The 55,417-nt window shown below is 65.0% G+C and carries 61 protein-coding genes (1 of these 61 cut by a window edge); 49 read left to right on the top strand and 12 right to left on the bottom strand.

What is annotated here, in order from left to right; all coding sequences use genetic code 11:
* From IVA80_RS15505 to IVA80_RS15485, 5 genes are all read left to right on the top strand, one after another.
* Positions 1–41 carry the end of a hypothetical protein gene (locus IVA80_RS15505; protein ID WP_247431401.1) on the top strand. Its footprint begins 388 nt before the window's first position, so 41 of the gene's 429 nt are visible here — the last part of the coding sequence; its start codon lies off the left edge, out of view; its stop codon occupies positions 39–41.
* A complete protein-coding gene (locus tag IVA80_RS15500) occupies positions 38–352 on the top strand; it encodes a hypothetical protein (protein WP_247431398.1) in 315 nt (104 codons plus the stop codon). Before IVA80_RS15505 ends, IVA80_RS15500 begins: the two co-directional genes overlap by 4 nt.
* A 111-nt stretch (positions 353–463) precedes the next feature.
* Positions 464–649 (top strand): hypothetical protein, encoded by a 186-nt coding sequence (locus tag IVA80_RS15495; RefSeq protein WP_247431396.1) that lies wholly within the window; start codon positions 464–466, stop codon positions 647–649.
* A gap of 103 nt (positions 650–752) precedes the next feature.
* Positions 753–959, top strand: a complete 207-nt coding sequence (locus tag IVA80_RS15490; RefSeq protein ID WP_247431394.1) for a hypothetical protein — start codon at positions 753–755, stop codon at positions 957–959.
* Positions 960–969: 10 nt separating this feature from the next.
* Positions 970–1,260 (top strand): hypothetical protein, encoded by a 291-nt coding sequence (locus IVA80_RS15485; RefSeq protein WP_247431389.1) that lies wholly within the window; start codon positions 970–972, stop codon positions 1,258–1,260.
* Here the strand turns inward: IVA80_RS15485 and IVA80_RS15480 are convergent.
* From IVA80_RS15480 to IVA80_RS15470, 3 genes are read right to left on the bottom strand one after another with little or no spacing between them, the layout of a single operon-like run.
* Positions 1,257–2,702, bottom strand: coding sequence for a terminase (locus IVA80_RS15480; protein WP_247431386.1), 1,446 nt, complete (start codon positions 2,700–2,702; stop codon positions 1,257–1,259). The genes IVA80_RS15485 and IVA80_RS15480 overlap by 4 nt on opposite strands.
* Positions 2,703–2,745: 43 nt before the next feature.
* Entirely contained in the window at positions 2,746–3,054 is a 309-nt protein-coding gene (locus IVA80_RS15475; RefSeq protein ID WP_247431382.1) for an endonuclease domain-containing protein, read from the bottom strand.
* Positions 3,035–3,478: a hypothetical protein gene (locus IVA80_RS15470; RefSeq protein WP_247431379.1), complete on the bottom strand. Its 444-nt coding sequence runs from the start codon at positions 3,476–3,478 to the stop codon at positions 3,035–3,037. The genes IVA80_RS15475 and IVA80_RS15470 overlap by 20 nt, the downstream gene beginning before the upstream one ends.
* Positions 3,479–3,589: 111 nt before the next feature.
* On the opposite strand from IVA80_RS15470, the gene IVA80_RS15465 reads away from it, so the two are divergent.
* From IVA80_RS15465 to IVA80_RS15350, 24 genes are all read left to right on the top strand, one after another.
* Positions 3,590–5,626, top strand: coding sequence for a hemophilus-specific protein (locus IVA80_RS15465; protein ID WP_247431376.1), 2,037 nt, complete (start codon positions 3,590–3,592; stop codon positions 5,624–5,626).
* Between the two features lie 23 nt (positions 5,627–5,649).
* A complete protein-coding gene (locus IVA80_RS15460; RefSeq protein ID WP_247431373.1) occupies positions 5,650–5,859 on the top strand; it encodes a hypothetical protein in 210 nt (69 codons plus the stop codon).
* Between the two features lie 13 nt (positions 5,860–5,872).
* Entirely contained in the window at positions 5,873–6,040 is a 168-nt protein-coding gene (locus IVA80_RS15455; RefSeq protein ID WP_247431370.1) for a hypothetical protein, read from the top strand.
* A gap of 50 nt (positions 6,041–6,090) precedes the next feature.
* Positions 6,091–6,282, top strand: coding sequence for a hypothetical protein (locus IVA80_RS15450; protein ID WP_247431367.1), 192 nt, complete (start codon positions 6,091–6,093; stop codon positions 6,280–6,282).
* Positions 6,279–6,560, top strand: a complete 282-nt coding sequence (locus IVA80_RS15445) for a hypothetical protein (RefSeq protein WP_247431364.1) — start codon at positions 6,279–6,281, stop codon at positions 6,558–6,560. The genes IVA80_RS15450 and IVA80_RS15445 overlap by 4 nt, the downstream gene beginning before the upstream one ends.
* 11 nt (positions 6,561–6,571) lie before the next feature.
* Positions 6,572–7,576 (top strand): hypothetical protein, encoded by a 1,005-nt coding sequence (locus tag IVA80_RS15440; RefSeq protein ID WP_247431362.1) that lies wholly within the window; start codon positions 6,572–6,574, stop codon positions 7,574–7,576.
* Between the two features lie 24 nt (positions 7,577–7,600).
* Positions 7,601–8,593 (top strand): hypothetical protein, encoded by a 993-nt coding sequence (locus IVA80_RS15435; protein WP_247431359.1) that lies wholly within the window; start codon positions 7,601–7,603, stop codon positions 8,591–8,593.
* A gap of 59 nt (positions 8,594–8,652) precedes the next feature.
* Positions 8,653–8,997: a hypothetical protein gene (locus IVA80_RS15430; RefSeq protein WP_247431356.1), complete on the top strand. Its 345-nt coding sequence runs from the start codon at positions 8,653–8,655 to the stop codon at positions 8,995–8,997.
* Positions 8,997–9,587 carry a hypothetical protein gene (locus tag IVA80_RS15425; RefSeq protein ID WP_247431352.1) on the top strand — a complete coding sequence of 197 codons (591 nt, stop codon included), beginning with the start codon at positions 8,997–8,999 and terminating at the stop codon, positions 9,585–9,587. The genes IVA80_RS15430 and IVA80_RS15425 overlap by 1 nt, the downstream gene beginning before the upstream one ends.
* Before the next feature lie 67 nt (positions 9,588–9,654).
* Positions 9,655–10,530 carry a hypothetical protein gene (locus IVA80_RS15420; protein WP_247431350.1) on the top strand — a complete coding sequence of 292 codons (876 nt, stop codon included), beginning with the start codon at positions 9,655–9,657 and terminating at the stop codon, positions 10,528–10,530.
* Positions 10,527–10,757: a hypothetical protein gene (locus tag IVA80_RS15415; protein ID WP_247431347.1), complete on the top strand. Its 231-nt coding sequence runs from the start codon at positions 10,527–10,529 to the stop codon at positions 10,755–10,757. Before IVA80_RS15420 ends, IVA80_RS15415 begins: the two co-directional genes overlap by 4 nt.
* Positions 10,754–11,311 (top strand): lysozyme, encoded by a 558-nt coding sequence (locus IVA80_RS15410; protein ID WP_247431344.1) that lies wholly within the window; start codon positions 10,754–10,756, stop codon positions 11,309–11,311. The genes IVA80_RS15415 and IVA80_RS15410 overlap by 4 nt, the downstream gene beginning before the upstream one ends.
* Complete coding sequence (locus IVA80_RS15405) at positions 11,308–11,661, top strand: hypothetical protein (protein ID WP_247431339.1); 354 nt, start codon at positions 11,308–11,310, stop codon at positions 11,659–11,661. The genes IVA80_RS15410 and IVA80_RS15405 overlap by 4 nt, the downstream gene beginning before the upstream one ends.
* Before the next feature lie 123 nt (positions 11,662–11,784).
* Positions 11,785–12,042 (top strand): hypothetical protein, encoded by a 258-nt coding sequence (locus IVA80_RS15400; protein WP_247431336.1) that lies wholly within the window; start codon positions 11,785–11,787, stop codon positions 12,040–12,042.
* Positions 12,043–12,057: 15 nt separating this feature from the next.
* Positions 12,058–12,237, top strand: coding sequence for a hypothetical protein (locus IVA80_RS15395; protein WP_247431334.1), 180 nt, complete (start codon positions 12,058–12,060; stop codon positions 12,235–12,237).
* A gap of 6 nt (positions 12,238–12,243) precedes the next feature.
* Entirely contained in the window at positions 12,244–14,022 is a 1,779-nt protein-coding gene (locus IVA80_RS15390; RefSeq protein WP_247431331.1) for a hypothetical protein, read from the top strand.
* On the top strand, positions 14,022–14,615 hold the full coding sequence (locus IVA80_RS15385) for a hypothetical protein (protein WP_247431328.1): 594 nt from the start codon (positions 14,022–14,024) through the stop codon (positions 14,613–14,615). The genes IVA80_RS15390 and IVA80_RS15385 overlap by 1 nt, the downstream gene beginning before the upstream one ends.
* On the top strand, positions 14,615–15,289 hold the full coding sequence (locus IVA80_RS15380) for a hypothetical protein (protein ID WP_247431444.1): 675 nt from the start codon (positions 14,615–14,617) through the stop codon (positions 15,287–15,289). The genes IVA80_RS15385 and IVA80_RS15380 overlap by 1 nt, the downstream gene beginning before the upstream one ends.
* Entirely contained in the window at positions 15,289–15,801 is a 513-nt protein-coding gene (locus IVA80_RS15375; RefSeq protein WP_247431325.1) for a hypothetical protein, read from the top strand. The genes IVA80_RS15380 and IVA80_RS15375 overlap by 1 nt, the downstream gene beginning before the upstream one ends.
* Positions 15,798–16,217, top strand: a complete 420-nt coding sequence (locus IVA80_RS15370; protein WP_247431323.1) for a GNAT family protein — start codon at positions 15,798–15,800, stop codon at positions 16,215–16,217. Before IVA80_RS15375 ends, IVA80_RS15370 begins: the two co-directional genes overlap by 4 nt.
* On the top strand, positions 16,207–17,334 hold the full coding sequence (locus IVA80_RS15365) for a hypothetical protein (RefSeq protein WP_247431320.1): 1,128 nt from the start codon (positions 16,207–16,209) through the stop codon (positions 17,332–17,334). The genes IVA80_RS15370 and IVA80_RS15365 overlap by 11 nt, the downstream gene beginning before the upstream one ends.
* Positions 17,331–19,025 (top strand): hypothetical protein, encoded by a 1,695-nt coding sequence (locus IVA80_RS15360; RefSeq protein WP_247431318.1) that lies wholly within the window; start codon positions 17,331–17,333, stop codon positions 19,023–19,025. Before IVA80_RS15365 ends, IVA80_RS15360 begins: the two co-directional genes overlap by 4 nt.
* 8 nt (positions 19,026–19,033) lie before the next feature.
* Positions 19,034–25,900 carry a PLxRFG domain-containing protein gene (locus tag IVA80_RS15355; protein ID WP_247431315.1) on the top strand — a complete coding sequence of 2,289 codons (6,867 nt, stop codon included), beginning with the start codon at positions 19,034–19,036 and terminating at the stop codon, positions 25,898–25,900.
* A 77-nt stretch (positions 25,901–25,977) separates the two neighbouring features.
* Positions 25,978–26,190: an HNH endonuclease gene (locus tag IVA80_RS15350; protein ID WP_247431312.1), complete on the top strand. Its 213-nt coding sequence runs from the start codon at positions 25,978–25,980 to the stop codon at positions 26,188–26,190.
* Here IVA80_RS15350 and IVA80_RS15345 read toward each other — a convergent pair whose 3' ends face one another.
* The gene (locus IVA80_RS15345) at positions 26,191–26,463 is read right to left on the bottom strand and encodes a hypothetical protein (RefSeq protein WP_247431308.1); all 273 of its coding nucleotides are present in this window, start codon (positions 26,461–26,463) and stop codon (positions 26,191–26,193) included.
* Between the two features lie 269 nt (positions 26,464–26,732).
* Here IVA80_RS15345 and IVA80_RS15340 point away from each other — a divergent pair, with 269 nt between their 5' ends.
* The 7 genes from IVA80_RS15340 to IVA80_RS15310 all read left to right on the top strand — a co-directional run bounded on the left by IVA80_RS15340 (position 26,733) and on the right by IVA80_RS15310 (position 29,268).
* Positions 26,733–27,659, top strand: a complete 927-nt coding sequence (locus tag IVA80_RS15340) for a hypothetical protein (RefSeq protein ID WP_247431306.1) — start codon at positions 26,733–26,735, stop codon at positions 27,657–27,659.
* 244 nt (positions 27,660–27,903) lie between these two features.
* The gene (locus IVA80_RS15335) at positions 27,904–28,083 is read left to right on the top strand and encodes a hypothetical protein (protein WP_247431303.1); all 180 of its coding nucleotides are present in this window, start codon (positions 27,904–27,906) and stop codon (positions 28,081–28,083) included.
* On the top strand, positions 28,080–28,316 hold the full coding sequence (locus IVA80_RS15330; protein ID WP_247431300.1) for a hypothetical protein: 237 nt from the start codon (positions 28,080–28,082) through the stop codon (positions 28,314–28,316). The genes IVA80_RS15335 and IVA80_RS15330 overlap by 4 nt, the downstream gene beginning before the upstream one ends.
* Positions 28,292–28,519 carry a hypothetical protein gene (locus IVA80_RS15325; RefSeq protein WP_247431297.1) on the top strand — a complete coding sequence of 76 codons (228 nt, stop codon included), beginning with the start codon at positions 28,292–28,294 and terminating at the stop codon, positions 28,517–28,519. Before IVA80_RS15330 ends, IVA80_RS15325 begins: the two co-directional genes overlap by 25 nt.
* Before the next feature lie 96 nt (positions 28,520–28,615).
* Positions 28,616–28,804 (top strand): hypothetical protein, encoded by a 189-nt coding sequence (locus IVA80_RS15320; RefSeq protein ID WP_247431294.1) that lies wholly within the window; start codon positions 28,616–28,618, stop codon positions 28,802–28,804.
* A 14-nt stretch (positions 28,805–28,818) separates the two neighbouring features.
* Positions 28,819–29,043, top strand: coding sequence for a hypothetical protein (locus IVA80_RS15315; protein WP_247431291.1), 225 nt, complete (start codon positions 28,819–28,821; stop codon positions 29,041–29,043).
* A gap of 15 nt (positions 29,044–29,058) precedes the next feature.
* Complete coding sequence (locus IVA80_RS15310; protein WP_247431288.1) at positions 29,059–29,268, top strand: hypothetical protein; 210 nt, start codon at positions 29,059–29,061, stop codon at positions 29,266–29,268.
* On the opposite strand, the gene IVA80_RS15305 is transcribed toward IVA80_RS15310, so the two are convergent.
* A complete protein-coding gene (locus IVA80_RS15305; RefSeq protein WP_247431285.1) occupies positions 29,265–30,230 on the bottom strand; it encodes a hypothetical protein in 966 nt (321 codons plus the stop codon). The two genes, IVA80_RS15310 and IVA80_RS15305, sit on opposite strands and share 4 nt — an antisense overlap.
* A gap of 178 nt (positions 30,231–30,408) precedes the next feature.
* Between IVA80_RS15305 and IVA80_RS15300 the strand changes: the two genes are divergently transcribed.
* The 4 genes from IVA80_RS15300 to glyS all read left to right on the top strand — a co-directional run bounded on the left by IVA80_RS15300 (position 30,409) and on the right by glyS (position 34,876).
* Positions 30,409–31,317, top strand: a complete 909-nt coding sequence (locus tag IVA80_RS15300; RefSeq protein WP_247431282.1) for a S49 family peptidase — start codon at positions 30,409–30,411, stop codon at positions 31,315–31,317.
* Positions 31,318–31,432: 115 nt separating this feature from the next.
* Positions 31,433–31,624, top strand: coding sequence for a hypothetical protein (locus tag IVA80_RS15295; RefSeq protein WP_247431279.1), 192 nt, complete (start codon positions 31,433–31,435; stop codon positions 31,622–31,624).
* A gap of 205 nt (positions 31,625–31,829) precedes the next feature.
* On the top strand, positions 31,830–32,777 hold the full coding sequence (locus IVA80_RS15290; RefSeq protein WP_247431275.1) for a glycine--tRNA ligase subunit alpha: 948 nt from the start codon (positions 31,830–31,832) through the stop codon (positions 32,775–32,777).
* Complete coding sequence (gene glyS, locus IVA80_RS15285; protein ID WP_247431272.1) at positions 32,777–34,876, top strand: glycine--tRNA ligase subunit beta; 2,100 nt, start codon at positions 32,777–32,779, stop codon at positions 34,874–34,876. The genes IVA80_RS15290 and glyS overlap by 1 nt, the downstream gene beginning before the upstream one ends.
* A gap of 219 nt (positions 34,877–35,095) precedes the next feature.
* On the opposite strand, the gene IVA80_RS15280 is transcribed toward glyS, so the two are convergent.
* Positions 35,096–35,449, bottom strand: coding sequence for a DUF1236 domain-containing protein (locus IVA80_RS15280; RefSeq protein WP_247431269.1), 354 nt, complete (start codon positions 35,447–35,449; stop codon positions 35,096–35,098).
* A gap of 225 nt (positions 35,450–35,674) precedes the next feature.
* On the opposite strand from IVA80_RS15280, the gene IVA80_RS15275 reads away from it, so the two are divergent.
* A complete protein-coding gene (locus IVA80_RS15275) occupies positions 35,675–35,830 on the top strand; it encodes a DUF3096 domain-containing protein (protein ID WP_007594951.1) in 156 nt (51 codons plus the stop codon).
* Here IVA80_RS15275 and IVA80_RS38605 read toward each other — a convergent pair.
* Positions 35,827–36,174, bottom strand: coding sequence for a hypothetical protein (locus tag IVA80_RS38605; RefSeq protein ID WP_247431266.1), 348 nt, complete (start codon positions 36,172–36,174; stop codon positions 35,827–35,829). The genes IVA80_RS15275 and IVA80_RS38605 overlap by 4 nt on opposite strands.
* On the opposite strand from IVA80_RS38605, the gene ppdK reads away from it, so the two are divergent.
* Positions 36,155–38,920 (top strand): pyruvate, phosphate dikinase, encoded by a 2,766-nt coding sequence (ppdK, locus tag IVA80_RS15265; protein WP_247431264.1) that lies wholly within the window; start codon positions 36,155–36,157, stop codon positions 38,918–38,920. The genes IVA80_RS38605 and ppdK overlap by 20 nt on opposite strands.
* 348 nt (positions 38,921–39,268) lie before the next feature.
* Positions 39,269–40,723 carry a cell wall hydrolase gene (locus IVA80_RS15260; protein WP_247431261.1) on the top strand — a complete coding sequence of 485 codons (1,455 nt, stop codon included), beginning with the start codon at positions 39,269–39,271 and terminating at the stop codon, positions 40,721–40,723.
* A gap of 63 nt (positions 40,724–40,786) precedes the next feature.
* On the opposite strand, the gene nadC is transcribed toward IVA80_RS15260, so the two are convergent.
* The 3 genes from nadC to nadA are packed head-to-tail and all read right to left on the bottom strand — an operon-like array spanning position 40,787 to position 44,400.
* The gene (gene nadC / locus IVA80_RS15255) at positions 40,787–41,665 is read right to left on the bottom strand and encodes a carboxylating nicotinate-nucleotide diphosphorylase (protein WP_247431258.1); all 879 of its coding nucleotides are present in this window, start codon (positions 41,663–41,665) and stop codon (positions 40,787–40,789) included.
* A gap of 11 nt (positions 41,666–41,676) precedes the next feature.
* Positions 41,677–43,284, bottom strand: a complete 1,608-nt coding sequence (locus IVA80_RS15250; protein WP_247431255.1) for an L-aspartate oxidase — start codon at positions 43,282–43,284, stop codon at positions 41,677–41,679.
* 9 nt (positions 43,285–43,293) lie between these two features.
* Positions 43,294–44,400 (bottom strand): quinolinate synthase NadA, encoded by a 1,107-nt coding sequence (gene nadA / locus IVA80_RS15245; RefSeq protein ID WP_247431252.1) that lies wholly within the window; start codon positions 44,398–44,400, stop codon positions 43,294–43,296.
* A gap of 336 nt (positions 44,401–44,736) precedes the next feature.
* On the opposite strand from nadA, the gene IVA80_RS15240 reads away from it, so the two are divergent.
* From IVA80_RS15240 to IVA80_RS15225, 4 genes are all read left to right on the top strand, one after another.
* Positions 44,737–45,990, top strand: a complete 1,254-nt coding sequence (locus IVA80_RS15240) for an MFS transporter (protein WP_247431249.1) — start codon at positions 44,737–44,739, stop codon at positions 45,988–45,990.
* A gap of 39 nt (positions 45,991–46,029) precedes the next feature.
* On the top strand, positions 46,030–47,016 hold the full coding sequence (locus IVA80_RS15235; protein ID WP_247431246.1) for an MDR family oxidoreductase: 987 nt from the start codon (positions 46,030–46,032) through the stop codon (positions 47,014–47,016).
* A gap of 113 nt (positions 47,017–47,129) precedes the next feature.
* Positions 47,130–47,729 carry a hypothetical protein gene (locus IVA80_RS15230; protein ID WP_247431243.1) on the top strand — a complete coding sequence of 200 codons (600 nt, stop codon included), beginning with the start codon at positions 47,130–47,132 and terminating at the stop codon, positions 47,727–47,729.
* Positions 47,730–47,880: 151 nt separating this feature from the next.
* The gene (locus IVA80_RS15225; RefSeq protein ID WP_247431239.1) at positions 47,881–48,114 is read left to right on the top strand and encodes a hypothetical protein; all 234 of its coding nucleotides are present in this window, start codon (positions 47,881–47,883) and stop codon (positions 48,112–48,114) included.
* A gap of 259 nt (positions 48,115–48,373) precedes the next feature.
* Here the strand turns inward: IVA80_RS15225 and IVA80_RS15220 are convergent, their stop codons facing one another.
* Positions 48,374–49,927, bottom strand: a complete 1,554-nt coding sequence (locus IVA80_RS15220) for a winged helix-turn-helix domain-containing tetratricopeptide repeat protein (RefSeq protein WP_247431236.1) — start codon at positions 49,925–49,927, stop codon at positions 48,374–48,376.
* A gap of 225 nt (positions 49,928–50,152) precedes the next feature.
* Between IVA80_RS15220 and IVA80_RS15215 the strand changes: the two genes are divergently transcribed.
* Both IVA80_RS15215 and IVA80_RS15210 read left to right on the top strand, forming a co-directional pair.
* Complete coding sequence (locus IVA80_RS15215) at positions 50,153–50,449, top strand: DUF1127 domain-containing protein (RefSeq protein ID WP_247431233.1); 297 nt, start codon at positions 50,153–50,155, stop codon at positions 50,447–50,449.
* Positions 50,450–50,845: 396 nt separating this feature from the next.
* Entirely contained in the window at positions 50,846–52,534 is a 1,689-nt protein-coding gene (locus IVA80_RS15210) for a methyl-accepting chemotaxis protein (RefSeq protein ID WP_247431230.1), read from the top strand.
* Between the two features lie 3 nt (positions 52,535–52,537).
* On the opposite strand, the gene IVA80_RS15205 is transcribed toward IVA80_RS15210, so the two are convergent.
* On the bottom strand, positions 52,538–55,237 hold the full coding sequence (locus IVA80_RS15205; protein ID WP_247431227.1) for a DUF2339 domain-containing protein: 2,700 nt from the start codon (positions 55,235–55,237) through the stop codon (positions 52,538–52,540).
* Positions 55,238–55,417: the final 180 nt, after the last annotated feature.

Below are 55,417 nucleotides of genomic sequence, written 5' to 3'. Positions count from 1 at the left end.
ACGGTCCGGATGCGCCCGATACCGAGGCAGCGCGGGTATGAAGGCCAGCGCGATGGCGCGCTCGGAGGCGCACGCGAACGAAGCGTGGAGCCGCTACATGCTCGACCTCGTTCGCGCGACCTGTTTGAGCCGGCACGTCCTCAGTTCTGATGACGTGTTCGCGCTGGCCGATTCGGACGCTGCGGCCCCAACAACACACGACACACGCGCCTTTGGTCCGGTCATGAGGCGCGCCGCGCTGCTCGGCTACTGCAAGCGCACCAACTACACGGTGTGTTCCGTCCGCGAGTCGAACCACTACCGGCCGATCGCGGTCTGGGAAAGCCTGATCTGCAGGCAGGAGGCAGCATGAGCTGTTCGCAATGGGGTATGTTCTTTGGCTTCTGGACCCTCGGGCCTGCCGGCGCCACCATCTGGCAAGCGTGCGAACCCGATGAGATCGATTGGCTTTGGTGCTAGGTCCTTGGCTCGGCTGATCTACACAGCCATCCTCACGGGCCTGCTCTGCTCTTACGTGACGCGCGTCGCCGACGATCGCCGATGGCAGGCGGCACTAAGCCGTCTCGATGCGGAGCGCATCGCCCGCGAGGGCAAAACCGATCGCGAATTTTACGCTGCGCATCCCGATCACTTCGTGGTTCGAAAGTGACTTACCTGCAACACTCGGGCAACTTTGGCGTTACCACGGGGGAATGAGACCCTCGTGTAACCCTCGCGGCGTAACCGCTTCTCCACCTTCAGGGAGGCGACCAATGCAGATCCAGACCTACGAGTGCCCCGCTTGCAGAAGCCAAGCGCAGCTCAAATACTACGTTCCCACCGGGAACAACGCCAAACTCTATTACGGCTGCCAATACGACCGCTGCCGCCACCATTTCCTCGTCGTGGATATGGAGGGCTGCAAGCCGGAGGTGGTCGCCGAGTCGCCGCTCTATGGCGAGCTGGAGGAAGCCGCTTGAAGCGCCCCACATGAGCATCTGGCTGCAGGAGAACGAGCGCAACGCCAAGAGCGCCGAGCTGCTCAAGGCGATCGTTCGCGAAGTCTACGGCGCCACCGAGATCGGCGTCGGTCATCACATCATGTGGTCGACCGGCTCTTGCACGGACGAACAGCCGAGCGTCGACACGCTGATGTTCGACCACCACGTCGCCAAGACGCTGTGGGGAGAGAGCTGGCGCGAGGTGCTGACTGCGCTCGCGCTGGAGCCCGCCGTCACCCGCGACGAGGTGCTGCGCCGGCTCTATTACGGGCGCAGCTAAGTCCAAGCCCCCGGCGTGATCCGCGGCCGAGACGCCCGCGGGCGGTGCGCCATCATCCGCGCGAAGTAGCCGGTCATGCCGCCATGCGCGGCGAGGCACGCGTATTGCAGCGCGTCGATGACGTGCGAGAATTCGTTCTTGTCGGGCACGGGCTTGCGCTGCCCGCTCCTGGTCTTGGCATAGCGGTAGCCGCCGGCCAGCCCGCGAATGAGCACAGGGCAGCGGTCGCGGTCGATCAGCATGGCGGGGCCGCCGTCGCGCTGGGCGAGCAGGAAGGCGTCCACGGCGCGCAAGCGCGGATCGAGATCGTTGGTTGGCGCCGGGAAGGCGTTGAAGCCAAGGCGCTTCAGCACGTCGAAGGTCGACTCCTCGTAGATCGAGCTCTTCGACACGCCGGAGGGGTCGCCCACCATCGCCATCGCCCGCCCCAGATAACGCTCGCTGAAGAGCGCCGGCCGCAGTGCCTTCTCGATATGGAGCTCAAGGCCGATGTCTTCGGCGATCACCTCCTGCAGCACGAGCAGCCGCCCCTTGTGGTCGAGCTGACAAATGACGGTGCAGGGATCGCGGCCGAAGTCCTGACCGATGATCAGCGGCTTCTGCGCGATCGGCGTCAGCCCCTCGACGACATGGAAGGCGCGGTTGAAGCTCTCGCGGAACACGGCGGTGCCGGAGGGGTCGTTGCCATACTGGGCATGAACGTAGCGCCGTACCCAGTCATCGCCGTGACCGCGCGCCAAGCGTTCGTAATAGGTGCGGCCCTGCGCCAGCCGGTCCGGGTCATCCTGCGGCAGCTTCAGCGTCTCGGTGGTCTGCGTCAGCCAGTTGAGATTCTCAGCACCTGGCTCCAGCCCGCCCGGCTGAATGAAGATCTGCCAATCCGGCGGCGTGTTCGTGTCCATGAACTTGTGCCAGTCCGAGCCCTCGGTCGGCATGTTGGTGTCCGCGACCATGCCGAACCAAGTCGCACCCCCGAGCTGCGCCGACGGATAGCGCCCCAGACGGCCGGCGAGGGCGTCCACGAGGCCCACGTCCATCTCGATGGCCTCCGACATCCACGCGCCCGTCAACTGCATGGAGAGCAGCCGGCGCTGATCCTCGGGGCTATCCAGCGGGATCAAGATCCACTCTGAGCGCACGTCGCCCATCGCGATGTAGACCGTGTTGTCAGAAACCTTGTAGGAGGCGATGCCGTCGAGCCACGACGTAATGTCCTTGAGCACGGTGTCCTTGAGCTGCTTCAAGGTCTGGCGGACGATCGCAAAGCGGGTGTAGCGGTTGCCGTCGGGGGCGGGGGCCTGCTCGCAGGAGCGCCTGAACAGCTCGAACAGGCAGGCGGTGGTCTTGCCGGAGCCGACCGGGCCGGCGATCAATCGGCCGAAGGCGGCGGACTGCATGAAGCGCGCACAGGTCGGAGGCGCGGAGAAGGTGATGTTTGCCATCCCTCGGCGCTACCCAGCGAGGGTTTCGCATGTGTCTTACGCGTTACTTTTCGAGGTAACAGGCGAGCCGCCGCAGCGTGTTCGCGTTGTCCTTGGCGTGGCCGAGCACGAGATTGCAGTGGTGACAGAGGATGCCGCGCACGCGGCCGGTCTTGTGGCTGTGGTCGACGATCTTGCGCCAGCGGTTGCGGCGGTGGCAGCCGGCGCAGCGCCAGCCCTGATGCCGCAACAGATCGTTGCGCTCGCTGAGCCCGATGCCGTAGTGCCGCCGCAGCCGATAGTCTTCGGCGCGCTTGGGGTTGCGCGCACGCCATCGCCGGCTGCGCTCTGAGCTAGTCAGAGGCGGCGGCAACCTCACCCTCGATCACCTTGGGCTGGACCTCTTTCGAGAACTCCAGCTGCTGCCCGCCGCTGCCGAGATTGATCGTGACGGTGAAGCGCTCGCCGCTACTGCCCTCGATCTGCGCCCGCTCGCCCATCCCGGCGATCTTGGCGAGCATCTTGCCGCCTTCGATCTTCGCCGGCAGCGCCTCGTCGCGATCGTGCAGGCGATTGTTCAGCTCGGGCAGCCACTCTTCCATCATGGCGGCGGCCTTGAGCTTCACCCTCTCATGGGTGTTGAGCGCGCTATTCCACTCCTCCACGGCGCTCGAAAGCAGGGCGACGAACCGCCCATTTCGCTGGAGCGCGACCCACTCATCGGACGCGATTGAGTATTGTTTGAGTATAGATTCGAGCGGATGAATATCCATCGCGATTTCGCGCGCAAGTTTCACCAGGATTACATCAGCATTACTTGGAGATAGACCGGGCATTGACGCCATGATACTTATGTGATACCATATATAGTTTGCCGTTAATCGCTCTATACTTTATAGAGCCTTCACATGGCAATGGGGGCAGTGCTGCGGGTTGTGCCACCGGCTCAACTGAACGCAGCGATCAAGGCACAAGACGAAGCGCGAGCGACAAGTGAGTCGTCGGTTGACGACGCCACGCTCTCCAGCCTTGCCTCGTTCATCCGCACGCAGTTCGACGTCTTCAAGCAGCATCGCAACGATGCCGCCGCCGGCTGGTCGAACCGGCTGCTCTCCGCGCTGCGCGCCTTCAACGGCCAGTACGATGCCGAGAAGCTGGCGCAGATCAAACAGTTCGGCGGCTCGGACGTTTACGCGCGTCTGGTCGCGATGAAGTGCCGCGGCGCCACCTCGCTTTTGCGCGACGTCTATCTGTCGCCCGATCGGCCGTGGGGCTGCGAGCCGCCGGATGATCCAGACATTCCGCCGGAGATCATTGCGACCATCAGCCAGCTGGTCGGCATCGAGGCCCAGACCAACGCGCAAGCCGGCCAGACCGTCGACCCCGCATCCATGCGCGATCGCGTGTTCGGCCTGATGCAGTCCGCGCGGCTGGCCGCCAAGAAGCGCGCATCTGATCAGGCCAAGATCGCCGAGGACAAAATCGACGAGCTGCTGAAGGAGGGCAACTTCTACAAGGCACTCGCCGAGTTTCTGGTCGACCTTCCGCTGTTTCCGTTCGCCTGCATCAAGGGGCCGGTCGTTCGTGTCGTGCCGGTCGTCACCTGGAAGGGTGGTCGGGCCACGGTCGAGCAGAAGCCGCGCCTGTTCTGGCAGCGCGTCTCGCCGTTCGATCTGTGGTGGACACCCGGCGTGGCCGATGCCGAGGATGCCGCCTTCATCGAGCGCACCCGGCTCACCCGCGCCGACCTCAACGATCTTCTCGACCTGCCCGGCTACAACCACGAGGCCGTCCGGACCGTGCTTGACGAGTATGGCCGCGGCGGCATCAACGACGACTGGGACATGACGGATGCCGAGCGCGCCGTTCAGGAGCGCCGCGAAAACCCGACCATGAACCGCTCGGGGCTCCTGACCTGCCTCGAATATCACGGCAACGTGCAGGGCCGCATGTTGCTCGAAGCCGGCATGAGCGCGAAGCAGATTCCCGACCCGCTGCGCGACTACATGGTGCAGGCGTGGCTGATCGGCCGCCATGTCATCAAGGTGCAGTTCTCGCCGAGCCCGCGCAAGCGTCACCCCTACTTCATCACGAGCTTCGAGAAGGTGCCCGGCACCGTCGTCGGCAACGGCCTGCCGGACATCTTGAGCGACATCGCGGAGGTGGCGAACGCCACGCTTCGCTCGCTGGTCAACAACCTGTCGATCTCGTCCGGTCCGCAAGTCGTGGTCAACACCGATCGCCTCGCGGTCGACGAGGACGGCGAGTCGCTCTATCCGTGGAAGCGCTGGCGCGTCACCTCAGACCCGATGGCGAACTCCGCGCAGAAGCCGGTGGACTTCTTCCAGCCCAACTCCAACGCGGCCGAGCTGCTCGCCACCTACCAGAAATTCTCCGACATGGCCGACGAGCTCTCGGCCATTCCGAAGTATCTCTCCGGCAACTCGTCCGGCGGGGCAGGGCGCACCGCGTCCGGCCTTGCCATGCTGATGGGCAACGCCTCGAAGATCCTGCAGACGGTCGCCGCCAATATCGACCGCGACATCTTCGACCCGCTGCTCTCCAGCCTGTTCGACATGATCATGCTCACCGACACCTCGGGGATGCTGACGGGCGAGGAATCGATCAGCGTCAAGGGCGTCAACGTCGCGATCCAGCGCGAGACGGAGCGCAGCCGGCAGATGGAATTCCTGCAGGTCACCGCCAACCCGATCGACGCGCAGATCATCGGACCGAAGGGTCGCGCCGCCGTGCTGCGCTCGGTCGCCTCCTCGATCGGCATCGACGGCGAGGAGATCGTGCCCAGCGAGGACGAGCTCAAGGCCCAACAGCAGGCCCAACAACAGATGGCTGCCGCTGGCGCACAGGCGCAGGGCAACCAGCAGAGTTCCAACGTCACTGGCGATACGGGTCCGCGGACCTCGATCGCTGGCGGCGCCGGATAACGCCACAACCAAGGGAGCAACCTATGGCGAAAGTCACCAAGACCAGCACGCCGTCTTTCGCAAAAGGCGGCACCACCAAGATGTTCGGCAAGCAGAGTGCCGGGCCGAAGAAGGCCGGCGACACCGCCAAGGCCCAGAGCGGCAGCGGCGGCAAGTTTGCCAAGGGCGGCAGCACCAAGATGTTCGGCAAGCAGTGCGCTGATCCGCGCCGCCCCGGCGTCACCGGCAAGTAAGGAGCCTTAAGCAGTGGCAAACAACCTCAAGGTCGACAAGCAGGACATCGAGAAAGTCCTGATCGATCTCCAGAACCGGCAAGCTGCGTTCCAAGCGCAGGCCGGCGCGGCCCCGACACAGGCTCAGTTCAACGCCCTTCTGACGGCGTTGATCAACGCCGGCCTGATGAAGGCGAGCTAACAACTCCGGGGGAGTACCGTATGGGCTCCCCCGTATTCCGTGAGGGGACGATGCAGAAGATCACCAAGCACAAGGGCAAGGGCGGCGCCCAGGAAATGCTGCCGCACCGCAAGGCCATGACCCAGCTCACGGCCGGCGACGCGTTTCAGCGCTCCATCAACAACTACGCCAAGGTCACCCCGAGCGGCGAAGGCGCGCTTGGTGCGCCCAACGTCATGGACATGAGCAAGGTCGAATATTGACCGTCGAGAAAGCGCTGGTGCTCGCCGCTGCCGAGCTCTCCTACCGCGCACCGCAAGAATTCGCACAGTTCGTTTCTGCCCTTACCGCCTACGCCGATAAGCGCAAGGACGAGTGCATCGCTTCCACCCCCGACATGCTGCAGGTCGCCCAAGGCCACGCCCGCGCATGTGTGCAACTCCGCGAGATCATCGCAGACGCGCCCAGGACCGCACAGGCCATTCACACCAAGCAAGCTCAAAAGCCCTCCGTGCCGCCAAGGCCGCACGCAGCGCCATAAGGAGTTCGTCAGTGCCGCCGCTTCCTAAATCAGATCCCAACGTCACCATCCCGCCAGCCGTGCGCCGTCTCGCCGAACAGGCCGAAGCCGCCTTCAAGGTCGCGCATGGCGGAGAAGATCCGGCGCCGCAGCCGGTCGCCGATCCGGCCCCGCAGCCGGTCGCTGATCCTGCACCGCAGCTGGTCGCCGATCCGGTTACTCCGACAGGTAACCCCGCGCCCGTGCCCAGCAACGACAACTGGGAACACCGCTACAACTCGATGAAGGGTCGCTACGACCGCGCGATGGGCGACATCCGCGCGCTCTCTGATCAGGTCACGAACCTGCAGGGCGTGGTCGCCAACATGCAGAGCGCAGCGCCGTCCGCCCCCGCCGAGCTGCACGCCGCGAGCCTGCTCACGCCTGAAGAGGTCACCGAGTACGGCCAGGAGTTTCTCTCCGTCGTCGGCAAGCGCGCCAAGGAAGAGCTCTCGCCGGAGTTCGTCACGATCAAGAACAAGCTCGATCAGCTTGAGCGCGTCGTGCAGGGCACCACTCAGGTAACGCACGCGCAAGCTCGGCGTAACCTTGAAGTAACGCTCGACTCGCAAATCCCGAATTGGCGTGAAATCAACACTGCATCGGAATTTCATGAGTGGTTGGCCTTGCCAGATCTCTTCTCTGGTGCTATTCGCCAATCACTGTTGACAGCTGCATATGAGCAGAACGACACTCCTCGTGTTGTAGCTTTCTTCAAAGGCTTCCTCGCTCACGAGGTTGCCGCGGCCCCTGCACCGGAGCCGGCTCTCGCGGACGCAACGTCCGGCAAGATCCCGCTCGAAACATTTGCAGCGCCCGGCAAAGCAAAGACTGCAGCGGCGTCTTCTGCCCCTGCTGAGAAGCCCACCTTCACACACGCTCAAGTCTCAACCTTCTACACTGACGTGAACCGCGGCAAGTACCGTGGGCGCGACCAGGAGAAGGACCGCATCGAACGGCAAATCGTCGACGCGGGCAGGGAAGGGCGTATCCGGTAACTTCTCTTCCAGGGTCAGCATCACATGACTTTTCCCGTCGCAACGGGCGGTACGACTCCGCCCATCTACCCGACCGGCTCCGCCGGTAACGGCCTTGCCGGCACCGGATTCATTCCGGCGATCTGGTCGGGCAAGCTGATTGAAAAGTTCTACGCGTCCACCGTCCTCGCGGCCATCTCCAACACCGACTACGAGGGCGAGATCAAGAACCAGGGCGACACGGTGCGTATCCGCACCAAGCCCACGATCACGATCAGCGACTACCGGGCTGACGGTCTGCTCGCACTGCAGCGTCCGCAGGGCAACGTGCTCGATCTCGCGATCGACAAGGGCAAGTACTTCAACACGATCCTCGACGACGTCATGGACGTCCAGAGCGATCTGAACCTGCTCAGCATGTGGTCTGACGACGCTGGCGAGCAGATGAAGATCACGATCGATACCGACGTGCTCAAGAACGGCCTGCTCGGCGGCGCGGTGGCCGCCAACAAGGGTGCGACTGCCGGCGCGATCACTGGCGCTGTCAACCTTGGCGTCACCACCACCGGCCCGCTCTCCGTCGTGGCGCGCAGCCCGGCGGCTGGCAAGGTCGAGATCGTGGACGTGCTGCTCCGCATGGGGCAGGTGCTCGACGAACAGAACATTCCGGAGACCGGCCGCTGGGTCGTGCTGCCCACCTGGGCTGCCACGCTGATCAAGCAGTCGGAGCTGCGCGAAGCCTATCTGTCCGGCGACGGCACCTCGATGCTGCGTAACGGTCGCATCGGCATGGTCGATCGCTTCACGCTCTACACCAGCAACCTGCTGCCCGCGGGCGTCGCAGGCGGTCTGGCGGCGGGCGAGTACCCGATCTTTGCCGGCCACGCGCACGGCCTCACCTTCGCATCGCAGATGACGAAGATGGAGACCCTGCGGTCCGAGCAGACCTTCGGCACCGTGCTGCGCGGCCTGCAGGTCTACGGCTACAAGGTCGTCGACGGCACCGCGCTCGCGCAGGCGATCGTCACCCCCGGCTAAGTGAACTGACGGGCGGCCGAGCCAAAAACTCGGCCGCCTGTTACCTCGGGGGGTAACTGATGACGACGATGCTCGACACCGTTGCGGATTACGTTCGCGAAGCCCGCACGCTCCTGCAGGATACCGTCCCGACCTATCGCTACTCGGACCCTGAGTTGCTCTCCGCGCTCAACATGGCCGTGCTCACCGCGCGCCGCCTCCGTCCCGACCTCTTCCTCAATCTCACGGTGCCGTACTTCACCGCGGTCGACGCCACCGCGTTCGCGATGGATGCGCAATACCGCGTCTCGTTCATCTACTTCATCGTCGGCCACGCCCAGCTGCGGGATGAAGAGGATACGCAGGATAGCCGCGCCGCCGCCTTCCTCGGCAAGTTCACCCAGCAGCTCGTGGGGCTTGGCTGATGAGCCTCGTCCTCGACCGCCTCATGAGCAACGCCCGCACGCATCTGCCCGGCGCCACCGACCCGGTGCTGCAGCTGGAGCTCTTCAACGTGCTGAACGACTTCTTCCAGGTCTCCAACATCTGGCAGGAGGACATTGCATTCCCGGTGCTCGCCACTGACGCGGCCGGCACGACGTACCCTGTCGCCCCCGTGGCGCTGGCCGCGATCGTCCGCTTCATGTGGATGCTCGATGGCTCCGGACGCCCGGCCTACGGCACGATGGCGACCCCCGGCGAAATCCAGCTGCTCCGCCAACCCTCGCAGGACGACACCTACACGGTGACCGTCGCGCTCACGGTGAATGATCCCGCAGGCGTGGATGGCTTCCCGGAATTTCCGGAGTGGGTGGCGGCCAAATATTCGACCGGCCTCGTTGATGGCGTGCTCGGCCGCATGATGGCGCAGCCGGCCAAGCCCTATTCGAACATGGCGCTCGCCGGCCTCCGCACCAAGAGCTTCAAGGCGTGCGTGTCGCAGGCCAAGGCCGAAGCGCTCCACAAGAACGTCAACAACGGACAGTCCTGGCGCTTCCCGCGCTTCGCGAAATAACGCGTCGCGCAAGGAAAATTGCGGCCTGAGACGACGGTGAAACCCTCGCACGGTTAGGTGCCGCGTTATGACCATTGCGATCACACACAAGTTTCAGTCGCTCAAGGGTGACGGCACGGACTCGACGCTCCTCCGTCCGTCCAACTGGAACGACTCGCACAAGATCACGCTTGCAACAGGCGTGCTGCTCGGCCGCCAGACGGCCGGCGTTGGCGATGCCGAAGAGATCCCATGCTCGGCCGCCGCAGCCCAAGTGCTCGCCGCCGCCGACATCGCGGCGATTCTCGCCGTGCTCGGGGTCAGCGCCCCGACCACGGGCGACGCAAGGCTCACGCTGAAGACCGCGCCGACGTCGGGCTGGGTCATGCTGGACGACGGCACAATCGGCAACGCCACCTCGGGCGCCGGCAACCGCGCCCATGCCGACACGCAGGCGCTCTTCACGCTGCTCTACAACGCACCGTTCACCGACGCGTCCGCCCCTGTCACCACCACCGCAGGCACCGCCACGACCCGCGCCGCGCAGGGCACCGCCGCCGCCGCTTACGCCGCCGGCTGCCGCGTCGCCCTGCCGAAGCAGCTCGGCCGCACATTCATCGCAGCGGGGGCAGCGGGCACCGGCCTCACGGCGCGCACGCTGGGCACGACTGGCGGCGAGGAAACCCACGCGCTTGTTGCCGGCGAGATCCCCACGATCACGTCGAGCGGCTCGATGAGCGGCACGATGACCGGCTCGACGAGCTCGGTGGCGACCGGCAGCTCCGGCAGCTCCACGGGCGGCGGCGGTTTCGCCTGCGTCGGCGCCGTCAGTTTCAGCGCAGCCTCGGTCTCCGTCAGCGGCACCGTGACCGGCTCGGTCACCTCGACCGGCACGGGCGGCGCCTCCCCCGCGCACAACAACATGCAGCCGTGGGCGGCCTGGAACGTGATGGTGAAGCTGTGACCTTCATCGAGAACGCAAAGGAAGAGTTTCACCGGCTCTGGACCGTCCGGATCGCGCTGTTCTTCGGCGCGCTCAACGGCTTCGTGCTCGGCCTTGCCGCGTTCGAGGACGTGTTCAATCCGTATTTCTTCATGGCGCTCAACATCCTCGGATGGATGCTCCTGGTCGGCGCTCGCATGCTGAAGCAGCCCGGCGCCAACCCCGACACCGCGGGGGTCGACAAGTGAAGAACTCCCGCAAGACCGCCGTCACGCTGGCGTCCGCTGCCGCGCTCACCTGCGCCTGCACCACCGTCAAGCCGCTCGAAGGGCTCTGGCTCGTCGCCAAGGTCGACAAGGTCGGCACCGGCCGTCCGGTCACCGCCTGCTACGGCGAGACCGAGAACGTCCACCTCGGGCAGCGCTTCACCAAGGACGAGTGCGACGCGCTGATCGAACGCAAGCTCAAGCGCTACGACGCCGAGATCGGGACGTGCATCCATGTCGAGCTGCCGGATGCAACCCGTGCCGCGGTACTGCTGTTTACCTACAACGTCGGCTCGGCCGGCGCCTGCCGTTCGACCGCTATCCGCAAACTGAACGCGGGCGACATTCGCGGCGGCTGCGAGGCGCTGATGCAGTGGACGATGGCCCAAGGCCGTGTTGTGCCCGGCCTCGTCAACCGCCGCAAGAAGGAGCGCGCGCTGTGTCTTGCCGGGCTTGAGCAGCCGCAGCACGCAGCTCCGGTCCCCGCGGCACCGAAGAGTTTTTGGCAGCGCCTGCGCGGGTGGATCTTCAAATGAGCGTGCTCGAAAGCATCTGGCATTTCATCCTGAGTTGGGCCGGCATCGACATGGCTGTCGGCTTCGCCGCCGTCGCGGTCGCCGTCCTTCTCCCGCTCTTCCGCAAAGCGGCGATCTACGCCGCGATTATCGCATTCACGTTCACCGGCCTCATTGCCTATGGGTACAACAATGGACTCGCTGAAAAACAACGCCAGTGGAACGCCGCGCTGGAACAGGAAGCTCGCAAGGGCGACGACGCCCGCTCTGCGGCTGAGCGTGCTGTGCCTCCTGTGTCTTCCGACCGCAGCGTGTTTCGAAGCGACCCGTTCAACCGTAACCGCGACGGCCGGCGCGAAGACTGCAAGTGAGGCGAAGGCCCGCTGCGCAGGCTGGCGTGCCATCCGCTACGACGGCGAGAACGACACCATCACAACCATCAATCAGGTCCGCGTTCACAACCAGACCGGCCGCAACAAGAAGTGCTGGACCAAATGAAGATCTCGACCACATCTGCGGATGACCGCTTCACCAGGATCTTTTTCGGCGTCTCGACCTCGTTGATCGCGGCCGGCGTGCTCGGCGTGTGGTCGATGTCCACCACGCTGTCGCGGCTCGATGAGCGCGTTGCGATCCTGGGCAAGACGTTTTCCGACCGGATCGATACTGCATCCAAGCAGATCGAGCAGATCGCCCAACAGCAGCGCGAAAGCGATCGCCGGCTCGGCTTTCTCGAAGGCAAGACGCGCTAAACGAAAGGAACGACTATGGCAGACCCGAAGGTTACCCCGAAGGTAACCGTCACCCCCGCGAAGAAGGTCGCGGCCAAGATTGAAGCCGCACCGGCCGAGGCGGTCGAGACGACCCTGAGCGAGAAGACGCTCGCCGAGCATGCCGCCGGCCGCACGGCGCTCGCGGCCCATCGCCCGCCCCCCGCCGCGGAGTAACGCGACATGACCGCGGTCAAGATCAACGCATTCGGCGGCGCCATTCCGGCGACCGATAGCCGTGTGCTGCCCGATCAGGCCGCGGCCCTCTCTCAGAACGCGTGGCTCTACTCGGGTGCCCTGCAAGGCGTTATCTCGCCGAAGCCGGTCCGCCCCATGACCAATGCGGGGTTCGGAAAAGCCTACCGCATCCCCAACAACTATTACGACGCCGCGCACCTTGAGGACGCGGTGTGGATGGAATTTGCGAACATCGACACCGACGTGCTGCGCTCGCCCGTGGTCGGAGATTCCTTCGATCGCTACTATTGGGCCTCGCCCTCGGACGTGCCGCGCGTCAATTCGCTGGCGCGCATTCGCAGCGCCTCCGCCCCTTACAAGCTCGGCGTCATCCCGCCGACCGGCACTCCGACGCTCGCGCTGACGGGCGGCGTTTCGTCCTCGACCGAGGCGCGTGCCTACGTCGTGACCTGGCTGTCGGCGTTTGGCGAGGAGGGGCCGCCGAGCAGCCCGGTGCTCGCCACCGGCAAGCCGGACGCGACCTGGACGCTGAGCCTTCCGGCCGCAGCCGGCGCCGATCAGACCGACTACAATCTGTCCAAGGCCCGCATCTATCGCACCGTGACCGGCACCACCGGCACCGCGACCTTTTTCTTCGTGGCGGAGGTGGCGATCGCGACCGCCAGCTACGCCGACACGCTCGCGACCGCCGTGGTCTCGGCCAACGCACAACTGCCGAGCACCAGCTGGTCGCCGCCGCCCGCCGACCTGCAGGGCTTCGTGTCCATGCCCAACGGCATGATCGCCGGCTGGCGCGGCAAGGAGCTGTGGTTCTCCGAGCCGTTCCGCGCCCATGCATGGCCGGCGGCCTATACCAACGTCGTCGAGTTTCCGATCGTCGGTCTCGGCGTCACCAACCAGACGCTCGTGATCTGCACCGCCGGTTATCCGATGGTTGCAACCGGCATCAATCCGTCCTCGATCTCGCTGTCGAAGCTCTCGGCGTTCGAGCCCTGCATGTCGCGCGGCTCGATCGTGGCCGCGCCGGAAGGCGTCTATTACGCCTCGCCGAACGGCCTCGTGCTCGTCGCCAACGGCATCGCCCAGCTCGTCACCGACGGGCTGGTCATGAAGGACGAATGGAGCAACCTGATGCAGGTCGCCACGATGCGCGCGACCCGCGTCGGCAACGGCTATTTCGCCTTCGGCACCAAGCGCGTCGGCTTCACCGACTCGGCGTTTCAGGCGGACGCATGGCAGCAGGACGACTTCTCCGGCTCCTACAAGGGCGTGTTCATCGATCCGACCAACCAGCGGGTGGCCTTCAACAGCCTGACCACGGCGGTCCCGACCACCAACGTGTTCAACGATCCGTGGTCCGGCGAGACGCTGATCATTCGCGACGATGAGCTCTACCGGCTCGACCTTTCCGACGAGACCTCGGCGCGGGACACCTTCCTGTGGCGCTCGAAAGTGTTCCAGCCGACCGACAAGAAGAACTTCGCGGTGATGCGCGTCTACTTCGACGTACCGCCGTGGGCGCCGACCCAAAACCCCGTGCGCGACACCTCCGAGCCGCAGACGCTGAAGCCGGATCAATACGGCCTCGTGCGGATCTATGCCGACAACAGGCTCGTCATGACGCGCGAGCTGCGCAGCTCGGGCGAGATCCTGCGGTTTCCGTCCGGCTTCAAGGCCGACTTCTGGCAGGTCGAGTTCGAGGCCGTCGTCAGGATCATGTCGTTCCAGATGGCGACCAGCGTCAAGGAGCTGATGAAGGTCTGATGGCGCCGAAATACCCCTCGATCCCAGACCCGACCAACGACCCCAACAGCCTGCGCGACACCGTGCTCTCGTTGAAGCAGGCGGTCGAGCTGCTCACGGGCCAGCGCGGCGACGACAGCACGACCGCCGTCACGGCGGATGCTTCGGTTGGCACGCTCGGCACGCAGGCGCCCCAGATGGACGGAGCGGCTGCGGTTGGTGCGAGCACGAACTGGGCGCGCGAGGATCACGTCCATCCGAGCGATACGTCGCGGCTCAGCACGGCGGGCAACCAGACCGTCACGGGCGGGTTCAAGGTCACGCCATTCAGCAACGGCGCGATGGGAACGGGCACCTTCACCTTCGATCCGACCAAGGGCAACTATCAGTCCGCCACCAACTCGGGCGCCGTCGCGATCCTGGCCCCGACGTCTGATTGCGCGATCGACGTGCTCATCACCAACAGCGCGACCGCGGGCTCTCTGACGTTCTCCGGCTACACCGTCGGGGCAAGCACGGGCGACGCCCTGACGACGACCAACGGCCACAAGTTCCTCGTCTCGATCCGCCGCATCGGCGGCGTCTCCACCTACATCATCAAGGCGCTGCAGTAGTGGCGCAGATCACCATCGACATCACGGCATCACAGACATTCGTGGTGCCGATCGACTGCAACATGTTCGACAGCATCGAGTGTGTCGGTCCTGGCTATGCAGGCGCAACAGGCACGGCCAGCGTCAGCCCCACTCCCGGCCCCGGCGGTGCCGGCGGTGGCGGCGGCGCCTATTCCGCCTCCTTCAATCGCCCCGTCAGCGCGGGCGCATCGCTGAGCGCCGTCGTCGGTACGCAGTCGTCCGTCACCGCGACCAATTTCGCCGGCCTCGCCGTCGCCGCGGCAGCCAACGGCGCCACGGGCGGGCAGGCATCTGCAGGCGTTGGTGATACCCGGATTAGCGGCACCAATGGTTCTGCCGGCACGAGCTCTGGCTCAAGCGCTGGCGGCCCCGGCGGCGCTGGCGGTGCAGGTGCTGGCCCTTATGGCGGCACGGGCGGCACGGGCGGAGCCGGCGGCGCAGCCGGCGCGGGCGGTCCTGGAGCGCAAGGCCAACCGGGAAGTCCTGGAAACCCCGGTAATCCCTACGGAGCCGGGGGCGGCGGTGGCGGCGGTGGCGGCGTCCCCGGATCGAAAGCCGGAGGCGCGGGCGGGGTGGGCTACCAAGGCTTCATCCGCCTCAAATACACGCCCTCCAAACCAATCAATTTGAACATGCCGATGTTGGGGATGTGATGGAACAGATCGGATATTCACTCGTCGATGCGTCAGGCGCCGAGGTATGGCACGAGGGCGAGACCGCAGGCGTGCTCCGGTCAATCCCTCAACCTGTGTTGCTGCCCAACGGCGACGCGGTGCATTGCGCCCAGCCGGGTCAACAATATGGCGACTGGCGTTTCGTGGAGCGCTGGCTCTCCGATGCCCCGCCTTCGCCGTTCTACGCCGAGATCAGCCGCTCGGTGGTTTTCGACGGCAGCAAGGTCGTCGTGATCGTCGGCTACGAGGCATCGCCGTCGATCGTCCCCCAAAGCGTGACGCCGCGACAGGCCCGCCTCGCGCTGCTCGGCGCCGGCCTGCTCGATCAGGTCGAGTCCACCGTCACCGCTGCGGGCGGGGCCACCTACATCACTTGGGGATACGCCACCGAGTTCCTGCGCAGCGACCCGCTCATTGTGCAGATCGGAGCGTCGCTTGGCCTGACGGATCAACAGATCGATGACCTGTTCCGGACGGCGTCCACGCTGTGATCACCGCTGGCAACATCGAGCACGCCCGCGCCATCGCCAAGGAAGCCGGCTGCCACTTCAACCCGGAATGCGACGTCGTCATGTCGCGCGAGGAGAACGGCAAGTTACTCGGCGGGGTAATCTTCACCGGCTACACGGGCGCCTCGATCGGCCTGCACGTTGCCGGCTTCGATCCGCACTGGATCAACCGCGACATGCTCTGGATCACCTTCCACTATCCGTTCGAGCAGCTAGGGGTGCAAAAAATTACAGGCACGATACCCACAGGAAACCCAAAAGCGGTTTTGTTCAACCGCAAGCTCGGCTTCGTCGAGGAGGCGCGTATCGCGGACATCTTCCCCGACGGCGATCTTCTGATCATGTCGATGCGCAAAGAGAATTGCCGCTGGTTGAAGCGAGGTTACCGTGGGAAATAAGAGTTCAGCACCGCCACCGCCGGATATGAGCGGCGTCGCCGCCGCCTCGAAGGAGGCGTCCGAGCTGCAGTACAAGCTCGGCCAGGAACAGCTGCAGTGGGCGAAGGACCAGTATGCCTCGACCAAGGGCACGACCGACAAGGTTGTAGACACCCTGCTCGAACAGCAGACCAAGACGCAGGCGCAGGCGGACGAATACTACCAGCGCTACAAGGACGTCTACGAGCCGGCGCAGGATCAGTACCTGCAGGACGCCAAGGACTACGACACGCCCGCCCGCCGCGATCAGGCGGTCGGCGCCGCGCAGGCTGGCGTGGCCCAGAACTTCGAAGCCGCCCGCAATGCTGCGACCCAGCAGCTGGAGTCGTTCGGCGTTGACCCGACCTCCACCCGCTACGCCGCGCTCGACATTGGCACGCGCACCGCGGAGGCCGCTGCAAAAGCTGCCGCCGGCACGCAGGCCGGGCTGAACACCGAGGCGACCGGCCTCGCGCTGCGCGCCAACGCGATCAACATGGGCAACGGGCTGCCGGGGCAGGCGACCGCCTCCTATGGCACCTCGGCCGGCAGCGGCACGGGCGCGGTCGGTTCTGGCAACTCGACCTTTGCGACCGGCGCCAGCGCGATGGGCAACCCGACGTCTTATTTCGGCGGCGGCAATCAGGCTGTCGGGACGTGGGGCAACACCCTCAATCAGGGCTACGCCAACGAGCTCAGCGCCTGGAAGGCCAACCAGTCGGCCTCGTCCGGCATCGGTTCGCTGCTCGGCGGCGTTGCCGGTCTCGGTCTCGGCTTCATGGGCATGCCCACCGGCTCGATCGGCGGCAAGATGCTTGGTTTCGCCGAAGGCGGCGCCATCCCGATGGGGGCCTCGCCCTCCGCCGGGACCGTCACCGATGACGTGCCGGCGCAAGTCAATGGCGGTCCGGAGATCCGGGTCAATGCCGGCGAGTTCATCATGCCGCGCGACGTCACCGCATGGCTTGGCGAGAAGCAACTGCAGACCATGATCCACAAGGCGCGCAATGAGAAGCAGGGCGCAGGCGCCAAACCCGCGATCGGCGCACCGCCGCCCGCTGCGCGCGGCCCCGCAATTCCGATGGGAGCAGCCGCGTGAGTTTCGGACAAGAGATCAAGGACTTCCTCGCAGGCGCCCAGACCGGCCAGAAGCTCGTCTCCTCGATGGGAGATCAGGCATACAAGCGCGCACTCACGGACAAGACGATCGCCGAGACCCCCGACGAAGAGGACGACAAGCTCGAAAAGGAGCAGAAGCGCGCCTCCATCACTGCGAGCAACCAGCGGACCGCGCTGGCGCAGCGCAGCTTGGCGCTTCGCGAGAAGGGGCTCTCGCTCCAGGAAAAATACTACGACAGCCTGTTGCACCCGCCGCCGTCGGATGCGGAGTCGGCCGCCGCCGGCCTGACCGCTCCGCCGCGGCGGCAGGCGATCCCGGCCCAGCCGGCAATCCCGACCGATCCGGATGCCGTGCCGCAATATGCCGAAGGCGGCATGGTCGAGCCCGGCAGCGCCGAAGACGACGATGATGAGGACGACATCGCCGCTCCCGCCATTGGCGGCGATACTGATATTTCCGCCCGCCGCCGCACGCCGCTGGACGGCGCCCACGACGCCGTGGCTGCCGGCCTGAAATACGGCACGGCGCAGCTCGGCGCCGCGGGCGGGGTTCCGACACCCTACCGCCAGCAGCGCCTGTCCGCGTTGATGCGCGGCGCGGGCGCAGCGCCAATCGAGGACATGAGCGCGATCTACAAGAAGATCGACCCCGACAACCAGATGGGGGAGAGCGAGCGCAACATGACCGCGCTCAGCACGCTCTACCAGTTCAAGCTCAACAAGGGCGACACGACCGGCGCCCAGCGCACCGCGTTCCAGATGCTGCAGCACTACCGCATGGCGTCGCAGCGCTATGCGGCGATCGCCGCCGCCGCCGCCGCGCACGGAGACGTGGACGGTGCCGCCAAGGCCGCGATGAAGGCTTATGCCAACATTCCGGACGGCCAGGATCTGAAGGTCTGGAAGTCGCAGGACGGCCAGCTCAACTATTCGGTCACCGGCCCCGACGGCAAGGTGGCGCAGCAGGGCATCGCGACGCCGCAGCAGCTCGGTGCTGCCGCGATGGGCGTGGCGACCAAGGGCTTCGATCAGTTCCTGCTCGATGCCTCCGGCCAGCGCGCGGCTACCTCGCGGGGTAACGGCGGAGCCAAGGGTGCGGCCGGCTACAAGCCCGCCGACAAGGACAAGCTGCTTGGCGCGATCGAAGGCGCCTACACGCAGCAGTTCAAGGTCGAGGGCGGACCCGGCGATGCCGAAGCCCGCTCCATCAAGGGCAACGCCTTCCGCCTCGCGCAGAACCCGCGCAACAACATCACGCCAGACGAGGCGATCGACGTCACCGCCCGGCTGATGTCGCCGAACAAGGCGAAGCCTGACGAGCCCGGCTTCAGCACCAAGAAGCTCGACGACGACCAGGGCTATGAGGTGCGTATCGGCAAGCGCCCGGCGGTCTATCTCAGCACCGACGAGTTCGAGTCGATGGCTGCAGCCCGCGCCGAGAAGCTCGCCGTGCTGAAGAAGACGAAGGAGGCCGAGACCAAGAAGGGGCCGGGCCTGCTCGCCGAGACGGCTGACGCGGTTGGCGGCGCCTTCACCCGGATGCGGGAGTCGAACCAGAAGGCGATCGCCGACACCAAAGCGGCGGACGAGCAGATGGCGCAGGAGCGGAAACGCTATGGCGACATTCGCAAGGACGCCGAGCCCGATTATGCAATCCCGATGACGCCGTAAAGGTAACGATGGCCGAGTTCGAGTACGTTCCAGACCCCGTCGCCGACACCAACGAGAGCCCGACGACTGGCGATTACGCCAAGACGGTCGGCGCCAGCGTCACGGGCGGCGTTCTGGCCCCGGCCGCCGCGAGTGCCCGGTACGCGACCGAAGACAGCCCGACCAACACCGGCCGGTTCGTCAACGAAATGTCGCGTATCCTGCAGCGGCATCTCAACACGGCGACCGACGACATCAACGAGTCGCGCACGGAGGTCGCGCGCAAGCGGGCTGAAGCTGCGGTAACGAGCTCGGAGTTCTGGGAGCATCCGGTCTCCGCAGGCATGCTGAAGGCCGCCGGCATGACCGGCCCGATGGCTGCCGCGATCTTCTCCGGCGGCCCGGTCGGCGCCGCCCTCGTCAGCGGCGCGCTGGCCGAAGGCTCCTATCTCGACGAGGTCGACAAGAAGCTGGATGCCGCCTCCGATGCGGATTTGCGCCAGAACAGCTATTACGAATCGCTGCGCGCGATGGGCATGGACGAGCAGGCAGCTCGCAGTGGCCTGAAGAAGCAGATCATCGGCAACCAGGACGTCGCCAACTTTGTGGTGGGCGCGGTGGCCGGCGCCCTTGGTCCGGCCGGCAAGCTCGCGGCCGGTGTGTCCGGCAAGGCGGCAGTGGGGCTCGCTTCCGAGGAGGCGGGTCTTGGGGCGCGCGCTGCCCTTGGCGCCGTGGAGGGCGCGGTTGGCGGCGCCGCGCAGGGTGGCACCGAGAACTACACCGTTCAGCAGACCGGGATCGATGCCGGCCTGCAGAAGACGTTGGACAAGGACGCGCTCGTTAACGCGGTACTCGAACCCGCCCTGATCGGTGGGGCGACGGGCGCTGCCGCGGGCGCTGCAGTTGGCGGCAAGGGCAAGCGCAAGGCCGCCGAGATCAAGGCAAGGAAGGAGCAGCCGCTCGATGACGTCGCACCAGAAGCCGCCGCGGAATCAGGGAGTGGAACAGAAGTCCCTCCCGTGGAAACCGCGCCTGTCGGCAACAAGCAAAACGAACCCGCTGGCACGCCGCAAGCATATCCAAAGGCAGAAGCCGCCAAGGACAAAGGCAAGGCGAAGGTAAAAGGCCCTGCCGTCGAGACCGTCGAAGTCGGCGCACCGTCAGCCGAGCAGGCGGTGGCGATGGCCGACGTGCAGCAGCCCGCAGCGCCCGAGCCTGCCATGCCGGCGGCGCCGCAGGTCCCGCCGCAGGTCGCAGAGGCCGCCAAGCGCGTGACCTCTCCCGCAGCGCCCGAGCCGGCGCTGGCAGCTCCGACACCGGAGGCCGTCCCGCCGCAGATCGCGGAGGCCGCCCGCCGCGTCAACCCGGACATGGTACCTCCCGAGGTAACCGCTCCGCAGGTGGCGCCGGACGTCCGCGCGCCGATCGAGGCGCCGGTTCAGGTCGAGGTCAAGCCCGCCCCGCCCGAAGCGGTGGCAACGCCGCAGCCGGTTGATCCGGTCGCGCCGAAGCAGACCGGCCGCATCCTGCCGAACCTGTCTCCCGAGGCGAAGGCGAACCAGCGCGCCCAGAACGAGCAGCTCAACAAGGCCGTCCGGAAGATCCAGAAGGCCGAGGACGGTCCGGGCACCAAGAACTATTCCGACGCCGAGAAGGGCTTCATCGCCGAGCGCGCCAAGCACGCCGAGGAGATCTTCAGCGCCCACGTCAAGGACCGCGAGATGCCGACCACGCGCGAGCAGCGTGAGGCGATGGTCGCGGACCTGGACAAGATCCTCGAAGCCGCCGCCAGTCGCGGCCTCGTGCTCCGTGAGAACCTGCCGGAAGGCACCGCGGGCGGCAGCAAGGAATTCCACTACAGCGTTCCGGAGAAGGTCGGCGACAAAGCGATGTCGCCGCATGTCCGCTATTTGCGCGAAGTGGCGGGCGTCAGGAAGGCACTGCAGAGCAACGCGTTCGGACCGAAGAGCAAGAACCGCGCCCGCGTGCTCGACTTCATCAACGAGGAACGTGCGCGCGATCTGGAAGGCATGGCGAACCGCCGCAAGATCGAGGGCGCAGCTGCCAAGGAGCAGTATCAGGGCGACGTCGAGGCGAAGGCGGGCAACGCTGTCGGTGATGGCGCCCGCGAGGATGCGCTGTCGCCGGAAGAGCGGATGATCGCGCGTGAGGAAGAGGAGGGGCTCGACCAGGAGGAAGCGCCCGCGCCCGCCAAGCGCGCCGCCCCGCCGCCGGCAAAAAAACCGGCAATCCCCACCGACAAGATCGAGGAGATCAAGCGGAAAGCCAGGGAAGCCGCCGAACAAAAGGCGGCCAAGGAAGCGGCAAAAAAACCGGCAGGGCTCGACGACGACGCCAAGAAGCGCATCGCCGCCGAGGCGCTGGCCCGTGCCGCCGCCAAGGAGCGCGGCGAGCTGCCGGCCAACGCGATGGACCGTGCCCACGCCAAGGAGAAGCCGCCGGAAGCGACCGACGCCAAGACCGTCGACAAGGCCGCCGAGAAGACCAACACCGCCCCGAGCGAGGCCCAGAAGGACGCCGGCAACTACGCCAAGGGCGTGGTCAAGTGGCATGGGATGGAGATCGCGATCGAGAACCCCAAGGGCTCGACCCGCCGCGGCAAGTCGCCCGATGGCAAGGAATGGTCGGTCGAGATGCCGGACCATTACGGCTACGTCAAGCGCACCACGGGCGCCGACGGCGATCAGGTCGACGTCTACATGGGTCCGCATCCGGATTCCGAGCACGTCATCGTCATCCATCAGCAGACGCTTGGCGGCAAGTTCGACGAGCACAAGGCGATGCTCGGCTACAAGGACGGCGCCAGCGCGCTGAACGCCTATGAGAAGGCGTTCTCGGACGGTCGCGGCTTCGATCGCGTGCAGCAGATCGAGACCATGACCCCCGCCGAGTTCAAGCAGTGGGTCAACAGCGACAAGCCGAAGAAGGCCGGACGCGACGCCGCGAAGAAGGTACCCGCCGAGGTAACTCCGGAGCCGGCCCCCGAACCCGTCGGCATGCAGGTCGACAACCTCAACCGGCTGGTCAACCTGAAAACGGGCATTGCGGCCGAGCCGGTCAGGTCCGTGAAGCTGTCCGAGGCGCTGGCCGGGCTCGACTTCCGGCACATGCAGGGCGTGTCGGCGCACGTCGCCCCGTTCATGCGCAAGATCCTCACCAAGCTCGTCGGCGACACCGATGTCCATGTCATTTCTGACGCCGACATGGACCGGATCGACGGCAAGTCCACCAAGGGCTATTTCTATACCCAGAGCAAAAACAAACAGGAGCATGGCCGCTACATCGCGATCCGCGAGAGCATGCTCGCCAACCCGGCGGATGCGGCCCACGTCCTCCTGCACGAGGGCGCTCACGACATCGTCAACCGGGTAATCGACTCCAGCGCGAGCCATCGCGCGACCGTCAGCACCATGATGAAGGAGGTCGAGGCCGCGATCGGCAACGATGTCGCCAAGCAGCTGGTCTCGCGCTACGCCTTCACCAACGAGAAGGAGTTCATGGCGGAGGCGTTCGGCAACCGCGAGTTCCAGAACGTGCTCGCTGAAATCCCCGTGTCCGATGCACTGGCGCAGCGGCTCAAGCTGAGCGCCAAGAAGTCGACCGTCTGGGATGCGGTCAAGGCGCAGGTGCGGCAGGTCATCGAGACGGTGACCGGCAAGCTGCCGGAAAGCCCGAGCATGATGGAAGCGGTGCTTCGCTTCGGCGACCACGCCGCCGACCACCGCGACTTGGTCGAGCCGAAGAATGCCCCGCTCGGCGAGCTCTACAAGGCCACGCACGACTACCGTGCCGCCAACGGCTACAGCACCGAGCTCGTGCAGGGCGAAACCTCCAAGCTCGTCACCGACGTCCGCGAACGCGTCGAGGACATGATCAAGCGCAAGCCGATGCAGGAACAGGACGGCAGGCCCTGGTTCCTGAAGGTCCGCACGCTCGATCAGGTGGCGCAGGCTGCCGACCGTTATTTCGGCCGCGACAACAACCCGGTCCGCAAGGTCGCCGACGCTGTCGAGATGATGCGCCACAAGGCAACCGAGAACCTGCGCGCCTCTGAGCCGGTGGTCGAGAAGCTCTACCAGCTGGAGAAGAAGTACAAGGACGGCGGGGTTTGGGAGAAGTTCACCTCGCTGGTCCACGACGAGACGATGGCCGGCGTGTTCGCCGATCGCGATCTCGCCGCGCAGACGCATCTGGGCAAGGACACGCTGCACGGTGCTTGGCCGAAGGCGCGCCATGCCGAGCTCAACGCACGCTGGCGGGAGCTGCCGGAGGATCTCCAGCAGGCGCGCGCCGAGTCGATGAAGTTCTTCACCGACCAGCAGAACGCGATGAGCCTCGGCATCATCAAGAACCGCATTCTCAAGGTGTTGGGGGTCGAGGACGATGCGCTGGCAAAACGCATCCATGAGGGTCGCACTGTTGACACTGATGCTGCTCTTGTTGGTGGGGAAACTACTCTCGAACTTATCAAGGAGGCGCAGGAGCTCGCCGAAATCAAGGGACCGTACTTCCCGCTGATGCGGCGCGGCACCCACGTCGTGCGCGCTGCCTATGAGATTGCGGCCCCGGCCGGAGCCAAGCGGCGCGCAGCCAACGAGTTCGAGTTCGCCGGCAAGGATGCCCGCGACCGCGCGCTCGCCTACGCCAAGCAGCAGGACACCAAGCCGACGGTCAAGTCGGCGTGGGTCGATCCGGCGACCGGCGAGACGCACTATCCGGACGGTACCAAGGTCACCGCCAACGACACCAACTCGGAGCAGCGCTTCCGTATCACCGTGCAGAATGAGCACGTCGACTTCCGCGATAGCGCCCGCGAGGCCCAGGAGCTGGCGCAGGAGCTGGCGTCGCACGGCATGAAGGTCAAGGGCGTCGAGGAGCGCCGCGTTGAGGCCGACCGCAACAGCGACATGCTGTCGTATCAGATGCGGACCCTGATGGACTCGCTGCAGCGCCGCGAGGGCTACAAGGACATGAGCCCGGCCCAGAAGAACGAGTTGGTGCAGGCGATCAACGAGGCCAGCCTGCGCTTCCTCGGCTCGACCCGCATCCAGTCCAAGCGGCTGCCGCGTCGCTATGTCGAGGGCGCCAGCCGCGACCTCACCCGCAACACCCTCGAATACGCGCAGTCGACCGCCGGTTACCTCGCGAAGTTAGAGCACCAGCCGCAGATCGATGCCGCGCTGAAGGAGATGGACGCCGGGGTCACCAACGACTTTTCCAAGGACAAGTCGCTCGGCCGCTCGGCGATCGCCAACGAGGTACGCCGCCGCGTCGACCAGAACGATGCCTACACCGACACCCCGGTATGGTCGGGCGTCACCAAGCGCATGATGACGCTGTCGTTCGTCGACAAGCTGTTCTCGCCTGCCCATAACATCATCAACTCCTTGCAGCCGGCGATGGTCACCATGCCCGTGCTGTCAGGGCGTTATGGTGTCGGGCGCACGTTCGACGCGCTGTCGAAAGCCTATAGCGATGTCTCCGGCTTCGGTCTGATCAAGAGCGGGCTGAAGAACTCGGTCACCAAGGCGCGCGCCGCGACCGGCGAGACCACCAATTTGTTCGACCAGATCAAGGCGAACCTCTCGACCAAGGAACGCGAGATGATCGATTTCCTGGCGTCGCGGGGCGCGATCGACGTCGACGCGGGCATGGAGATCGATAGGCTGATCAAGGCGCGCAAGGGTGTTATGGGCAAGGTCGACACCTCGCTTGGTTACGTCGAAGGCATCGCCCGCCAGATGCCGCAGGCGATCGAAATGATGAACCGCAGCGTCACTGCGCTGGCCGCCTACCGGCTTGAGCTCGGCCGCGGCGCCGGCCACGAGGCTGCGATGCGCAAGGCGCAGGAGACCGTCAACAACACCCAGGGTCTGTATTCGGCGACCAACTCCGCGCCGATCTTCAACCACCCGGTCGCGAAGCTCTCGCTGCAGTTCAAGAAGTACGGGCAGATGATGTATCATTTGCTCGGCGACAACATCGGCAAGGCGTTCAAGGGCGCCACGCCAGAGGAGCGCGCGGAAGCGATCAAGACGCTGGCGGGCCTGACCGCCACCCACGTCGCGATGGCCGGCGCGCTCGGCCTGCCCACCGAGCCGTTCAAATATCTGCTGATGGGGGCGCAGGCGGCGGGCCTGACGTCGGTCGGCTGGGGCGACGTCGAGGACAAGGTGCGCCAGAGCGCGAGCAACTTCTTCGGCAAGACCGGCGGCGAGATCCTGACCCGCGGTCTGCCGCGTGCGGTTGGCCTGGATCTGTCCTCGCGCGTCGGTCTCGACTCGCTGGCCTCGTTCGGCGAACCGCGCTCGCAGAAGGAGACCGACGTTAAGAAGTGGATGTGGGACACGGTAGCCGGCGCGCCGGTCGCTCTCGTGGGCGACTGGGTCAAGGGCATGAACCAGCTCACCGCCGGCAACTTCTCGCAGGCGGCCGAGCTCCTGGTACCGATGAAGTTTGCCGCCGACTCGATCCGCGCCTATCGGCAGGTCACCGAAGGCAAGAAGGGTTCGACCGGCAAGGAGACGCTGAGCCCCTACAATGTCCGCGAGGCGATCACCCGCGCTGCCGGCTTCACCCCGGCGCGCGAGGCCGAGCAGTCGGCGCAGAACAGCGCCTTCTACAGCGCATCCACCCGCGACAAGGAGGAGCGCAGCTCACTGATGAGTGGGTGGGCCAACGCCAAGCCGAACCAGAAGCTCGGCGCCTGGAAGGACGTGCAGGCGTTCAACCGTGGTAAGCCGCGCACCGCACAGATCACCATGAGCGAGCTCACCAGCTACGCCCAGCGCCGTGCCAAGGAAGGTAACGCAATCCGCACCACCAAGCGGGACAAGTACCTGCAGCAGCGCGCCGCGGGCACCTACAACCCATAACTTCGAGAGGTAACATCATGGCAACGGGGGGCAGGCGCGATCCGAGTTCGCATCGGACGCCTGCGCAGATCAAGAAGATGGACCGCGGCTACAATCACCGGCCCGACATCGTCAAGGACCGCGCGCAGCGCAATCAGGCGCGGACGGTCATGCGCAAGGAACTGGGAGCCAAGGCCATCGCCGGCAAGGACATCGACCACAAGAAGATGGTCAAGGACGGCGGCAGCAACGCCCGCTCGAACCTGCGGGTGCGGTCCCAGCACGCCAACCGGGGCTGGAACCGGAAGTAATTAGCGGACGTGATGGGCATCACGGTCTGCTTCGTCGAGCTTCTTGGTCACGTCAACGCCGCACCGTGCTCGCGCCAGTTGCAACAGGGGGAGGCGGGCGACCGCCTTGAGGTCCGCCCGCTCGTTCATCGCGGCGAGCGACGTCTCGACGACCTGAATATCCCTGCAGGCGGCCCGAGACCATTGCCCCTGCTGCTGGTAGGCGTAGCCGAATGCGCCGATGGATACGAACAGGGCTGCGATCGCAAGACCAAAACTGACGCGCGAGATCATTGTACTTCCCCCATATGTGACCAGGATTATTTAGTAAGCGCGAAACTTTGGTGCAACCTAACTTATGCAAATGCGTTTTTCGGTTCCTACGACCGAAATGGACACTCCCGGTGTCGCAATTCCGAACCAATTGGTTATGTCATGCGTACTCCCTGCCAAACATGGGGCTATATCCTGGCAAGCTGTTGAACAATACGGCGAATAGGATACGCTGACCGGAATCGGAATTGGGGAATGGGGATGCAAGGTCACAAGCCAAAGGGGTCATCATGGCGAGAGACGAAGCGCTAAGTCTACTGTCTTCCGAGTTCAAACTATGGGGTGTGCCGTTCACGCACCACGACACGCCCGGCGGCCATATAGAACTGAGATGGCGAGCCACACCCGACAAAGAGTGGCGACAATATTTCATCGCCAAGACCGGCAGTGACCATCGCGGATGGCTCAACGCGCGATCTGACATCAGACGCCTCTTCAAGCAAGACGGCCTAAGTCTGAAAGAGCCCCCGAAGAAACAGCCGCTGCTCCACAAGGCGCTCTCAGTCCCGCAGCACGTCGAGCCGCACCACGACCAACTCAAAATGCTCCGTGCCGAAGTCGCCGACCTTTCCGCGCTCGTGCTCGAACTGACACATCGCGTCGAGGACGTTCTGACCCGCCCGCAGCACACTGCTACAGCCCTGCCCGAAGCGGTTGTGCCGCCGGTCGCAGTCGAAGTCGCCGAGCCGGTCCTCACAAAAACAAAGCAGCCCTATCGCACGGTCCCTGCGCTCGACTTCGTCGCCGAATCTTGGAACAGCCTTGAGGCGCTCGCCAAGTCGATGGGTGTGCCGGCCGTGATCGCCAAACGCAAACTCTATTATCTGCTGCAGAAGGGCGAGGTCGAAACGCAGGGCGATCGCTGGCGCAAGGTGCCCAAGGCACCCGCGGTGGTAACCCCCACGAGTAACCCGCTTGTGCCGGTCCCGGCCGCCACCGCGCTCGACTTCTTCACCGCGGAGTGGGTGACCACCGAGCGTCTGGCCGAGGTGATGGGGATCTCACAGGACAAAGCCTATGGCCGCGCCTACTACTGGATGACCAAGGGCAAGGTCGAGTTCGATCGCGGGCGCTGGCGCCTGAAACTCACCAAGCCGAATCTTCGGCTGGTCAAGCCGGATCGCGGGCAACCGCGCCGAGCCGGCGCACGAGGCTGAGTTGTTGAGCATCTTGGCCTTGTTGTGCGCCGCCTGGATCGGCGCAGCGATCGGAGTTGTCGCGACCTCTCTCGTCACGATGAACGAAGACTGATGTAACCTTTGTGTAACCGAAACGGAACGTAACGTGACTGAATTCGTAGTGTACCCGTTCGACCTGCTGATCTCTTTCCTCATCGTGCATGGGGTCGTCGAGGGAGCGGGTTGGGCAATGCGGAAAGCAACTAAGAAGGAGCAGTGAGCAATGGCGAAACGTGCGAGGAAGGTGCGGACCCCCTACAGCAAAGCGGACGTCAAGGAGTTGAAGGCGCATTCCCGACAGCGGACGCCCGTGGTGAAGGTCGCCAAACTGATGAAGCGCACGGTGCCGGCGCTGCGTGCCAAGGCGCACCTGCTCGGCATCGGGTTGGGGCATCAGCGGTGAACATCCTCGTCTGCGCCCCGATCACCGACGCCGGCCTGCTGCTGCCGGACAACGCGACGGGCCGCTGCGCGGATTGCCAGTGCCGCATCCAGTTCCGGCCGCACGCACCCAGGAGCAAGAAGGTCTGCTTCCGATGCGCCAAGGCCCTGCTTCTGGAGCCGGGCGCCGAGGTGCAGATCACACCCCGTATGGCCGAGGATTTCCAGACATGGCTACGCAAGCAGAAGCACTGATCAAAACAGCGAGGCGCCAAGTTGCCATCAGCGCCTCGTGCATGGTGCTGTGCTCGGTGGTCGCCGGGCTGAACATCTGGTTCGGCACCACCTGGGTCCACTTTTGGGTGGCCGCGCTAAACCTTTTCGCGGTGGTGGCTCAAGCAGGAACGATAAGGCGGGCGATCACGTTCGCACGTTGCGCCCAGAGTGAGCAGGGTTGATGTACGCCTACGATTTCGGCAAGCGCGCCAACCCCTGTTCCGACTGCGATGATGGGCATTGCACCATGAACTGCGGACCAGCGAGGAAACTCGAAGATGGACAAGTGGATCATAGTCACCGGACCGCTACTGGCGCTGGAGCTCGTCGGTCCGTTCGAAACAAAAAGCGAGGCGATTGAGTACGCCCGGAAGAACGACAACGAGGACGTCCACCCGACCATGTGGGACGTCGTGCCGCTCGCTCCTCCGGAACCCTACCACCCTTACAAAATGGAGCCGGCCTAACCCGCCGGGATGGAATGAAGACCTATCTGTGGGTGGCGGTGTTTTATGCGTTGAGTGTTCCCGTCACCATCGAAGCGGCCCGGCTCTCGAAGCGGCTGGCTGACCCCGAGGTGCGCGCCCGGCATGTGCGAACGGTGTCACGCATCATCGAGACCGTCACGCTGATCGTTGGTGCCTTGGTGATCTGGTTCGGCTTCCTGTGGCTCTATGAGCGTTACGGGATATTGTTCGCGGACTGAAGTGGAGCATGGGCCGTGACGATCGAGACTTGGACCATCTACGACCACCCGCGTGACTGGCCGAATCACTTCGTTGCGCGCCGGTTCGAGGGTGAGACGCCGACCCCGGAGGTGCTCTACTCGACCGATCTCGACCAGCTGCGGATGGCGCTGCTTGGGCGGGGACTGGTGCCGTTCGCTCGGCACCAGCAGGACGACCCCGTGATCGTCGAGACGTGGCTCTAATTACCTTGTGGGGTTGCCCGGCCGACCATCAACAACACCCCGCCGAGCTGTGGTAGAAAGGCCAACAGGAGAAGGCGGAGCATAGCGAAGTCGCTGCCGGTCGGCCGGAGCACCCCACCACTCAACCATGCCACCATCCGAGTGGCGGCCTCCGTCTGGGGGTCCGCGGTCTGCTCGACCGACCGCGTGGCCTCGTCCAGCTGCCGGCGGCGATCGCTGACGGCGTCCTCCCGCTGACGACAGAACTTACCGACACCACCCGCGCACTCACGGTCGCGTGACGTCACGGCGTCACGCAGCTCGTTACGCGCCGCCTCGATCGCTGGCGTCACGCGTGACGCACGCTGCAGCGTCACGTCACTGATATTCACCGAGGCGAAGCCGATGCCGGCCGTAACGGCGAACGCGAAGGGCATCAACCATAGAACCCAAGCAACAACCGCCGTCGCCCGGTTGCCGGCCTGCCATTGCTGCGCTGCGCAGGATGGGACGGCGAGCGCGACAAGGTCCGCCGCCACCCCGATCGCCAGGAACAACCAGCCGGCGATTTCAGAGCTCCCCAACGACCGGGCGAACCAGCCGTTCATGGTCACCCCGACCGCGGCGAGCCCGAAAGCCGCCACCTGTAAGATGATGCGATGGTGTGATAGGTTGGGGCGATGCGAGACCTGACCCCCCACGAGATCAACTGCCTGCGAATCGACTGCTGCCCCGACTGCTTCCGGCCGGGACTGGAGGACGGACCGCGCGCTCTCGACGTCAACCAGAACCTTCTCTGCGGGCACTGCGGGGCGCGGTTTAACGTCTACCTTCCGCGATACATTCGCGGCGGGCAGCGGCTTGACCCCGAGGGGTAGCCCGGCCTTCTTCCGGTCCCGGTACGCCTTGGCGCGTTCGGCGCCGGACTTGGGTCTGGGGGGTTGATGTAGTTGGACAACAGATGCAAATAGATCGTCAGCCATTAGAACCGCTCCTACGGTTTTGGTGGTGAGAGGGTCGGTAGCGGATTCGCGCCCGCTGCCGGCCCTTGCTTCGTTTGACTTGGTGAAGTCAGGCGGCCCTCTTGAGGGAAGAGGTCCATTTCGCGAGCAGCACGACGCCCTGTTCGTTGTTCGCTTGAGGCAAGACCGAGGTAACGGCATGGCCGAACAATTGAACGATCGTGAGGGTTCCGGCCTGGCCGACAAGCTCATGCAATATCTGCCGGCGCGTTTCCGTCCCGGCGCGGCGGTGGTGCCGGTGGTGCGGCTGTCCGGGGTGATCGGCGCGGTGACGCCGCTGCGCCCGGGCATGACGCTCGCAGGCCTTGCGCGGGTGTTGGAGCGCGCCTTTTCGGTGCGCAATGCCAAGGCGGTGGCGCTGGTGATCAATTCGCCCGGCGGCTCGCCGGTGCAGTCGCGCCAGATCTATCTGCGCATCAAGCAACTCGCGGCAGAGAAGAAACTGCCGGTGCTGGTGTTCGTCGAGGACGTCGCGGCGTCCGGCGGCTATATGATTGCCTGCGCCGGCGACGAGATCATATGCGATCCGTCCTCCATCCTCGGCTCGATCGGCGTGGTCGGCGGCAGTTTTGGTTTTCAGGAGGCAATCAAGCGGCTCGGCATCGAGCGGCGGCTCTACACGGCCGGCGCGCACAAGGCGATGCTCGACCCGTTCCTCCCGGAAAACCCGGATGACGTGGCGAAGCTGAAAGCGCTCCAGCGCGAGATCCACCAGATCTTCATCGCGCTGGTGAAGGAGAGCCGCGGCGCGCGCCTCAAGGGCACCGAGGACACCTTGTTCACGGGCGAATACTGGGCCGGCGAGAGCGCGATCGCGCTGGGGCTCGCCGACAGCATCGGCGATCTCCGCTCAACTCTTCGTGCCCGCTTTGGCGAAAAGGTTCTCACCCCCGTGATTGCGCAGCCGACCGGTCTGCTCTCGGGCATTTTCGGGCGGAAATCGCCCGGTGCGGGCCAGCTTTCGGCGCTGGAATCAGTCGCAAGCCTCCCGGACCAGCTGATCTCGGCCGTCGAAACCCGCGCGATTTGGGCGAAATTCGGGTTTTAGGGCGCGCGCTGCCGCGCCATTTGGTCCAAGGGGAATTCAAGCCGAGCCAATTGCGGCGCGGCCCGGTCTGCGCAAGAATGTGCGTGGGGGCTGAGCATTGAACAAGGATCGACCGATGCCGCCGTTCGTCGCTTTCGCGGGCGTCCTGGGCGGGCTTGCCGTGGTCCGCTGGGCCTACAAGACCGCTGTCCGGATCAACCAGGAGCTGGAGGAGATGCGCCTGTCGCGCGTCGCCGAGGCCGCCCATATGGGCAACATCCAGACGCTGAAGCAGGATCCCGTGACCGGAGCTTACCGGCCGGGATAGCTGCTGCAATCGTCGTGGCCGGGCTTGTTCAGGCTTGTCCCGGACATCCACGCCTTGCCTTGCCGCACGAAGAACGTGGATACCCGGGACAAGCCCGTGCATGACCGAGGACTGGGCCGCTTTCCGGCCCTTTGCCTTGATTCCCACCCCCGCCGTCGATACGGTCCCGCGCGATTCAAAACCCCCGCGAGAGCCTGATCTGACGATGGACGCCTCATTGCCCGCCCATATGCGCCCGGAACGTTCGTTCCAGGGCTTCATCCTTGCGCTCCAGCGGTTCTGGGCCGAGCAGGGCTGCGTGATCCTGCAGCCCTACGACATGGAGATGGGCGCGGGCACCTTCCATCCGGCGACGACGCTCCGCGCACTCGGGCCGAAGCCGTGGAACGCGGCCTATGTGCAGCCCTCGCGCCGGCCCAAGGACGGCCGCTACGGCGAGAACCCGAACCGGATGCAGCACTACTACCAGTTCCAGGTGATCATGAAGCCGTCGCCGCCGAACCTTCAGGACCTGTACCTGAAGTCACTCGCCGCGATCGGCATCGATTCCGCCGTGCACGACATCCGCTTCGTCGAGGACGACTGGGAGAGCCCGACGCTGGGCGCCTGGGGCCTCGGATGGGAGTGCTGGTGCGACGGCATGGAAGTCAGCCAGTTCACCTATTTCCAGCAGGTCGCGGGCTTCGAATGCGCGCCGGTCGCGGGCGAACTCACCTACGGGCTCGAGCGCCTCGCGATGTATGTGCAGGGCGTCGACCGCGTCTACGACCTCAACTTCAACGGCCGCGACGGCGACGCCAAGGTCACCTATGGCGACGTGTTTCTGCAAGCCGAGCGGGAATATTCGAAGCACAATTTCGAAGTCGCGGACACCGCGATGCTGTTCGAGCAATTCAAGATGGCGGAAGCTGCCTGCAGGAAATATCTCGACGCGGGCTGGCAAAAAAATTCGAAGCCGGGCAACCGCAAAGAGCACCTGATGGCACTGCCGGCCTATGACCAGTGCATCAAGGCGAGCCATGTCTTCAACCTGCTCGATGCGCGCGGCGTGATCTCCGTCACCGAGCGGCAGAGCTACATTTTGCGCGTGCGCGAACTGGCAAAGGCTTGCGGCGAGGCCTGGATACATACTGAAGCGGGCGGAGCGGCCTGATGCCCGATCTTTTGCTGGAATTGTTCTCGGAAGAAATCCCCGCGCGCATGCAGGCCAAGGCGGCCGACGATCTGCGCCGCATGGTCACCGACAAGCTCGTTGCCGAAGGCCTCGTCTATGAAGGCGCCAAAGCGTTCGCGACGCCGCGCCGCCTCGCGCTGACCGTGCACGGCATTCCCGCGCGCCAGCCTGATCTGAAGACCGAACGCCGCGGACCGAAAATGGGCGCGCCCGATGTGGCCGTGCAGGGTTTTTTGAAAGCGACGGGTCTGAAATCGCTGGACGAAGCCAAGATTCAGCGCGACCCCAAGGGTGATTTCTACATCGGCTTGATCGAAAAGCCCGGCCGCGACGCGATCGACGTACTCGCCGAGATTCTGCCGGTGATCATCCGCACCTTCCCCTGGCCGAAATCGATGCGCTGGGGCGCGCGCTCGGGCAAGCCCGGCTCGCTGAACTGGGTGCGCCCACTGCACGCGATCACCGCGACGTTCGGGCCCGAGACCGAAGAGCCCGATGTCGTCAAATTCTCGGTGGACGGAATCGAGACGGGCCAGACCACCTACGGCCATCGCTTCATGGCGCCGGCTGCGATTCAGGTGCGGCGCTTCGAGGACTACGAAGCGAAACTGAAGGCTGCCAAGGTCATCCTCGATCCGCAGGCACGCAAGGACATTATCTTCGCCGATGCCAAGGAGTTGACGTTCGCGCAGGGACTTGAACTGGTCGAGGATCAGGTGCTGCTCGACGAGGTCTCTGGTCTCGTCGAGTGGCCGGTCGTCATGATGGGATCGTTCGAAGAGGAATATCTCGCGATCCCGGACGAGGTGATCCGCGCCACCATCCGCAACAACCAGAAATGCTTCGTCGTCAGGGATCCCAAGACGGGCAAGCTGACCAACAAGTTCGTCCTCACCGCCAATATCGAGGCGGCCGACGGCGGCAAGACCATCGTTGCCGGCAACGAGCGCGTGATCCGTCCGCGTCTGTCGGATGCGAAGTTCTTCTACGAGACCGACCTGAAGACGAAGCTGGAGGAGCGGCTTCCGAAGTTCGAACAGATCGTGTTCCACGAGAAGCTCGGCACCCAGGCTGCGCGCATCAAGCGCATCGAGCGCCTTGCCGCGGAGATCGCGCCGCTGGTCGGTGCCGACGTCGCCAAGGCGACGCGCGCGGCGCATCTCGCCAAGGCGGATTTGTTGACTGAAGTCGTCGGCGAATTCCCGGAAGTGCAGGGCCTGATGGGCAGGTATTACGCGCTGGCCCAGGGCGAAGATGCCTCCGTGGCCGCGGCCTGCGAGGAACATTACAAGCCGCAAGGGCCTGCCGATCGCGTGCCGACGGATCCGGTCAGCGTGGCGGTCGCGCTCGCCGACAAGCTCGATACGCTCGTCGGCTTCTGGGCGATCGACGAGAAGCCGACGGGAAGCAAGGATCCATATGCGCTGCGTCGCGCGGCGCTGGGGGTGATCAGGCTGATCGCTGAGAACAACCTGCGTCTGTCGCTCATGAAGGTGGCGGCGTCCGCACTCGCCGGCTTGTCGGTCAAGTCAGCCGATGCGGAGAAGCTTCCAAGCGATCTTCTCGCCTTCTTTGCCGATCGCCTCAAGGTCCAGCTGCGCGAGCAGGGTGCGCGTCACGATCTCGTCGACGCCGTGTTCGCGCTCGGCGGCCAGGATGATCTCCTGATGATCGTCCGCCGCGTCGAGGCGCTCGGAAAATTTCTCGAATCCGAAGACGGCAGGAATTTGCTGGCCGGCACCAAGCGCGCCGGCAACATCCTGTCGATCGAGGAGAAAAAGGACAAGCGCAGCTTCGGCGGTGCGCCGGATGCGGCGCTCTACAGCCTCGATGAGGAGAAGGCGCTGGCGAAGGCGATCGGCGAGGTGCAGGCGGAAGCGAGCGCGGCCGTCGCAAAGGAAGACTTTGCGGCCGCGATGAGCGCGATGGCAAAACTGCGCCCGCCGGTCGATGCGTTCTTCGACAAGGTGCGCGTCAACGACGACGATGCGAAGGTACGCGAGAACCGCCTGAAGCTGCTGGGCGAGATCCGCAGCGCCACGCGTGCGGTGGCTGATTTCTCGAGGATCCAGGATTGAGGCGCGATCGCGCGACAAACTCCAATGTCATTCCGGGGCGCGCCCATTTGGCGCGAGCTATGATGGGCAATTGCGCATCATAGCTCGCGCTCCGCGCGCCCCGGAATGACGAAGCGCAAAAGAGCCCCGCCCGGCGGGGGGAGGACCGGGCGGGGCCTGATGTCCGATTTAACACTGCTCGCGCCTGCCTGACGTGGCGCGCCGGACATCTAGTCGATGTCAGTCCAACACCTCGACGATGCGCCGCGAACGCGGCTCGACCAGTACGGTCTCGCCGTTCACGACGGTGTAGCGGTAAGTGGTGGCGCCGAAACGTTGCGGCACGTCATAATAGGTGATGCCGGCATCGGGTAAGGTGGCACCGACCGTCACGCGATCCGGAATGTGGAAGGGCGGCACGCGTTGTTCGACGACATAGTCGCGGAAGGCCGGCCGTTGTTCGACCGCAATCGTCGGGCTGCTGTCGACCGTGGCGGGTGCGCGTCCCACCGTGACGCCGCTTTGCGCCTGCGCCGCGACGGGCGAGCCGATCACGGCCGCGAGCGTTGCAAGAGCAAGAATCCTGTTCCGCATGAAGAACTCCTTCGACAAGTTTTCGGGAAGCGCCAATGGCGCGACCGGTTGCCAATGCATGCATGCTGGCAATGTTCCGGGAAAAGCCCCGCCGCATTCGCGGCAATTTCGGGCAGATTTCGCGAAGGCGGGAACCCGTGCGGGGCTTGCGCGTCTCTACCCGCGGAACCTGCTCCGGTATGATCCAGTCGCGATTCGCCTCACTCCACGGAAAGACAATCCTCCATGCACATCACTGTCGCCCACATTTCGCCGATCCTGTCGCTGCTTGCGGGCGTGCTCATCCTCATCATGCCGCGTCTTCTCAACCTGATCGTTGCCATCTTTCTCATCATAAACGGCGCGATCGGGCTCGGATTGTTGAAGTGGCTCCATCTCTAGGCCTTCATTTTCCGGAACTCTTCGACTTGCGCGGGCCTGCCCAAAATGGTGTAAGGCGCGCGATTACCCATTCCTCTCGCAGGTTGTGTGCAAGCTATGGCCAAAGCCGCCTCGAAGCCCAAGAAAATACCGGCGAAAATACCAGCGAAATCAAAGTCCCCCGCCAAGGCGAAAGCGGCGCCCGCGGCCCGCAAGGCGCTTGCCAAGAGCGCCCCGACGCCGGTCGCCAAAGCTGCTGCAAAGACTGCTGTGAAGCCCGCATCTAAGCCGGCTGCGAAGCCTGCAGCAAAGGCCGCGCCCAGGCCGGTTGCGCCGAAGGTCGCTGTGAAGCCGGCGCCGGCCAAGTCCGCACCCGCCAAGTCCGCACCCGCCAAGGCCTCGTCCGCCAAGGCAGCGCCGAGCGCGGCCAAGGCCGGTAAATGGGTGTTCACCTTCGGGGACGGCAAGGCCGAGGGCCGGTCGGAAATGCGCGACCTGCTTGGCGGCAAGGGTGCCAATCTCGCCGAGATGGCCAATCTCGGCCTGCCGGTGCCTCCTGGCTTCACCATCCCGACCTCGGTCTGCACCTACTTCTACGCGCACGACAAAACCTACCCGAAGGAATTGCAGTCGCAGGTTGAGAAGGCGCTGGACCATGTCGGCAAGTTGACCGGCAAGATCTTCGGCGACACCAGGAACCCGCTGCTGGTCTCCGTGCGCTCCGGCGGACGCGCCTCGATGCCCGGCATGATGGACACCGTGCTCAATCTCGGCCTCAACGACGAGACCGTGGAAGCGCTGTCGGAACTCTCGGGCGACCGCCGTTTCGCCTATGACAGCTATCGTCGCTTCATCACCATGTATTCCGACGTGGTGCTCGGCTTCGAGCATCATCACTTCGAGGAAATCCTCGACACCTTCAAGGACAGCCAGGGCTACACGCTCGACACGGACCTCACCGCCGAGGACTGGGTTGATCTGGTCGGAAAGTACAAGGACGCGGTCGCGCGCGAGACCGGCAAGGATTTCCCGCAGGATCCGCACGACCAGCTCTGGGGCGCGATCGGCGCGGTGTTCTCATCCTGGATGAACGCGCGCGCGGTGACCTATCGCAAGCTGCACGACATTCCGGAATCCTGGGGCACCGCGGTCAACGTGCAGGCCATGGTGTTCGGCAATATGGGCGAGACGTCGGCGACCGGCGTCGCCTTCACACGCAACCCCTCGACCGGCGAGAGCAAGCTCTACGGCGAGTTCCTGATCAACGCGCAAGGCGAGGACGTGGTGGCGGGCATCCGCACGCCGCAAGACATCACCGAGGAGGCGCGCGAGGAATCCGGCTCCGACAAGGCGTCGATGGAATCGGCGATGCCGGAAGCGTACAAGGAGCTGACGCGGATCTACACGCTGCTCGAGAAGCACTACCGCGACATGCAGGACATGGAGTTCACGGTCGAGCAGGGCAAGCTGTGGATGCTCCAGACCCGCGGCGGCAAGCGCACCGCCAAGGCGGCGTTGCGCATCGCGGTCGAGCTCGCCAATGAAGGCCTGATCACCAAGAAGGAAGCGGTGACGCGGATCGATCCCGCCTCGCTCGACCAGTTGCTGCATCCGACCATCGATCCCAACGCCAAGCGCGACGTCATCGCGACCGGCCTGCCGGCTTCGCCGGGTGCTGCCTCCGGCGAGATCGTATTCTCCTCGGACGAGGCGGCCAAGCTTCAGGCCGACGGACGTAAAGTAATTCTCGTCCGCATCGAGACCAGCCCGGAAGACATCCACGGCATGCACGCCGCCGAAGGCATTTTGACCACCCGCGGCGGCATGACCTCGCATGCGGCGGTGGTCGCGCGCGGCATGGGCAAGCCCTGCGTCTCCGGCTGCGGCACCATCCGCGTCGACTACGGCCGCGGCACCATGAGCATCGGCTCCCGCACCTTCAAGACCGGCGACGTCATCACCATCGACGGCTCGCTCGGCCAGGTGCTCGCCGGCCGCATGCCGATGATCGAGCCGGAGCTGTCCGGCGAATTCGGCACGCTGATGAACTGGGCCGACCAGGTCCGCAAGATTGGCGTCCGCGTCAACGCGGATACGCCGGAGGACGCGCACACCGCGATCAAGTTCGGCGCGGAAGGCATCGGCCTCTGCCGCACCGAGCACATGTTCTTCGAGGAGACGCGCATCCGCACGGTGCGCGAGATGATCCTCTCCGAGGACGAGCAGGCGCGTCGTGCCGCGCTTGCCAAGCTGCTGCCGATGCAGCGTGCCGACTTCGTCGAGCTGTTCGAGATCATGAAGGGCCTGCCGGTCACGATCCGTCTGCTCGATCCGCCGCTGCACGAGTTCCTGCCGCACACCCATGCCGAGGTCGAGGAGGTGGCGCGCGCCATGAACACCGACCCGCGGCGCCTGGCCGACCGCGCGCGCGAGCTGTCGGAGTTCAATCCGATGCTTGGTTTCCGCGGCTGCCGCATCGCGATCGCCTATCCGGAGATCGCCGAGATGCAGGCGCGTGCGATCTTCGAAGCCGCAGTCGAGGCCGAGAAGCGCACCGGCAAGGCCGTGGGCCTCGAGGTGATGGTGCCGCTGATTGCGACCAAGATGGAGCTCGACCTCGTCAAGGCGCGGATCGACGCCACCGCGAAGGCCGTGATGCGCGACACCAACACCAAGCTCGCCTATCAGGTCGGCACCATGATCGAGCTGCCGCGTGCGTGCCTGCTCGCGGCCGAGATCGCGGAGAGTGCCGAGTTCTTCTCCTTCGGCACCAACGACCTGACGCAGACCACCTACGGCATCAGCCGCGACGACGCCGCAAGCTTCCTCGGGACCTACGTCTCCAAGGGCATCCTCCCGATCGATCCCTTCGTCGCGCTCGACCAGGAAGGCGTTGGCGAACTCGTCAAGATCGGCGTCGCGCGCGGCCGCAAGACGCGCGCCTCGCTCAAGGTCGGCATTTGCGGCGAGCACGGCGGCGATCCCGCCTCCGTCGCCTTCTGCCACGCGATCGGTCTCGACTACGTCTCCTGTTCGCCCTACCGCGTGCCGATCGCCCGTCTCTCCGCCGCGCAAGCCGCGCTCGGCAAGGCCGTCGCGAGCCAGGCGTAAGCCGAAGCGCAGGATTGAGCTGAGAGAGGCGGGGCTTGCCCCGCCTCTTTTCATTTGGAGCTGCGCTCGCAATGACGAGAGGGAATTCATCAGGCGTCCCGTAATGATACGTGCGCGCAAGAGTTCCTTCACCATTCGTGTTGACCGAATGTTTACCGCTTTACGAGAGGCGGCATTTACCAATGCGCATCATTGCCCGCGAAAACACCCGCAATCGCTTGAGTGTGCCGCACGCGCAACGCCGATTAACGCCCCGGCAACCTAAATTTGATACTCACGATAAAGATCGAATTGTACGGATGTACTGCAGTTCGATTTTTCTGGCGTAAGCGTAGCGTGAGCGTGTCGATGTCAGTGTTGCGTAACCATCCGAGGGGCGCGCGGTTCGCGTCCTTCGGAATCGGTCTCTGCATCTTCGCATTGATGCCGAGAGAGACCGGCTATCAGGACATCACGTCGTTGCTGGCGCGTCAGCCCGGCGTCGCCGAGCGCTGGCAGAAGCAGGTGTTCTCCGCGGCGTCCTCGATCCAGCTCGCAACCTACAGCTTTTCCCGTCCGATCGGCACTTCGGTTCCGCAGAGCGCGATGGTTCGCCTCGCGAGCCTCGAGGGCCGCGACGTCACCGGCGCGATCAGCCGCAATCCGGCGCTTCAGGCCCCGCCGCGCTACCAGGCCGCCGATTTTCCCATGGTCGATCGTTCCATGAAGGGTGACCGTCTCGCAACTGTCACACCCACGCAGGCTCCCGAGACGACCGCACCATCCGCGGCGCCGGCACAGGAAGATCCCGCGACGTCGAACGGCTCGGTGTTCGGCGCCAAGACCGCCGCGTTGCCACAAATTATGTCGCCGGAGTCCGCAGCCGCGCTCGATCCCGAGCTTCAGGAAGCTCTGCGCGCGCCGCCGCTGCCGCAATATGCCAATCCGCCACAAGCCAGCGACGCCGCGCGCGGGTTCGCTGTCCAGCCGATCGAAGCGCTGAAGCACGCGACCATTCCGGCTGCACCGCCACGGGATCCCTTCCGCGTGAAGACCTCGAACCTGTTCTTCGGCAGCTCCTCGCTCGGCGGCAATCTCGAGAGCATCGAGAGCTGGCAACCCGGCGCCGAGCCGCTGATCGTGACGTCCGATCCGGACATGAAGGTGACGGCATCGCTGTCGCCCCCGTCGGACGATATCGCCAAGGACATCGAAAGCGGCGAGAGCGTCGCGCCGAAGGGCGAGGTCAATGCCGACAACCAGCGCGCCAGATCGCCCGCGGAGCGGCTCGCGCTCGACGACAGGTCGCGCGCAAAGTCCGAGAAGTGCCTCGCCGAAGCGGTCTATTTCGAATCGCGCGGCGAGGCCGTGCGCGGCCAGATGGCGGTTGCGCAAGTCGTGATGAACCGCGTGTTCTCCGGCAAATATCCGGACACCGTGTGCGGCGCGGTCTATCAGAACAGGCACCGCCACTTGGCATGTCAGTTCACCTTCGCCTGCGACAACAATGCCGACGTGATCCGCGAGCCCGAGATGTGGGAGCGCGCGAAAAAGATTTCGAAGGCGATGCTCGACGGCCAGATCTGGCTCCCCGAAGTGGGCAAGTCCACGCACTACCATGCCTATTGGGTGCGTCCGTCCTGGGTCGCCGAGATGAAGAAGATGTACAAGACCGGCGTCCACACCTTCTATCGCCCGCGCGCCTGGGGCGACGGCAGCGAAGAACCGAGCTGGGGCACCCCGGCCCAGACCGCGGCACTTTCCGCCGAACTCGCCCAGCAAGCCAAGAGCTCCGCCGAGATGGGCGCGATCGAGCGGCGGTAAGCGATAGGACTCGCCACGACGCAGGTTTGCTCCCTCGCCCGCAAGTGGGGAGAGGCGAGGACATCACGCCGCGATATCCAGCGCGCAGTCGAAATTCGGCGCCGAATGCGTCAGTGCGCCAGATGAGGCGTAGTCAACGCCGGTCGCCGCGATGGCCGCGATCGAGTCCAGCGTGACGCCGCCGGATGCCTCCAGCTGGAGGCGGCCCTCGTTGAGCCGCACCGCCTCGTGCAGCGTCGCAAGGTCCATGTTGTCGAGCAGCACGGCATCGGCCAGCCCGGTGCCGAGCACCTCGCGCAATTGCGCGAGCGTATCGACCTCGATCTCGATCTTGACGAGATGACCGGCATGGGCGCGGGCGCGCTCCAGCACCGCACCGATGCCGCCGGCGACCGCGATGTGGTTGTCCTTGATCAGGATCGCGTCGTCGAGGCCGAAGCGGTGATTGAAGCCGCCGCCGCAGCGTACCGCGTATTTCTCCAGCGCCCGCAGTCCCGGCGTGGTCTTTCGCGTGCAGCAGATGCGCATCTTCGTGCCTTCGGTCTGGCGGACATAGTCGGCCGTGAGCGTCGCGACGCCCGACAAGCGGCCGACGAAATTCAGTGCGGTCCGCTCCGCCGTGAGAATGGCGCGCGCCGGGCCGGAGATCGTCAGCACGTGCTGGCCGCGGGCAACCCGTGCGGCATCGCGGACCTGCGCGCGCACCTCGATCTCGGGCGAGAGTTTTTGCAGCGTTGCCAGCGCCAGCGGCAGGCCGGCGATCACCCCGGACTGGCGTGCGACCAGGATCGCCTGCGCCTTGGTCGCCTCCGGGATGGTCGCAAGCGAGGTGATGTCGCCGGCGCGGCCGAGATCTTCGTCGAGCGCGCGATGCACGGCCTCGTCGATCGCAAGCGGCGACAGGAAGGCGTCGGGATAGAGCAGTGACGTCGGGGTGATCATGCGGGACTCCATCAGGCGATCATCGGTTGGGCGGTGCGTGGCAGCGGACGCTCGCTCAGGCTGTCGGCGATCTCGCGTGCCGCCGTGAGCGTCGTCATCGTTCTCTGCGCCAGCGCAGGGACATCCGCCGGATGGTCCGAGCGGAAATGCGCGCCGCGGCTCTCGCGCCGGGCCCAAGCCGCAGCGGCGACGAGCAGGGCTGTCGTTGCCATGTTGCCAACCGCGATGTTGCTGGCTTCGCGTTCAATCGCGGCGAGGCTGCGCACCGCCTCCGCGAGCCCGTCACCGTCGCGGATCACGCCGACACGTGCGCTCATCATCATACGCAGCTGCGTCACGGCCGCAGCATCTGGCGCGCCGCCATGCGGCGCAGCCGGCGCATCGGGGAGACGGGCAGGCGAGGGGATGGCCCGGCCGGCGATGTCGTCAGCGATGCGCGCCGCATAGACCACGGCCTCCAGCAGCGAATTCGAAGCGAGCCGGTTGGCGCCATGCGCGCCGGTGGACGACACTTCGCCGCCGGCCCAGAGCCCGTCGATCGAGCTGCGGCCGCGCTCATCCACCGCAATGCCGCCCATATGGTAGTGCGCGGCGGGCGCAATCGGGATGGCCTGCATGGCCGGATCGATGCCGGCGGCGATGCAGCTTGCATGCACGGTCGGAAACTTCTCTGCAAAGCGCGCGCCCAGCGCCTGCCGTGCATCGAGAAAGGCGCCGCGGCCGGCCGCGATCTCGGCGAATACGCCCCGCGCCACGATGTCGCGCGGCGCGAGCTCGGCCAATGGATGGCGCGCAAGCATGAAACGTTCGCCGTCGCCGTTGATCAGCGTCGCCCCTTCGCCGCGTAGCGCTTCGGTTGCGAGCGGCGCCGGATCGCGCCCGACCATGATGGCGGTCGGATGAAACTGTACGAACTCGGGATCGGCGATCACGGCGCCGGCGCGTGCTGCGATCGCAAGGCCCGATCCGCTGGCCTCGGTTGGGTTGGTGGTGACGGCATAGAGATGGCCGATGCCGCCGGTCGCAAGCACGACCGCGCGTGTGGCGAGCCGGAGCGGCGGTGCCGCCGCCTCGCCGGCTTCACGCAATTGAAGGCCGGCGACCGCGCCGTCCTTCGTCAACAGCGCTTCGGCGACGAGACCTTCGACCAGTCGGATCGATCGCGTGCGGCGCACCGCCTCGCTCAAGGCCGCGATGATCGCGGCGCCCGCGCCATCGCCGCGAACATGCACGATGCGCCGCGCTGAATGCGCGGCTTCGCGCCCGACCGCGAGCCGGCCTTCAAAATCGCGGTCGAACGGCACGCCATGGGCGAGCAGGTCGTGGATCCGCGCCGCAGCCTCGCGCGCAATCCCCAGCGCAACCGCTTCGTCGACGATGTCTCCGCCGACGGCAATCGTATCCGCGGCATGCAGTTCCGGCGTATCGCCATGGGTTACCGCCGCCGCGATGCCGCCTTGCGCCCATGCGGACGATGCGCCCTGTCCGAGCGGCGCGGCCGAGATCAGCGTCACCGGCCGCGGCGCGAGTTTGAGTGCGCAGAACAATCCGGCAAGTCCGCCGCCGACGATGACGATTTCGTCGGCGCTGCGGGAGAAATTGTGGATGTTATCTTGCATGTTTCGCTCTCAATTCTTCAGATTGATCATCCGCTCGACCGATCGTCGCGCGCGTTCCGCGAGCGCGGGATCGATCGTGACCTGCTCGCCAAGCGTGAGCAGGCTGTCCAGAATCTTGGCGAGCGTGATGCGCTTCATGTGCGGGCAGAGATTGCAGGGCCGGAGCATCTCCACATCAGGCAGCTCGGCGCGGACATTGTCGGCCATCGAGCATTCCGTGATCATGACGAGTCGCCGCGGCCGCCGCTCACGTACCCAGTTGATCATGTGCGCGGTCGAGCCGGTGAAGTCGGCTTCCGCCAACACGTCCGGCGGACATTCGGGATGCGCGATGATCTGCACGGACGGGTCGGCCTCGCGAAGCCCCCGCAGCTCCTCGCCGGTAAAACGCTCGTGCACCTCGCAGGCGCCCTTCCAGGCGATGATCTGCACGTCGGTCTTCGAGGCCACGTAAGTGGCGAGGTATCGATCGGGCAGGAAGATCACGCTTGGCGCGTTCAGGCTCTCGACCACCTGCACCGCGTTAGAAGAGGTGCAGCAGATGTCGACCTCCGCCTTCACCTCCGCCGACGTGTTGACATAGGCAACGACGGGCATGCCGGGAAATCTTTCGCGGAGCAGGCGAACGTCCGCGCCGGTGATGCTGGCGGCGAGCGAGCAGCCGGCGCGGGCATCGGGGATCAATACCGTCTTGTCCGGGTTGAGCAGCTTTGACGTCTCCGCCATGAAGTGCACGCCACACTGCACGATGACGTCCGCCTTCACCTTGGTGGCTTCGACTGCGAGCTGAAGCGAGTCGCCGCCGATGTCGGCGACGCAATGAAAGATCTCCGGCGCCTGATAGTTGTGCGCGAGGATCACAGCGCCACGCGCCTGCTTCAGCTCGTTGATCGTCTTGATAGTCGGCGCCATCAGCGGCCATTCGATTGGCGGGATCACGTGCTTCACGCGCGCATAGAGCGGCGCGGTGGCCCGTTCGACCTCCGGTGTCCATTCCAGTGAGGGCATCGGCAGCGTCGGGCCGGTTCGCGCTGGCGTAGCGCTGGGAGGGATGGGGATTTGGCCCTGCGGCCGGTTGGCAAAGTCGTCGGGGCCGTAAATTCCAGTGATGGGCATCGAAGCCTCCGGTGTACGCTTGTTATACTCGATATGAGTATATCTGGAGCCCGAGAAATCCGGCCGTGAGGCCGGGTGGGTTTGTCGAGGTTCTAATATACTCAATCTGAGTAAATCGAAGGTATCACGCCATGGATGGCGCCGCTAGGTCCGGCCGCACACATTCTCGTCAAGTCGCACCCGACGCGTCAGGCAAGCCGCGATGAAATGCAATGCTCCGGTGGCAGCCCTTCGTGGAACGCAATCATTTTTGACTTGGGGTTTTCATGCATCTGCATTAAGTGCCTGACTGGCGGTTGCCCATTCCGGATCCGTCAGGGAGTGATGAGGAACACCATGTCCACTCAAGCGGGCGAGCTCGGTCCGGTCTCGCGTTCCTCCTCCTGGCGGACGCCGGCGATCATCATCCTCTGCGGCTGCGCGATCGGCATGCTCGGCTTCGGCCCGCGTTCGGCGCTGGGCTTCTTCGTGCAGCCGATGAGCCACGAATTCGCCTGGGGCCGCGACGTGTTCGGCCTCGCGATCGCATTTCAAAATTTGTTGTGGGGATTGGGTCAGCCGATCGCCGGCGCGGTCGCCGATCGCTTCGGCCTGTTCCGGGTGATGTGCGTCGGCGCGCTGCTCTATGCCGGCGGTCTGTTGCTGATGCGCTATTCTTCGACGCCGTTGTCGCTCAACATCGGCGCAGGCGTGATGGTTGGCTTCGGCCTCGCCGGTTGCTCGTTCAATCTGGTGCTGTCCGCGTTTACAAAGCTGCTGCCGTCCGAGAAGCGCGGCCTTGCGCTCGGTGCCGGCACCGCGGCAGGATCGTTCGGGCAATTTCTGTTCGCGCCGATCGGCGTGGCGCTGATCGACAATTTCGGCTGGCAGCAGGCGCTCACCGTATTCGGCTTCCTGATGCTGCTGATCATCCCGCTGTCACTGGCGCTGTCCACGCCGCCGGCCGAGAGCTCCGCGAGTAAGATCCCTGCGGATGAGCAGACCTTCACCAAGGCGCTTGCCGAAGCCTTCGGCCATCGCTCCTATGTGCTGCTGGTGCTCGGCTTCTTCACCTGCGGCTTCCAGCTCGCCTTCATCACGGTGCATCTGCCGGCCTTCCTGGTCGATCGCGGCATCTCGACGCAAACCGGCGGCTGGGTGATCGCGGCGATCGGCCTGTTCAACATCATCGGTTCGTTGAGCGTCGGCTATCTCCAGAACTCGCTGCCCAAGCGTTACATCCTCTCCGTCATCTATTTCACCCGCGCGCTTGCGACGCTTGCCTTCATCTCATTCCCGATCACGCCGTTCTCGGCGATCGCGTTCGGTGCGGTCTCCGGCCTGACCTGGCTGTCGACGGTGCCGCCGACCTCGGCACTGGTGGCGCTGATGTTCGGCACGCGCTGGTTCGCCACGCTCTATGGCTTTGCCTTCGTCAGCCATCAGGTCGGCGGCTTCCTCGGCGTCTGGCTCGGCGGCATCGTGTTCGAGCGCTTCGGTTCCTACACGCCGATCTGGTGGCTCTCGATCCTGTTCGGCGTGCTCTCGGCGCTGATCAATATTCCGATCGTGGAGAAACCGGCTCAGCGAGCGGTTGCGCAGCCTGCCTGATCGGCTAAACATCCCCTGAACAAGTCAGGGAGTTCAGTCGTGGCCACATTCAAGGCGATCCGGATCGACAAGGCGGACAAGGGCACCACAGCGCAGCTGGCGCAGTTCGACGAAGCCGAGCTGATGGACGGAGATGTCACCGTCCGCGTGGAATGGTCGACGCTGAACTACAAGGACGGCCTTGCGCTCACCGGCAAGGCGCCGGTGGTGCGCCGCTTCCCGATGATCGCCGGCATCGATTTCGCCGGCACAGTTGAAGCGTCCTCGCATCCGCAATGGAAGGCGGGCGACAAGGTCGTCTGCACCGGCTGGGGCATGGGCGAGACCCATCTCGGCGCCTATGCCGAGAAAGCACGGGTCAAAGGCGACTGGCTGGTCGCATTGCCGCAGGGCCTATCCGCACGTGACGCCATGGCGATCGGCACCGCCGGCTTCACCGCGATGCTGTCCGTGCTGGCGCTGGAGAAGCACGGTCTGTCGCCGGAGAGCGGCCCTGTGGTGGTGACGGGCGCTGCCGGCGGCGTCGGCTCGGTCGCGACCGCCGTACTCTCGAAACTCGGTTACCACGTCATCGCCTCGACCGGCCGCGCCTCGGAAGCCGACTATTTGAAAGAGATCGGTGCTGCCGAGATCATCGACCGCAATGAATTGTCGGCGGCGGCCAAGCCCCTTGCCAAGGAGCGCTGGGCGGGCGGCGTGGACAGCGTCGGCTCGACCACGCTCGCGAATCTCCTGTCGATGACGAAGTATGGCGGGGCGATCGCGGCCTGCGGCCTGGCAGCCGGCATGGACCTGCCGTCTTCTGTCGCACCCTTCATTTTGCGCGGGGTGTGCCTTCTCGGCATCGATTCCGTGATGTGCCCGATCGAGCCGCGGAAAGCCGCCTGGCAGCGTCTGGCCTCCGATCTGGATCGGACAAAACTATCTGAAATTACTCACGAAATTCCGATCGAGGAAGTTTCGGAGTGTGGCGCGAAAATTCTGGCCGGTCAGGTCCGCGGCCGCATCGTGGTAAAAATTGTTTAACGGCGTTCAGACTTTACCAACCAAGCTGCTCCAATGTTGCCATGGTTAGTATGGTAAGCAGCAGGTAAAGAGATAAGGCATCGCCCGCTGCATGGGTTGGTTCGGAGTTGTGCATGCTTGCGCGTATTGTGTTGGGGGCTGTGACGGCGGCAGCGACGTTTGCGCCGGCCATTGCTGGAAGCATGAACGCTGACGAGGCGCGCCGCTTCGTCGCCGGCAAGGTGTTCGCTTTCACCTGTTTCGACGGCACCCGCGGCGCAGGCCGCGTCCTGGACGACCTCGGCGCCGCCGGCGCAGTCCAGTTCTCAGGCGCAGGCCCGGTGAAGCATCTCCGCCTGCCCGGCAACACGCTCCAGATACGCGGCCAGAACGTCTGCGCCTCGATCAAGGGCATTCCGTTCGAGCCCTGCTTCAACCTGGAAAAGACCGACGATCGCAGCTTCCGCGGCTCGGTGTCGGGCATGGGCTTCGCCTATTGCGACTTTCACCACCAGGGCGGCAATCAGATGCTGATGGCCCGCGCCGTGCCGCGTCCGCGTTCGCTGCGCTCGTCGGAGCACACCGGTTCGGTCGGTGCGTCCAACACCGAAGTCGTCGCGCGCGTCGAGACGCCGCGTGTCGAGAGCGGCCGCCTCGAGCCGGTGAAGTCGGAAGCCAAGTCGGAACCCGCCAAGATCGATGCTCCGCTGGAACTGCGCCGCTCGACTCAGTGAGTTGGCTGCGCCGGACTGCTCGCGCACTTTGTCGTTGAGGATTTTCATCGATCACGCCGCCGCGCCGTAATCATACGGACGGCGGCCTTTATGTCTTGGTAGCGACTCGCGTCCCAATTTGCATACGGCCAGGGGGCGCAAGGGTTCTACGATGTCGCTGTATTTCTTTCGCATCAGTACCGGCCGTTATTCCGGCGCCGCCGACCAGCCATACGAGTTCGAGGATCGCGCCGCCGCCTGGACCGAGATGACCGAGGTCTGTGCCAACCTGCTCGGCACCATCGCGCGCAATCTGAAGCCGAATGCCAAATGGAGCATGGAGCTGCTCGACGAGAACAAGCAGCCGGTTTTTCGCGTCAGTCTGGTCGGTGAGACGGTGTGCTGAGACGGCTGCGAGCGGAGAGCAGGCGTCATGGAGCCTGCTGCAGGGCTGACTCCGGACAGAAGCGCGGGCCAGGCAGTGGTCGATTGCGGACCGATAGCCGCATGATGCGGCAACGATCGTTACCCGAATGGGCGGAGACACCGGCGAGCGGGCTCCGGTTACGGATCTATGACCGAGACTAGATCGTGACCGACCGAAGGTCTGGCCCCAAACATCCTTTCTAAGTTTGCCCCCGCCTGTCGATGCGGACGAGCACGGCTCATTCGGGCAACCCCGCCTTGCGAAAACCCTCGATCATCAGATTCGCATTTTTTGATAGCTGGCTCCGAGCGATCCACGCCGATATTGTGAAAGCGGGGTCGACCTCAACCGCACGAGCCGCCGCCTCACGGGCCTCAGCGTCGCGTCCAAGATGGGCGAGAGCGGACGCGAGGCAGCGGTACGGTCCTGGATAGCCAGGGTTCTGCCGCAGGGCTTTCTTGCCTGCAACCATTGCCTCGTCAAAACGACGAAGCTCAATAAAGGCAAATCCCATCCCGGTAAACGCTGTGTATAGTTGCGGGTCTACTGGGCTCATGCGCATGGCACGTTCAAAGCTCCGGATCGTTTCCTCTGGCTGCCCCGCAATCTTATAGACCCAGCCTCTGCAGTGCCACGCGCGATATGAATTTGGGTTGAGCTTAACCGCCCGGTCGGACATCTCGATCTCAGTCTCACAATCGCCGACCAGAAGTGCCGAGATCAAGGCAGCACTTGCCAACGTGTCTGGATCACCATCGTCGAGGCTCAATGCCAAGCGCATAAGTCGAACGGCTTCCTTGCGTTCGAATTGAGGATCAATGGCGTAGTTCCTAACCACGTTTTCCGTGTGACAGGCACCTGCCAGAGCAGCGGCCCAAGCAAACCCAGGGTCAAGCTCCAAGGCGCGCTGGACCAGTCGGAGTGCCTCGGCCAACCCTTCGCGGGTCAATGGGTGGGGCTGCTGTATAGCCCGGAGAAAAAAATTATATGCGGTGAGGTCTTCCGGTCGCCGCTGCGTTGCGATTGCAATTTCTGCTTGAAACAACTTTGGCTGAATAGCTGAGACAACAGCGAGCGTGACGTCGTCCTGCAACGCGAAAATGTCTGTCATGTCACGCTCGAACCTGTCCGCCCAAATGTGTGCGCCCGTAGCCGCTTCAATCAACTGGCACGTGATGCGAACTTTCCCTGACGCCTTGCGCACCGCCCCCTCAAGGACATAGCGTACGCCAAGCCTGCGCCCGACTTCCTTGATGTCGACCGCTTTGCTCTTGAAGGTGAAACTCGAATTTCGAGCGATCACGAACAACCATTTGAACTGCGAAAGCGCGGTAGTGATCTCCTCAACCATCCCGTCCGCGAAGTACTCCTGCTCGGGATCGCCAGACATGTTCGCGAACGGCAGCACGGCGATGGAGGGCTTGTCGGGAACTGCAGGAGCGCTCTCGGGCGCATCGCCCGGATTTGGGCCCGCAACTTCTCGCGCCTCCCGCACCTGTCCGACGAAACGGAGTCCCTTACGCGGTAACGTCTTGATCAGGCGCTGCTTCTCGCCGGAATCGCCGATGGCGCAGCGCGCGGCGTTCAGGCGGGTCGTCAGTGCCGCATCGGAAACGCTGCGCCCATTCCAAACGGCGTTGATGAGGTCGTCTTTACTTACGACGCGCTCCCTGTTGCGGATCAGGTAATCAAGCAGATCGAACACCTGTGGTGCGATGGAGACGACGTCCGCGCCGCGATGCAGCTCGCGCCGGTCAGGGTCGAATGCGTAATCCTCGAAGAGATAGCGCAAGATGCGAATCCCCTTGGATGAGAGCCCCCGATAGACCGGATAGCGCTTTGGCCTGGCTGGACATCGCAAGAATAAGCTGCAGGTGAGGAAAATGTAAGATGCCGGTCAAGCATACCCGCCGCTCTCGCGGCACCCTCGTGCCGGCTGTGACGGCTCCTGACACCATGGTGGCAACAGGGGAACGCTAAGGCAGTGGAAGAAACACCGTCCCAGGGGGACTTCGCAATGAGTTCGACGCACGGCACGACGTGGCTGGAACGGACATCCGTATCGACCCGGCAGGTCTCCAGCTTCATCTGGAAATATTGGGATGCCTTTCGGAAGCGCCGCGAATGCCAAAAATTGCGCGCCACCTTGTCCAGGCTAAGCGACACGGAGCTGATGGACATCGGCACCACGCGCGGAGAGATCGACTACGTCGCTTCGCACCGAGGTATTGACCCGCGAGGCATCCGATCCGGCGAATGGCTCCGATACCTGCCAACGGTAGACGGCGAGATTGGGCCCACCGACTTCCGATAAGAGTCAAAGTGAGACTTCCGCACTCGATCTCGGGGGGCCGCTTGTACCCTGAAACCGGACATCCCGGCCCCTGTAGAAAAGGGGCTTGAACTTGCAACTCGGATTACAGACGCGTGAGGGCAGTAGCCGTCCTGCATCGCGCGAAGCGCGGTAGGCCGTTGGGAGTTGCGGGATGTCTGTTGCGCCGCAACACATGGCTGCAGAGAAATAGCGTCGACTACCCCTGTTCCCGTAGTTTTACGTAGGTCCCTGTTAACGCCTGCTTGCAACTATGGGCGCAATCTTACGGGATAAGAACCAGCCAGCATTGTTGAACCGACTTCCGCCCTGTCGTCCGTCGTGACGATTGCGGCGCAGGTGTTTGCGCGTTGCTAGGTACCATCGGGGTTTATCGTGATGTCGAAGTTGTCGATCGTCTTCAAGCTTCTGACCGTATTGTCGGTCCTCGTGCTCACGCTCGCAGGCGTCGGCGTGATGGCGATCGGCACCATGCAGAACATCAACGCTCACACCGTCGAGATCGCGGAAAGCTGGCTGCCGAGCGTGCGTGCGCTCGGCTCGCTTCGGGCCGACATCAACGAGCTGCGCGTCGCGCTTCGCCTGCACCTGATGCAGGATAGCACTGAGGGCAAGGACGCCGCCGAGAAGCGCCTCGCTTCGTTGCGCGAGCGCATCGACCAGACGCGCAAGGTCTACGAGCCGCTGATCACCTCCGCCGAGGAGCGCTCGCTCTACGGGCAATGGAGCAAGGCATGGGCCGAATATCTGAACGGCGTGCAGGATGTGATGGCGCTGTCCCGCAAGGGCGCGGGCCGTTTCCCGGCCGACGCCAACGAGCTGTTGCAGACCAAGGTCGCGAAGATGGCCCAGGCCGCCGACCCGCTGCTCCAGAAGGGCATCGAGATGAACAACCGGGGCGCCGAGCTGGAGACGAAGCAGGCGTCCGACAGCTATGCCACGATCTTCCGCGTGCTGGTCGGCATCATCGTGTTCTCCGTCGTGATCGCGATCGGTGCCGCCTATTATCTCGTGCGTGACGTTTCTCGCGGTATTGCTTCGATCATCCGTCCGATGCAGTCGCTTGGCGAGGGCGACCTCTCCGCCGAGGTGCCGCATCGTGGCGAGAAGACCGAGATCGGCTCGATGGCGGATGCGCTCCAGATCTTCAAGGAGGCGTTGATCGCCAATAAGACCGCCGATGAGGCAGCCGCGCGCGACGCCGAGGCCAAGATCGAGCGCGGTCGCCGCGTCGACGCCCTCACCCGCAAGTTCGAGGTCATGATCGGCGAGGTCGTCGGCACCGTCTCGTCGGCCTCGACCGAGCTCGAGGCCTCGGCGACGACGCTGACCAACACCGCGCAGCGGGGTCAGGAGCTCGCGACCGTCGTTGCCGCGGCGTCCGAGGAGGCCTCCACCAACGTCCAGGCGGTGGCATCCGCCTCGGAGGAGCTGTCGTCCTCCATCACCGAGATCAGCCGCCGCGTGCAGGATTCGGCGCGGATGGCCGCGGAGGCCGTCGAGCAGGCCACGCGGACCAACGACCGCGTCAATGCGCTGTCGCAGGCGGCCGCCCGTATCGGCGACGTCGTCGAGCTCATCAACACCATCGCGGGCCAGACCAATTTGCTGGCGCTCAACGCCACCATCGAGGCGGCGCGTGCCGGTGAAGCCGGCCGCGGCTTCGCGGTCGTTGCCTCCGAGGTCAAGGCGCTGGCCGAGCAGACCGCGAAAGCGACCGGCGAGATCGGGGCGCAGGTCTCCGGGATCCAGGCCGCGACGCAGGAATCCGTCAGCGCCATCCAGGAGATCGGCGGCACCATCGAGCGGCTGTCCGAGGTGTCGGCAGCCATCGCAGCCGCTGTCGAAGAACAGGGCGCGGCCACGCAGGAGATCTCGCGCAACGTGCAGCAGGCTTCGGTCGGCACGCAGGAGGTCTCGATGAACATCACGGACGTGCAGCGCGGTGCGATCGAGACCGGCTCGGCCTCGACGGAGGTGCTGTCGGCGGCGAAATCGCTGGCGACCGACAGCACGCGGCTCAAAGTCGAGGTCGCGCAGTTCCTGGAGTCGGTCCGCGCGGCCTGATCCTCAAGTGCTGGTCTGCGGAGCCGGCGGCGATGCGACCTGCCGCCGGAATAGGATGCGTTGGTAGAGCCAGCCGATCGCGACCAGCACGATGCCGAGGCACATGAACGACAGTGCGCGGTAGACGCCTGATAGCGTCGACATGTCGATGACGAAGGCTTTCAGGATCGTCAGGGCGATCACGGCGGCAGACGCCAATCGCGCACGCTCGGAATTGACGAGGAGACCGACGCCGAGCAGCACCACGCCGAAGGCGAGCCAGCCGATCGAATAGGTGTATTGCTCCGCGCCCGTGGTGCCGCCGTAAAGCAGGACCGGGCCGTGATAGAAGCGGCGGATCTCCAGCGTCAAATAGGTGAGCGCGAACACCAGCGCACCGCCGGCAATCGTGTTCGCATATGCGACGGTGCGATGTCCGGCCACCGCATAGGACAGCAGCAGCATCAGCACTGCCGGGAGGGCGTAACCGAGCAGCAGCAGGTTGAACACGAGACCCCCGACATTGACGCTGGAGAGCAGCCACGGATTCTCCAGGATCAGCAGGCCGAACACGCTGATGAGCCCGGCGATCGCGGTGAGCACGACCGCGCCGACATTGTGCACGATGCTGTGGCTCCTCAGCCGCAGCCGCTCCAGTCCGATCGCCAGGGCGAGCGCGACGCAGACCTGAAGCGCGAATTCCAGCAGCGACGGCGCTGCCGTCATGCGGCCGCCGGTCGCGAAGTGCCGGATCTCCATGAAGGCGAGCAGCGCGGTGAACAGGATCGCCGCGGTCTCCACCATGCGCAGCGGCGCATCGTCGCCGCGGCGGCGCAGGAACACGCTCGCCGCCCAGAACGATGCCGCCGGCAGGCCGTAGCCCCACAACAGCCAGTTGAAGATCGGCGTGGCGCCGACGGCATCGCCCACGATGCGCGGATCATAGCCGATGCGCGCAGTGACGATCGCGGCGAAGACGGCGGCGAGCCAGCGCAGGAACGGAATCGGCCGCTGCATCGATATCCAGGCGGTGCCGAGTGACATCAGCGCCAGCGCAATGGTGAGCCATCCCTTCTCCAGCGCGAAGGTCAGCGCCAGTGCGAGTGCGCCAAGCGTGCCGGTCGCGAACAGCGCGGTGGAGATCATGACGCCCGGCCGGGTCTCGCGGCGCGTCAGGGCTTCGGTCGCAGCGCCGAAGGCGGCGGCGAGCAAGACGGCGAGGATCGCGAAAGGGATCGAGCGGTCGAGATGGGCGATGCGCGTGTAGAGCGCAACGAGGATCGCAATCGGCGTGGCGACAGCCGCCGCCGACCACACCACCGGGATGACCGCCGAGTTCGACCGGCCCTGCGCGAGGAAGCCTGCGAAGCCGAAGCCGGCGGCGAAGACCGCAGCCATCACCAGGTGTAGCGTCACTGCGCCGTCGATCGCTGTCGGCCCGACGCCGGCCATGGGGCCGCCCGGCAGCACCAGCATGTCCGGATTGGCGCGCACGGCCCATTCGGCGAACACGATAAAGACGGCCGCTGCGGCCGCGCCCAGCGCGCCTGTGGCCGACGGCGCGCGCCAGGCGACGAGCAGCGTCGCACCAACGAGAAGCGTGAAGGCGATCAGCGCAAGATCCGCATGCGCGCTCGACAGCACGATCAGCATCGCGCCGAACTGATAGGCGCCGAGCGAATTCGACGAGACCGGCTCGATTTCACCGTCCCCGATGGTGGGGCCGAACATGAAGCCGCAGACGACGAGCAGGGCAGCCAGCATGAAACCCGCGATGACGTGGAAGGCGTGCGGCGCGACCTGCAACCCATCACTGTCGAGGCCCGGGAAGATCCAGAGCACGGCGAAGGCGATGGTGGTGACCGCAAGCCAGCGCCACAGCCGGATGCGCGCGAGGCCGAAGCTCGCGGCGGTGACGATCGCAAGATAAGTATAAAGCGCCCAATAGTCCGGCCTGCCGCTGGAGACGAGGATGGGCGTCACGAACGCGCCGACCACGCCGAGGCCCGCGAGCGCGGGCCCATGCAGCAGCGCAGCGGCCAGCGTGCCGAGCGCGACGAGGCCGAGCAGCACGAAGGCGGTGGCAGGCACGAGGAAGCCGTAGAGCGCGTAGGCGGCGTAGATGGTCGCGAACGCCACGGCCGTTCCGGCCGCGGTGAGGATCGCGGGGATGTTGGCGATCGGCAGCGCCTGAATATTGGAGATGCTTTCCTTGCGCCGCGACCACTCGCCGGCGCCCAGCAGCGCCAATGCGAACAGCCCGCCGAGGAACACGCGCACGCCGGGGCCGACGAGGCCGGCCTCGATCGAATAGCGCACCATGAAGAAGCCGCCGAGGGCGAGCGCAAGGCCGCCGACCCAGACCACCCAACGCGTGCCGAGCCGCTCTTCGAAGCCGGGTGCCGGCATGGGCAGGGGCGGCGGTGCGCTGGCCTCGCTGCTTGCTTCGAGCGGGGGCGGCGAAACATCTTCGGTGACGGGTGGGGGCGGCGCCTCGGCTTCGGGCACAAGCGGCGGCTCTGCGGACGTTGTTGCAGGCGCTTCAGCCTGCACATGCGCGGGCATCAACGGCGGGGGCTGTACCTGCCGCTGTGCGTAAAACATCTCTTCGAGTGAGCTCAGCCGGCGGCGCAGTTCGGCCGCCTGGCTGGACGCCTTGATCGCGATCAGGAAGGCGATGATCGCAATGATCAGCGCAAAGACGTCAAACGGGCCGTCGAACATGAAGCCTCCAGGCGACCGGCGCGCAGGGGCCGGTCACGCAAATCCTTAGGTGTTGGTCCTGAGCATGATTCCGGATCATGCTCTAGTGTTCTGTCACTGACATTTGAATCCCAGCTTGTCGCGAACATGATTCACTCGCGGCATGGGAAACGACTTGATTGTACTTGATCGCAAGGCTCG

It is taken from the genome of Bradyrhizobium sp. 139 (assembly GCF_023074175.1).
Taxonomy (GTDB): domain Bacteria; phylum Pseudomonadota; class Alphaproteobacteria; order Rhizobiales; family Xanthobacteraceae; genus Bradyrhizobium.
Note: the sequence above shows the minus strand (reverse complement) of the source record. Positions and strands in the feature narration are given on the sequence as shown.

Coding starts and splice junctions, on each gene's coding strand:
- IVA80_RS15500 (WP_247431398.1), top strand. CDS start 38: ATGAAGGCCAGCGCGATGGCGCGCTCGGAGGCGCACGCGAACGAAGCG.
- IVA80_RS15490 (WP_247431394.1), top strand. CDS start 753: ATGCAGATCCAGACCTACGAGTGCCCCGCTTGCAGAAGCCAAGCGCAG.
- IVA80_RS15485 (WP_247431389.1), top strand. CDS start 970: ATGAGCATCTGGCTGCAGGAGAACGAGCGCAACGCCAAGAGCGCCGAG.
- IVA80_RS15480 (WP_247431386.1), bottom strand. CDS start 2,702: ATGGCAAACATCACCTTCTCCGCGCCTCCGACCTGTGCGCGCTTCATG.
- IVA80_RS15465 (WP_247431376.1), top strand. CDS start 3,590: ATGGCAATGGGGGCAGTGCTGCGGGTTGTGCCACCGGCTCAACTGAAC.
- IVA80_RS15460 (WP_247431373.1), top strand. CDS start 5,650: ATGGCGAAAGTCACCAAGACCAGCACGCCGTCTTTCGCAAAAGGCGGC.
- IVA80_RS15450 (WP_247431367.1), top strand. CDS start 6,091: ATGCAGAAGATCACCAAGCACAAGGGCAAGGGCGGCGCCCAGGAAATG.
- IVA80_RS15435 (WP_247431359.1), top strand. CDS start 7,601: ATGACTTTTCCCGTCGCAACGGGCGGTACGACTCCGCCCATCTACCCG.
- IVA80_RS15430 (WP_247431356.1), top strand. CDS start 8,653: ATGACGACGATGCTCGACACCGTTGCGGATTACGTTCGCGAAGCCCGC.
- IVA80_RS15425 (WP_247431352.1), top strand. CDS start 8,997: ATGAGCCTCGTCCTCGACCGCCTCATGAGCAACGCCCGCACGCATCTG.
- IVA80_RS15420 (WP_247431350.1), top strand. CDS start 9,655: ATGACCATTGCGATCACACACAAGTTTCAGTCGCTCAAGGGTGACGGC.
- IVA80_RS15405 (WP_247431339.1), top strand. CDS start 11,308: ATGAGCGTGCTCGAAAGCATCTGGCATTTCATCCTGAGTTGGGCCGGC.
- IVA80_RS15400 (WP_247431336.1), top strand. CDS start 11,785: ATGAAGATCTCGACCACATCTGCGGATGACCGCTTCACCAGGATCTTT.
- IVA80_RS15395 (WP_247431334.1), top strand. CDS start 12,058: ATGGCAGACCCGAAGGTTACCCCGAAGGTAACCGTCACCCCCGCGAAG.
- IVA80_RS15390 (WP_247431331.1), top strand. CDS start 12,244: ATGACCGCGGTCAAGATCAACGCATTCGGCGGCGCCATTCCGGCGACC.
- IVA80_RS15385 (WP_247431328.1), top strand. CDS start 14,022: ATGGCGCCGAAATACCCCTCGATCCCAGACCCGACCAACGACCCCAAC.
- IVA80_RS15375 (WP_247431325.1), top strand. CDS start 15,289: ATGGAACAGATCGGATATTCACTCGTCGATGCGTCAGGCGCCGAGGTA.
- IVA80_RS15355 (WP_247431315.1), top strand. CDS start 19,034: ATGGCCGAGTTCGAGTACGTTCCAGACCCCGTCGCCGACACCAACGAG.
- IVA80_RS15350 (WP_247431312.1), top strand. CDS start 25,978: ATGGACCGCGGCTACAATCACCGGCCCGACATCGTCAAGGACCGCGCG.
- IVA80_RS15345 (WP_247431308.1), bottom strand. CDS start 26,463: ATGATCTCGCGCGTCAGTTTTGGTCTTGCGATCGCAGCCCTGTTCGTA.
- IVA80_RS15340 (WP_247431306.1), top strand. CDS start 26,733: ATGGCGAGAGACGAAGCGCTAAGTCTACTGTCTTCCGAGTTCAAACTA.
- IVA80_RS15335 (WP_247431303.1), top strand. CDS start 27,904: ATGGCGAAACGTGCGAGGAAGGTGCGGACCCCCTACAGCAAAGCGGAC.
- IVA80_RS15325 (WP_247431297.1), top strand. CDS start 28,292: ATGGCTACGCAAGCAGAAGCACTGATCAAAACAGCGAGGCGCCAAGTT.
- IVA80_RS15320 (WP_247431294.1), top strand. CDS start 28,616: ATGGACAAGTGGATCATAGTCACCGGACCGCTACTGGCGCTGGAGCTC.
- IVA80_RS15315 (WP_247431291.1), top strand. CDS start 28,819: ATGAAGACCTATCTGTGGGTGGCGGTGTTTTATGCGTTGAGTGTTCCC.
- IVA80_RS15305 (WP_247431285.1), bottom strand. CDS start 30,230: ATGGCTGACGATCTATTTGCATCTGTTGTCCAACTACATCAACCCCCC.
- IVA80_RS15300 (WP_247431282.1), top strand. CDS start 30,409: ATGGCCGAACAATTGAACGATCGTGAGGGTTCCGGCCTGGCCGACAAG.
- IVA80_RS15295 (WP_247431279.1), top strand. CDS start 31,433: ATGCCGCCGTTCGTCGCTTTCGCGGGCGTCCTGGGCGGGCTTGCCGTG.
- IVA80_RS15290 (WP_247431275.1), top strand. CDS start 31,830: ATGGACGCCTCATTGCCCGCCCATATGCGCCCGGAACGTTCGTTCCAG.
- glyS (WP_247431272.1), top strand. CDS start 32,777: ATGCCCGATCTTTTGCTGGAATTGTTCTCGGAAGAAATCCCCGCGCGC.
- IVA80_RS15280 (WP_247431269.1), bottom strand. CDS start 35,449: ATGCGGAACAGGATTCTTGCTCTTGCAACGCTCGCGGCCGTGATCGGC.
- IVA80_RS15275 (WP_007594951.1), top strand. CDS start 35,675: ATGCACATCACTGTCGCCCACATTTCGCCGATCCTGTCGCTGCTTGCG.
- IVA80_RS15260 (WP_247431261.1), top strand. CDS start 39,269: ATGTCAGTGTTGCGTAACCATCCGAGGGGCGCGCGGTTCGCGTCCTTC.
- nadC (WP_247431258.1), bottom strand. CDS start 41,665: ATGATCACCCCGACGTCACTGCTCTATCCCGACGCCTTCCTGTCGCCG.
- IVA80_RS15250 (WP_247431255.1), bottom strand. CDS start 43,284: ATGCAAGATAACATCCACAATTTCTCCCGCAGCGCCGACGAAATCGTC.
- nadA (WP_247431252.1), bottom strand. CDS start 44,400: ATGCCCATCACTGGAATTTACGGCCCCGACGACTTTGCCAACCGGCCG.
- IVA80_RS15240 (WP_247431249.1), top strand. CDS start 44,737: ATGTCCACTCAAGCGGGCGAGCTCGGTCCGGTCTCGCGTTCCTCCTCC.
- IVA80_RS15230 (WP_247431243.1), top strand. CDS start 47,130: ATGCTTGCGCGTATTGTGTTGGGGGCTGTGACGGCGGCAGCGACGTTT.
- IVA80_RS15225 (WP_247431239.1), top strand. CDS start 47,881: ATGTCGCTGTATTTCTTTCGCATCAGTACCGGCCGTTATTCCGGCGCC.
- IVA80_RS15215 (WP_247431233.1), top strand. CDS start 50,153: ATGAGTTCGACGCACGGCACGACGTGGCTGGAACGGACATCCGTATCG.
- IVA80_RS15210 (WP_247431230.1), top strand. CDS start 50,846: ATGTCGAAGTTGTCGATCGTCTTCAAGCTTCTGACCGTATTGTCGGTC.
- IVA80_RS15205 (WP_247431227.1), bottom strand. CDS start 55,237: ATGTTCGACGGCCCGTTTGACGTCTTTGCGCTGATCATTGCGATCATC.